We start from the raw sequence: 46,308 nt of genomic DNA on the forward strand, positions 1-46,308 counted from the left end.
GCCGCCCCCCCCCCCCTGAACGAACGTACCGACAGGCTTAGCTTGCCGGCTTGTCCGGAGCGGCCGATGCGGCCTCGGCGGACGCGTTGGGGAGCGGCGCCGTGGCTCCGGTCGCCTGCGCGAGAGCGGCTGCAAACTGATCTGCGGTATAGGCCGCTGCCAAGCCCGCGGGTGACATGAGGAAGGCGCTGCGCGGCAGGCTGACATCATCACCCGTGGCCGCAGTCACAATAACGCTTTCGGCGCTCGCCGATTTCACCTTGCCCAGCACAGTTGCGCCTTTGAGACTGCGGACATCGGCACCCGGGACAAGCGCAGACGCGACCGCAGCGTCGTTCGCGACGGCAGCGCTGCTCGCCTCGGTCATCGCCGCAGCAAATTGTTCAGCAGTAAAACTGGTCGCCAGCCCTGCTTGGCCGACAAAAAAGGCTTTGCGCGGCAATTTGACGTCGCCGGCAGGGGTCGTGAGCACGACGGCATCCGCCTCGGCCAGCTTTACCTTGCCGACAATGGCCGAGCCGTTGGCGCTGCGCACGTCGGTGCCCGGCTGAAGCGCGGCGGTCAGTTTGGCGTCGCTGCTAGCTGCGGCCTGATCGACGGCTGCGACAACCTGAGCTTTGGTCGCGCCGATCGTCGGACCTTGTTCAAGCTTGCCAAATGCATTGCTCGGAAGGGTAACCTGCTTGCCCGCGCCAAGGTCGACGACAACATTTGCGCCCTGCGCGCTGGTCACCGTGCCGAGTTCGGCGCCTTCGGAATCAAAAACCTTGGTGCCGACTGACAGGTCAAGGGTTGCCGCTGCTGCGTCCTGCGCCATCGCGGGGGGCGCGACAATGGCGGCTGCGCCAAGGGAAAGGGTTGCGATAAAGCCTGCGAATTTCCGCATTGCTTGTGGTCTCCTAGAGTGTGTTGAACGAGAGGGTCCCAGTTTGAACGCGTGTAGGGCGGCAAAGGACACGCCAATGCTGACGAACCGTGGCTAACTCGCGACAAACTGAGCCACCTTCGGCTCGCTGCCGCAATATCGCGCGCCGCCGCGCGCATTTCGGTCGGCGCACCGCGCACTTTGGCGCAGCATGATTTGCTGTTAGACAGGACATCGGATCGCCGGGGCAGGGGTACGCGTGATGGAACCGGACGAAACAAGGATCGCGCGGCGGATGCTGCTCACCGGGGTGGCGGGCGTGGCTACATTGGCGCCGGCGCCGTGGGCGCTGGCAAGATGGCATCGAAGCTGTTCAGGATGGGCGACAAGCTGGGGCTGCCCAATATCTGACCAAGAGCCTGAACGACGCCGGCGGCCGGGCGGCGGGTGAGGCGAAACCGATATCTCGTTCGGCAATCGACGATCTGCGCTCGTCCGATGCGCCGGCGCTGGTGAGCAAGAAGGATGGCGCGACGCGCTATTTGCAGGCCAGCGCGGGTGATGAGTTTTTCAGCAAAGTGTCGCCGCTGATCGGATCGGCGCTGGCGAATGTCGGCGCCTATCGCCAACTCGACCAGCTGGGGAAGGGCAATTCGCTGATGGAATCGGCGGGACTGACGCGCGACGGGCTGCCCAAGTTGGTGACCGAACAGGCGCTGAAGGGCATATTTCATTTTATGGCGGGGAGGAGGCGGAGCTGCGGCGGAATCCGGCGGGGCTGCTGAAGGGCATATTCTAAGCTACGGTTCTGGGTATGAAGATGATGGGGTGACGTGAGCGACCATTAACCTCCGTTCCCCGGCGCAATCCGGGGCCCAGAGCGTCACCACGCAATGCTTGCGCTCAAGGCCTATTGACCCTGGCTTGCGCCGGGGAGCATGAGGTACGCGCCCCACCCCAAAGCCTTCCTTTGCAACGGCGCATTTCGCGATCCGCCCGTTGACACTTCGCCCCCCCAAACCTATATCGCCGTCACACCCCATCGTTCGAGATAGAGTCCGCCTTGCGCAGCGGATTGTACGGATAGGTCGGTGGGGATTTCGACAGGCGTTGGAAAGCTGCGGTAAACCGGCAACGGTTGCCTGCGGCTTTTTTCGCGTCGGAGCGCCCGCGATTTGGATTTTTGACAGGCGAGACAATCACTTATGGCGACCAAAGCGAAATCGGTGGGCAAAGCCCTCGAAGCAACCGCGAGCAAGCGCATCCGCAAGCTGTTCGGCAATATCCACGAAGCGGTGGAGATGCCCAACCTGATCGAGGTGCAGCGCGAATCCTATGAGCAGTTCCTCCGCTCGGATCCGTCGATCGGTTATGTCTCGGGGCTCGAAAAGACGCTGCGCAGCGTGTTCCCGATCCGCGATTTTGCCGGCACCGCCGAGCTCGACTTCGTCCATTACGAACTCGAAGCGCCGAAATATGACGTCGACGAATGCCGCCAGCGCGGCATCACCTATGCGGCGCCGATGAAGGTCACGCTGCGCCTGATCGTCTTTGAAGTCGACAGCGAAACCGACACCCGTTCGGTGCTCGATATCAAGGAGCAGGACGTTTACATGGGCGACATGCCCCTGATGACGGGAAACGGCACCTTCTTCGTCAATGGCACCGAGCGCGTTATCGTGTCGCAGATGCACCGTTCGCCGGGTGTCCTGTTCGACCACGATCGCGGCAAGACCCACTCGTCGGGCAAGTTCCTGTTCGCTGCGCGCGTAATTCCGTACCGCGGTTCGTGGCTCGATTTCGAATTCGACGCCAAGGATATTGTCAACGTCCGCATCGACCGCAAGCGCAAGCTGCCGGTCACCAGCCTGCTCTACGCGCTGGGCATGTCGGGTGAGGAAATCCTCAACCATTTCTATGACCGCCTGATTTTCGAGCGCGCCGCCAATGGCTGGCGCGTGCCGTTCATGGTCGAAAACTGGCGCGGTGCGAAGCCCGCGTTCGACGTCGTCGACGCGAAGACCGGCGAAGTCGTGTTTGCTGCTGGTCACAAGATCAGTCCGCGCCTCGCCAACAAGGCGGCGAAGGATGGTCTCGATACGTTGCTGATCCCGACCGAGGAAATCTTCGGTCGCTATTCGGCCTATGACCTGATCAATGAGACGACGGGCGAGATTTACATCGAAGCTGGCGATGAAGTGTCGGCCGAGAACCTCGAAAAGATCGACGCGGCGGGCATCGACAAGCTCGTCCTGCTCGACATCGACCACAACAACACCGGTCCGTGGATCCGCAACACGCTGAAGGCCGACAAGGCCGAGGATCGCGATCAGGCGCTTTCGGACATCTATCGCGTGATGCGCCCCGGCGAGCCGCCGACGCGCGAAACCGCAGAAGCGTTGTTCGGCGGGTTGTTCTTTGACCCCGAGCGTTACGATCTGTCGGCTGTCGGCCGCGTCAAGCTGAACATGCGCCTCGGCCTCGATGCCGAAGACACGGTCACCACGCTGCGCAGCGACGACATCCTTGCCGTCGTCAAGGAGCTGGTGAACCTGAAGGACGGCAAGGGCGAAATCGACGATATCGATAACCTCGGTAACCGCCGGGTCCGTTCGGTCGGCGAGCTGCTGGAAAACCAGTATCGAGTCGGCCTGCTCCGCATGGAGCGCGCGGTGAAAGAGCGCATGAGCTCGGTCGATGTGTCGACCGTCATGCCGAACGACCTGATCAACGCGAAGCCCGCGGTTGCCGCGGTGCGTGAATTCTTTGGCTCGTCGCAGCTTTCGCAGTTCATGGATCAGACCAATCCGCTGTCCGAAGTCACCCACAAGCGCCGCGTGTCGGCGCTTGGGCCGGGCGGGCTTACCCGTGAGCGTGCTGGCTTCGAAGTCCGCGATGTTCACCCGACCCACTATGGCCGTATCTGTCCGATCGAAACGCCGGAAGGCCCGAACATCGGTCTGATCAACTCGCTCGCGACCTTTGCGCGGGTGAACAAATACGGGTTCATCGAGACCCCGTACCGCAAGATCATCGACGGCAAGGTGACGACCGACGTCGTTTATCTGTCGGCGATGGAAGAGCAAAAGCACACGGTTGCGCAGGCGAACGCCGACCTCAACCCCGACGGCAGCTTTATCGACGAGCTGATCTCGGCGCGCGAAGCGGGTGAATTCCTGATGGCGCCGCGCGAACAGATCACGTTGATGGACGTGTCCCCGAAGCAGCTGGTTTCGGTTGCGGCATCGCTGATCCCGTTCCTGGAAAACGATGACGCTAACCGCGCGCTGATGGGTTCGAACATGCAGCGTCAGGCTGTGCCGCTGCTGCGTGCAGAGGCTCCGGTGGTCGGCACCGGGATGGAAGAAACCGTTGCCCGCGATTCAGGCGCTGCGATCGCAGCGCGCCGCGGCGGCGTGATCGATCAGGTCGATGCGACGCGTATCGTCATCCGTGCAACCGATATGGTTGAACCCGGCAAGTCGGGCGTCGACATCTATCGCCTGCAAAAGTTCCAGCGTTCGAACCAGAACACCTGCATCAACCAGCGTCCGCTGGTGAAGGTGGGCGAAATTGTCCGCACCGGCGACATTATCGCCGACGGTCCGTCGACCGAGCTGGGCGAACTGGCGCTGGGCAAGAACGTGCTCGTCGCGTTCATGCCGTGGAATGGCTATAACTATGAGGATAGTATCCTCATCAGCGAACGCATCGTGAAAGACGACGTCTTCACCTCGATCCACATCGAGGAATTCGAAGTCACCGCACGCGACACGCGTCTGGGGCCAGAAGACATCACCCGCGACATCCCGAACGTCGGCGAGGAAGCGCTGCGCAACCTCGACGAAGCGGGCATCGTCTATATCGGCGCCGAAGTCGGCCCGGGCGACATTCTGGCCGGCAAGATCACCCCCAAGGGTGAATCTCCGATGACGCCGGAAGAAAAGCTGCTGCGCGCGATCTTTGGTGAAAAGGCCAGCGACGTGCGCGACACCTCGCTCCGCCTGCCGCCGGGCGTGTCGGGCACGGTTGTCGAAGTACGCGTTTTCAACCGTCACGGTATCGACAAGGACGAGCGCGCGATCGCGATCGAACGCGAAGAGATCGAGCGCCTGAAGCAGGATGCCGACGATGAGCGCGCGATCCTCAACCGTGCGACTTTCTCGAGCCTGAAAGACCTGCTGATCGGTCAAGCGACCAGCGCGGTGCCCAAGGGGCTGAAGAAGGGCGACGTCGTCACTGAAGAGATGCTGACCGAACTCGATCGCGGCGACTGGTGGAAGCTGGCGGTTGTCGACGACAACAGCCAGACCGCGCTCGAAGCGATCAAGGCGCAGTATGACGACGCGATCAAGCGGATCAGCGCGAAGTACGAAGATCGCGTTGAAAAGCTGCAGCGCGGCGACGAACTCGCCCCAGGTGTGCTCAAGATGGTCAAGGTCTTCGTTGCCGTGAAGCGCAAGCTGCAGTCGGGCGACAAGATGGCCGGACGTCACGGCAACAAGGGCATCATCAGCCGCATCCTGCCGGTCGAAGACATGCCGTTCCTGGAAGATGGCACGCACGTCGATTTCGTGCTCAATCCGCTGGGCGTGCCGTCGCGCATGAACGTCGGGCAGATTCTCGAAACGCATCTTGGTTGGGCATCGCGCGGCTTCGGTCAGCAGATCACCACGGCGCTGGAAGATTGGCGCATGGCGAACCCCGATCCCGTGGCGGGAACCCCGCCCGAGGCCGTGCGCGATGCACTGCTTCATGCCTATGGCGATGAATATGCCGACGAGATCAAGGCCCGCACCGCAGACGAGGTTGTCGAACTCGCCTCCAACCTGTCGGTCGGTGTACCTTTTGCGACCCCGGTGTTCGACGGTGCGCGCGAAGCCGACGTGTCCGCGATGCTGGAACGTGCCGGTCTTGACCGGTCGGGTCAGGTCGATCTGTACGACGGCCGCACCGGTGACCGGTTCGACCGCAAGGTGACGGTGGGATATATGTATATCCTAAAGCTGCATCACCTGGTCGACGACAAGATCCACGCGCGTTCGATCGGGCCGTACTCTCTTGTTACCCAGCAGCCGCTGGGCGGTAAGGCGCAGTTCGGTGGCCAGCGCTTCGGGGAAATGGAAGTGTGGGCGCTGCAAGCTTATGGCGCCGCGTACACGCTTCAGGAAATGCTGACGGTGAAGTCCGATGACGTGATCGGCCGCACCAAGGTTTACGAAGCGATCGTCAAGGGCGACGACACCTTCGAGGCCGGCATTCCCGAAAGCTTCAACGTGCTCGTCAAGGAAATGCGCTCGCTGGGACTCAACGTCGAACTGTCGTCCCATGCGGATCTGGACCCCGACGAGGCGCCCGACGCCCTTCCCGAAGCCGCCGAATAAGATCTTATCCTCACCCCCTTCGCTCCGCGCGAAGGGGGAAGAGTGGAGCTAGAATATGAACCAGCTTACCAACTTCATGAATCCGGTCGCGAAGCCCGAAACCTTTGACATGATCAAGATCGGCATCGCGAGCCCCGAGCGCATTCGCTCGTGGTCGTTCGGCGAGATCAAGAAGCCCGAAACCATCAACTACCGCACGTTCAAGCCCGAGCGTGACGGCCTGTTCTGTGCGCGCATCTTTGGCCCGATCAAGGATTATGAATGCCTGTGCGGCAAGTACAAGCGCATGAAATACAAGGGCATCGTTTGCGAAAAATGCGGTGTTGAAGTCACGGTTACCAAGGTCCGCCGTGAGCGCATGGGCCATATCGAACTCGCCGCGCCCGTCGCGCACATCTGGTTCCTGAAGTCGCTGCCGTCGCGCATCGGCCTGCTGCTCGACATGCAGCTCAAGCAGCTTGAGCGCGTCCTTTATTTTGAAGCCTATATCGTGCTCGAACCCGGCCTGACCCCGCTCGAGAAGTTCCAGCTGTTGACCGAAGACGAGCTTCTCGACGCGCAGGACGAATATGGCGAAGACGCCTTTTCGGCCGGCATCGGCGCCGAAGCGATCCGCGTCCTGCTTGAAAATCTCGACCTGGAGCAAGAACGCGCCGACCTGATGGAAGATCTGGCGACGACCAAGTCGGAGCTGAAGCCCAAGAAGATCATCAAGCGCCTGAAGGTCGTCGAAAGCTTCATCGATTCGGGCAACCGCCCCGAATGGATGATCCTGGAAGTCGTCCCCGTGATCCCGCCCGAACTGCGCCCGCTGGTGCCGCTCGACGGTGGCCGCTTCGCGACGTCGGATCTGAACGATCTCTACCGCCGCGTGATCAACCGTAACAACCGTTTGAAGCGCCTGATGGAACTGCGCGCGCCGGACATCATCGTCCGCAACGAAAAGCGCATGTTGCAGGAAGCCGTTGACGCGCTGTTCGACAACGGCCGCCGCGGCCGCACGATCACGGGCGCCAACAAGCGTCCGCTGAAATCGCTGTCCGACATGCTCAAGGGCAAGCAGGGCCGCTTCCGTCAGAACCTGCTCGGCAAGCGCGTCGATTATTCGGGCCGTTCGGTCATCGTGACGGGTCCGGAACTCAAGCTGCACCAGTGCGGCCTTCCGAAGAAGATGGCGCTCGAGCTGTTCAAGCCGTTCATTTATGCGCGCCTCGACGCCAAGGGTCTGTCGATGACCCTTAAACAGGCGAAGAAGTGGGTGGAAAAGGAACGCAAGGAAGTCTGGGATATCCTCGACGAAGTCATTCGCGAGCACCCGGTCCTGCTGAACCGCGCCCCGACGCTTCACCGCCTGGGCATTCAGGCGTTCGAACCCGTGCTGATCGAAGGCAAGGCGATCCAGCTTCACCCGCTGGTCTGCGCCGCGTTCAACGCCGACTTCGATGGCGACCAGATGGCCGTTCACGTCCCGCTCTCGCTGGAAGCCCAGCTGGAAGCGCGCGTGCTGATGATGTCGACCAACAACATCCTGAGCCCCGCGAACGGCAAGCCGATCATCGTGCCGTCGCAGGACATGGTGCTTGGTCTCTATTATCTGTCGATGGAGCGCGAAGGCGAACCCGGCGAGGGCATGCTGCTCGCCGACATGGCCGAAGTGCATCAGGCGCTTTTTATCGGTGCCGTGACCCTGCACACCAAGGTCGTCAGCCGCGTCCCGCAGACCGATGAGAAGGGCAATGAATATTTTCAGCGCTTCGAAACGACCCCGGGCCGTATGCTCATCGCCGAGTGCCTGCCGAAGTCGCACACCGTGCCCTTCGACGTCGTCAATCGCCTTCTGACCAAGAAGGAAATCGGTGACGTGATCGATCAGGTCTATCGTCACACCGGCCAGAAAGAGACCGTGTTGTTCGCCGACGCCATCATGGCGCTGGGCTTCCGCCACGCGTTCAAAGCCGGCATCTCGTTCGGCAAGGACGACATGATCATTCCGGCGTCCAAGGTCGGCATGGTCGATGAAACCCGCGCCTTGGTGAAGGATTTCGAGCAGCAGTATCAGGACGGCCTGATCACGCAGCAGGAAAAGTACAACAAGGCAATCGACGCCTGGTCGCAGTGCGGCGACAAGGTCGCGACCGCGATGATGGACGAAATCCGCGCCGAGCCGAAGGATCCGAAAACGGGTCGTCTGGCCCCGATCAACTCCATCTATATGATGGCGCACTCGGGTGCCCGTGGTTCGCAGGCGCAGATGAAGCAGCTCGCCGGTATGCGCGGTCTGATGGCCAAGCCGTCGGGTGAGATCATCGAAACCCCGATCATCTCGAACTTCAAGGAAGGTCTGACCGTTCTTGAATATTTCAACTCGACCCACGGTGCCCGTAAGGGTCTGGCCGATACGGCGCTCAAGACGGCAAACTCGGGTTATTTGACCCGCCGTCTGGTCGACGTGTCGCAGGATTGCGTCGTTATCGAGGAAGATTGCGGCACCGACCGCGGCATGGAAATGCGCGCGATCATCCAGGGCGGTTCGACGATCGCCTCGCTGGGCGAGCGCATCCTGGGCCGCACGACGCTGGAAGATGTGCTCGACAAGGACGGCAATGTGCTGGCCCCCGTCGGCACCCTCCTCGACGAGCCGACGACGCAGCGGATCGAAGATGCCGAAGTCCAGTCGGTCAAGATCCGCTCGCCGCTGGTTTGCGAAGCGGTGCTGGGCGTTTGCGGCAAATGCTATGGCCGTGACCTGGCCCGCGGTACCCCGGTGAACATCGGTGAAGCGGTCGGCGTTATCGCCGCCCAGTCGATCGGTGAACCCGGCACCCAGCTGACCATGCGTACCTTCCACATCGGTGGTGCGGCGCAGGTTAACGAGCAGTCGAACGCCGAATCGATTTCGGACGGCACGATCGAATATCGTGACATGCCGACGATCGTCGACCAGCGCGGTCGCCGTCTGGCGCTTGCCCGTTCGGGTGAAGTCGCGGTGATCGACAGCGAAGGTCGCGAGCGCGCGTCGCACAAGCTGCCTTACGGCGCGCATATCCTGTTCAAGGATGGCGACAAGGTGAAGAAGGGCGACCGGATTGCCGAATGGGATCCGTTCACCATGCCGCTGATCACCGAAAAGCAGGGCGTTGTGAAGTATCAGGATCTGGAAGACACCAAGACCCTGATCGAACAGGTCGACGAAGCGACGGGCATCGCCCAGCGCGTCGTGATCGAATATCGTTCGGCTGGCCGCGCCAAGAAGGAAGATCTTCAGCCGCGCCTGACCCTGCTTGACGATGCTTCGGGTGAAGCCGCGCGCTACCTGCTCGCGGTCGGCACGATGCTGTCGGTCGAGGATGGTCAGACGGTGCAGGCGGGTGACGTTCTGGCCCGTGTCAGTCGTGAAGCATCGAAGACGCGCGACATCACCGGCGGTCTGCCGCGGGTGGCCGAGCTGTTCGAAGCGCGCATTCCGAAGGACAACAGCGTTATCGCAAAGATCAGCGGTCGCATTGAATTCGTCAAGGATTACAAGGCGAAGCGCAAGATTGCGATCGTTCCGGAAGAAGGCGATCCGATCGAATATCTGATCCCCAAGTCGAAGGTGCTGGAAGTGCAGGAAGGCGATCAGGTCAAGCGCGGCGATGCGTTGATCAGCGGTTCGCCGAACCCGCACGACATTCTGGACGTCATGGGCGTCGAGGCGCTGGCTGAATATCTGGTCGCCGAAATCCAGGAAGTGTACCGACTGCAGGGCGTGAAGATCAACGACAAGCACATCGAAGTGATCGTTCGCCAGATGCTGCAGAAGGTCGAGATTACCGCGGGCGGCGACACCACGTTGCTGCCGGGCGAACAGCTCGATTATCTGGAGATGATGGAATATAACGCCAAGCTGCCGAAGAATGGTGTTCCAGCCGAGGGCCGTCCGGTCCTGTTGGGCATCACCAAGGCGTCGCTGCAAACGCGCAGCTTCGTTTCGGCCGCGTCGTTCCAGGAGACGACGCGCGTTCTCACCGAAGCTTCGGTGCAGGGCAAAGTCGACTCGCTGATCGGGCTGAAAGAAAACGTCATCGTCGGCCGCCTGATCCCGGCGGGTACCGGCGCCGCGATGAACCGCGTCCGCGTCACTGCGTCGAGCAAGGATGCCGCGCTGCGCGCATCGATGCGCGCCGCGAGCCAGGTAGACCTGATCGCGCCGGCGAGTGCCGCTGCCGAGCATGCCGCCGAACTGGCGCAGGGGCCTGAAGCCGCGATGGGCGACGATCCACTGGGCAAGGTGCAGGGCGAAGACTTCACGACCGATGACGTGATGGTCGAAGAGCGTCCGGAGGGTGAGGGCGAGGCGTAACCGCTTCGGTCATCCAGGCACGACAGAAAAGAGCCCCGCCGGAGTGATCCGGCGGGGCTTTTTCTTGTGTGGATTGCAGTGAGAACGGGTTCCGGTCGGAAGCGGCTCTGCTCAATAAATTCCGCTGGTCCCCGGTGTCGTTACGCGCGCTGTCGTCTGGACCGTCGGGACCACTTGCGGCGCGACCGGTGCGATGATCGTAGCGGTCGGACGACCGGGTTTGGCAAAGCTGGCCAACACTGGAGCATCGCGCCCATAGAGATCGGAGAGTTTTTTGGTGCCGCCCTTGCCGTCGGGGATGACGGTCCAATAAGCAACATAGACGGGGAAAGGCTGGTCGAAGCCGAAGCGGGTGGTCTTGCCGCTCGCGATCGCTTCGCCGAACTCTTCCGGGCTACGCCCCGCGAACATGACCGCCATCAGGCCCGAGAAATGCAGCGCGCGTTCGGTGCGGATGCAGCCGTGGCTGAATGCGCGGGCGGCGGCGTTGAACGCGCCCTTTGACGGAGTGTCATGCAGGTAGATCGCATGCTCGTTGAGCATTTCCATCTTCATCACGCCGAGCGCGTTGTTTGGCCCCGCCTTTTGCACCACCGACAGCGTCTTGCCGCTGCCGGTCCAGGTATAGCCCTGCGCGCGCGCCGAGGCGGGGTTGCGGGCAATCGTCGCGCCGATGCCTTCGTTAATGATGCTGCGCGGTAGGGTCCAGGTCGGGTTGACGATGATGCCGGTGGCCATCGGGTTCAGCTGCGGCGTTGCGGTCGATGCTTTGCCGACGACGGCCTTGTGCGTCGCGATGATCGTGCCGCCATGGACGACGCGGGTCATATATTCGGGAACGTTGCTGACGACATAGCGCTCGCCGAGCGCGCGCGGCATCCAGCGCCAGCGTTCCATGTTGACACGGATGGCATTGGCGTCGGCAGGCGCCTTGGCCTTGGTGAGCGCGGCCTTGAGCAGCGCGAAGTCGGGATGGATGGGGTTGAGCGAGGCGAGCGTTTCACGGATCGACCCGGCGTTCAGCGCGGTCTCGAGCAGCGGCAGCAAGGGTTCGGCATCGGCGTCGCTATCGATCATGAACCATTGTTTGCGCGCCGCATTAGGCGTGCGCCCGTCGCGCAGATGCGTCGCGAGCAGCAGGAAGGTGTCGGTCGCGCGTTTGTCGAGCGCGGCCTGATCGTTGGAAAGGATCGCCGCGGCGAGCTCGTCGGGGTTATAATCCTTGGCGAACAGGCCTTCGGCGCCAATGTTTTCGATCGTGCTGAGCAGCGCGGTGGCGTTTTCTTCGGTCCAGCTCGGCAACGTCACCTGTGCGGCGATCACCGGGGCGTCGTCGGCGACCTTGTCGGGCTGGAGGATGACCGAATCCTCTTTCACCGCGGTTTGGGCGAAGGCGGGCGTGGCGAGCAGGCTCAGCGGCAGGAGGAGCGTCGCGGCGCGGCGCGCTGCGTTGGGGGCGTTTTTGACCATGGTTAAGCCCTTAGCCAAAAATGTGGAGGAGTTAAAGTGAGGTGGCGCACAGTTGGGCGCATAAGAAGCCCCTCGGGGGAGCGGTTGGGGTCGCGGTTGCGTCTCAAAGCCCACCCCCCTGCGACTAAGCCAGCAATCTGGCAAGTCTCGCTGCCCTTCTTCTGATGGGGAGGAGTTTATACCATGTTCATGCTGCGCCCGCCTCATCGTGTCGCGCGAGCCAGTCTTCCAGCCATTTGATCGTATAATCGCCGTTGATCACGTCGGGGTCGGCGAGCAGCGCCTGGTGCAGCGGGATATTGGTCTTGACCCCCGCTATCACCATTTCCTCGAGCGCACGGCGCATCCGCATCATGCAGCTTTCGCGGGTGCGTCCATAAACGATCAGCTTGCCGATCATGCTGTCGTAATAGGGCGGGATCGAATAACCGGCGTACAGCCCGCTATCGACGCGCACATGCATGCCGCCCGCGGCATGATAATTGGTGACCTTGCCGGGTGAGGGCATGAAGGTGCGCGGGTCTTCGGCGTTGATGCGGCATTCCATCGCGTGGCCGCGGAACTCCAGGTCTTCCTGTCTGACCGACAGGTCGCGGCCTCCGGCGACGCGAATTTGTTCGCGAACAAGGTCAAAGCCGGTGATCATTTCGGTCACCGGATGCTCGACCTGGATGCGCGTGTTCATTTCGATGAAGAAGAATTCGCCATTTTCCCACAGGAATTCGATCGTCCCGGCGCCGCGATATTGCATCGCGGCCATCGCGTCGGCGCACACCTTGCCCATGCGCGCGCGCTCTTCGGCCGAGATAATCGGCGAGGGCGCTTCTTCGAGCACTTTCTGGTGGCGGCGCTGAAGCGAGCAATCGCGCTCGCCGAGGTGGATTGCCGTTCCCCGGCCATCGCCGAACACCTGAAATTCGATGTGGCGCGGGTTGCCGAGATATTTTTCCATATAGACGGTCGGGTCGCCGAACGCCGCCGCCGCTTCGCTCGACGCCTGACCCATCAGGCTTTCGAGGCTGTCGGCGTCGGGGACGACCTTCATCCCGCGCCCGCCGCCGCCCGACGCGGCCTTGATCAACACGGGATAGCCGATTTCCTCGGCCATTTTGCGGCATTCGTCGCCATAGGTTACCGCACCGGGTGATCCCGGAACGACCGGCAGGCCGAGCGCGACCGCGGTACGCTTGGCCTCGACCTTGTCGCCCATGGTGCGGATATGCTCGGGCTTCGGTCCGACGAAGATCATGTCATGCGCTTCGATGATCTCGGCGAAGCGTTCGTTTTCGGAGAGGAAACCATAGCCCGGATGGATCGCGTCAGCGCCGGTAATCTCGGCCGCCGAGATGATCGCGGGGATGTTGAGATAGCTGTCCTTCGCCGCGGGCGGGCCGATGCACACCGCTTCGTCGGCGAGGCGGACGTGCATGGCATCGGCATCGGCGGTCGAGTGAACCGCGACCGTCTTGATGCCCATTTCGTGGCAGGCGCGATGGATACGCAGCGCGATTTCGCCGCGGTTAGCGATCAGAAGTTTTTCAATGGCCATTGCCGAATGTTTCCTTCGCCTCAGGCGATGGTGAACAGCGGCTGGTCGAACTCGACCGGCTGGCTGTTTTCAACATGCACACCCGTCAGCGTACCCGATGCGGGGGCGACGATCGGGTTCATGACCTTCATCGCCTCGATGATCAGCACGGTGTCGCCGGCCTTGACCGGTGAGCCAATGGTCGCAAAATTCGGCGCGCCGGGTTCGGGCGAGAGATAAACGGTGCCGACCATCGGCGATCTGACCGCGTCGGCGAAGCTGGCAGCCGCGGGGGCGGCCGCGACGGGAGCTGCCGCCGGGGCCGCGGCGGCGGGTGCCAGTGCAGGCGCATAAGCGACGGGCGCCGGGGCAACCGCGGCCTTGCGCGCGACGCGGACCTTGCGATCGCCGTCCTCGACTTCGATTTCGGTCAGGCTGGTATCGTCGAGCAGCTCGGCGAGCGCGCGCACATAGGCCGGATCGATATTGATGCCATCGTCTTTATGGTCACCCATGAGAATTTTCCTGTTGTTGCGGCGTCCATTGATAAGGACGCTCAGACCCCGTTTTTGATGCGCCCTCTTGTCAGAGACGCGCGGCGGCGTCCAGCGCCAGCGTATAGCTGTTCGCGCCATGGCCTGCAAAATGCGCGACCGCGGCCATGCCGACATAGCTGATGTGGCGAAACTCTTCGCGCTGCATCGGGTCCGACAGATGGACCTCGATCACCGGCACCTTGATCGATTTGATCGCATCGTGGAGCGCGATCGAGGTATGCGTGTAGCCGCCCGCGTTGAGCAACACCGCCTTGGCGCCCGCGACATAGGCTTCGTGCAGCCAGTCGATCAGCACGCCCTCATGGTTGGTCTGGCGGCACTCGACCCGAAGGCCGAGTTCGGCCGCCTGCGCTTCGAGCCGCGCGTGAATGTCGTTCAGCGTATCATGGCCGTAAATCTCCGGCTCGCGCGTACCGAGCAGGTTGAGGTTAGGGCCGGAGAGGACAAAAACGGTCGGCTTGTCGGTCAATGCGGGGGCTTTCGGTTGCGACGATATGCGCTCCCCCTATATGGGCTGCTCGGCAAAAGGCAAAGCAAGGCGGATTCCCCTTTGATCTCGGTCATCCTCAACGGCGAAACGCGGCAGGTGCGCGATGGTAGCATTGCCGATCTCGTGGCCTCGCTCGGCCTCGACGTCAAAAAGGTCGCGGTCGAGCGCAACCGCGAAATCGTACCTCGCTCGACGCTGGCGGATGTGGCGCTGTGCGAGGGCGACGCGTTGGAAATTGTACATTTTGTGGGAGGCGGTTGTTGACCGACATTTGGAGCGTTGCCGGACGTACATTCACGTCGCGGCTGATTGTCGGGACCGGCAAGTACAAGGATTTTGAGCAGAATGCGGCGGCGGTCGCGGCTTCGGGGGCGGAGATCGTCACGGTCGCGGTGCGCCGCGTCAATGTGTCGGACCCGACCGCGCCGATGCTCACCGATTATATCGATCCGAAGAAGGTCACCTACCTGCCCAACACCGCGGGCTGCTTCAACGCCGACGACGCGATCCGCACCTTGCGGCTGGCGCGCGAGGCAGGGGGCTGGGATCTGGTGAAGCTGGAAGTGCTTGGCGAGGCCAAGACGCTCTACCCCAACATGCGCGAGACGTTGGAGGCGACCGAGGTGCTGGCGAAGGAAGGTTTCCTGCCGATGGTCTATTGCGTCGACGATCCGATCGCCGCGAAACAGCTGGAGGATGCGGGCGCGGTCGCGGTAATGCCGCTGGGCGCTCCGATCGGGTCGGGGCTGGGGATCCAGAACCGCGTCACCATCCGCCTGATCGTCGAGGGTGCGTCGGTACCCGTGCTGGTCGATGCGGGCGTTGGCACAGCGAGCGATGCCGCAGTGGCGATGGAGCTTGGCTGCGACGGCGTGCTGATGAACACTGCGATCGCCGAGGCGAAAGATCCGATCCGGATGGCGCGGGCCATGAAGCTGGCGGTCGAGGCAGGGCGGGACGCGTATTTGTCGGGGCGGATGGGGCTACGCAAATATGCCGACCCGTCCAGTCCGTTGGCGGGACTGATCTGAGCGCAGTCAGAAGGGCGCAGGCGGGCGTAGAGCATTTCGATCCGCTCGATCTGGCCATTGATGCCCAGCACGACTTCGACATCCCAGAGTAATTTGCCGGGGCCGTCGGGCAGGACGATGATCCGGTAAGGCTGCCACAAACTGTTTTCGGTCGCTTTGCGCTCGACGCTGAACGTCTTTGCGAGCGGCAGGTGGAGAAAAGCCTCGCGCGGGGTCGTGCGCGTCATCGAATAAACGGCGGGGGCGCCGGACAGCAGTTCGAAAGCGACCTGCTCCTCGTTCTTCAACTTCGCTTGCGCATCGGCGACTTTTGCGATCAGCGCCGCCGCTTCTTCGGCTGTCATGCCGCGTAACTGCGGTAGCGCGTGGAGCTTTGTCGGGGCGGGCTGCGCGAGAGCGCCGAGGGCGAACAGCAGCACGGTCGCGGCGAGCGGGATTGAGCGCAAAAATATCATGCCGCTATTCGATCGCATTTGCGCGACGGGTCAATTGCCATTTTTTCAGAATGATTTGCCCGAAGGCATGGAACATTGGCGGGGACCGCTCGTTGGTCAGGCAAGAGGCGCTACTGCCTCGGCCAAAAGCAAGGAGACATTCCATGGGTGAACTCACCGACAAAGCAAAGGGCCTCGCCAACGAAGCTGCGGGTAACACCAAGCAAGCAGTCGGCAAGGCGACCGACAACGAGAAATTGAATGCCGAAGGCGTTGCGCAGGAGCGCAAAGGCGAAGCCCAGAACCTAAAGGGCGAAGTCAAAGGCGCGCTCGGCGACAAGGTCTGACGATCTGATCGACCGATAAGAAAAAGGCCCCGGGAGACCGAGGCCTTTTTTGTTCCCCCCTGTCGAGCAGCAACGGGGAGGGGTCCGCCGCGAAGCGGTGGTGGAGGGGTCGCAACGTCGCGCCATGGCCCCCCCCCCCCGTCAGCCCTCCGGGCTGCCACCTCCCCATGGCTTCGCCACAGGGAGGATCGGAGAATGTTATTTGCCCCCGGAAGCCACCAGGTCGACGTCAGTCATGCCGCCGTCGCGGCGGGCCATGATCACATAGGCGAGGTCGCCCCTGGTGCCGCCGAGCATATGTTCGTTGCCGTTAACGCGGTGGTCGCTGGTGTAGCCAGCGCGGATGGCCATTGTGTGATAATAGTCGAACACGCCTTGAATCGACGCGGCGGTCTGGAAATTAACGACGCGGATGTTGCACTTGCCGCCTGCTACGCCCGCAGCTTCGCGCAGCGTCGCGCGCGGATAGACTTTGAATGCAGCGGGCAGGCGCTCGGCCCAGGCGTTGCCATAGGTCAGCTTGGCGTCGCAGCCGCCGCCCTTTTGCTGATCGCGCGCGAGTGCGCCGATGGTGACGGGTCGCGGCTTGGCTTCGCAGCCGTCGCAACCTGCTTCCATCGGAAGCGCCTTGGGTGCGGTAAGCAGCTTGCCCGCCTTGAGCGCAGCAGCGGCTTCGGCGACTGTTGCGGCCTTGCCACCCGCCACGCCGGGAACGCCGCCATCCACGGGGCGATTGCCGGGACCGACGGCATTCTGGTTCGCCTGACCCGCAAGCTTGGGGTCTACCATGATCTTGTCTTCGAGCGCGCCCTTGATCGAGGGGTCGGCATTGGTCAGCCCTTCGTCGAGCGGCCCGAGTTCCGACTTGGCCTCGGGATTGTCCCGGCACCCGGCGAGCGGTGCCGCCGCCATCAGCAGGCCGGTAACCAGCCATTTTCCGCGCAACATCATCACTAACGCTCCCTTAATCTTTCACCGGGAATGCCTGATTCTGGTTAAAAAGACGCAAATAAAATGCGTTAACGGGTAACGTTTTGTTAGCCGAAAACTGTACCGGAGCGAGACGTGTTCGGGTTGCAGCGGATCAGCCGCGAGGTTTCAACCGCCGCCTGGCGGTGGGTCACGGCGTGCCGATAGACGGGGTCGGTGACCATTTCCATGAAGGCGGCGCTGGTCGGATATTCGACAATGAACATGGCGTCCCAATGCTCGGCGTCGGGGCCGATCACCATCGCTTCCATCGAACCGCGCCAGACGATGCGTCCGCCAACGCGTTGGAAGATCGGACCGCTGTCGGCGCCATAATGAGCATAGGCTTCGGCGCCGGTCAGCGCTTCACTCGCAAGCGCATGATCGGCGGGATAGGTCGCCGCGGTCTTGAAGCGGACGAGGTTGAGCATGTGGATCACGGTATCACGCGGCAGCGCCTTGAACGCATCGAATTGCGCGCGCTCGGGGTCGATATGATGGTCGGACATCAGAGGAACTCCTTGCGCTTGATCCGCCAGGCATCAGCGCTCTGCGTCCAGGCGTCGACCGGTGCATCCTCGAACGGCGCAGGCAGGCGGGTGGGACCGCTGTTGGTTGCCCCCAGCCGCGCCGCCAAAGCCTGCGAACGCGCGTTGGCGGGATCGATGCTGTGCATCAGCTCGGGCCATTTCAGAAATTCGACGGCAAAGTCGCAGGCGGCGATGCAGCCTTCAAAGGCATAGCCCTTGCCCGCGAATTTGGCGCGCACGCCATAACCGATTTCGGGCGCCGGCCAGCCGTCGGGCTCCCACGGGCCAAGGCGACCGACCCATTCGCCACTCTCCCGCTCGATCACCGAGAACATCGAAAAGCCGCGGATGTGCCACGCCCCGGCCAGCGTACACCAGATGCGCCACGCCGCGGCGCGCGGGCAGGTGCCGCCAATAAACTGCATGGTGTCGGGTTCGGCGCACATTTCGGCGAAGGCGTCGAAATCCTCGGTCGCGGGCGGGCGCAGGATGAGCCGTTGGGTAACGAGCAGGGGGCCGTTGAGCATGAGGATCCTCTCCCGGAAACAGGAGGGTGCTTTTGCGGCAAGCAGCACGGACGGGCAAGGGGCAAGCGCGCGTGGGTCGCGCACGCGGTCGAGGGCGCCGACGACCAGGTCGACGCCCTCTTCCATCTACGTTTGCGGGCGGAGGGGTCTCGGACCCGCAATCGAGACGGTAGCTCTATCGCTTAGCGGCAGCGATATTTGTCGCGGTCGATCTCGCGGCCCAGGAGGGCACCGGCGCCAGCGCCGATCACGGTGCCGAGCAGCTTGTCGCCGCGACCCGCGATTTCGTTACCGGCAAGGCCGCCCACGGCGCCGCCGATCAACAGACCGGTCGTGCCGTTGTCCTTTTTGCAACGATAACGGCCGTCACGGTCGCGCCACACGCGGGTGTCGGCACTGACCCGCTGGTCATGATGATGGCGCTTCTTGCGCTTATGAAAGCCGCTCGACTGTTCCATCTGATGGAAGCCTTCGGCCTTGGCCGGGGCCGCGATGCCGGCATAGGCCGGGGCGGTCAGCGCGACGCTGGCGGCGGCCAATGCACCCATCAGGCTCTTGTTGAAACTAAGCATTGTAAATCCTTTCCTGGTGCCGCGCCTTGTACCGCATGACGGTACTTGGCACTTCGAGAAGGGAAACGACCGGGGTCCGGATCGCGTTGCATGAACCCGAGGCAACAAGACGAAGCGAGCGTTATCATCGACGAACCGAAAAGCTCTTGCCGCGTGGGCGGCATCATGCGACAGTCTTGAAATGCTCAACATTGCCTCGCTCGTTATCGGCGCCATCGCCCTGGTTTTGGCCGTTTTTGCTTTCGTCCCGCTGCTTGGCTGGGCCAATTGGCTGATCGTGCCCTTTGCGGTCGTCGGGCTCGCGCTGGGCGCGATGTCGAGCAGCAACAGTGGGCGCAATCTGAACATAGTCGTGATTGTCATCGGCGTGATCCGCCTGATGCTGGGCGGCGGTATCTTCTGATTTTCGGCCGAAAGGCAGTTTTTCCCCTATGACCCAGCCGACCGCTCCCGCGGAATCCCCGCAGCGCGGCTTGCCCTATGCACTGGCGGCCTATGGTCTCTGGGGCTTTGTCCCGCTCTTTTTCAAGCTGCTCGAAAGCGTGCCGCCGGTCGAGGTGCTCGCGCAGCGCATCGTCTGGTCGCTGCCGCTGTGTTTTGTCATCATGCTGTTTCGGAGGCAGATTGGCGAATATATCGCGGCGCTGAAGGATGGGCGCGTGCTGCGGCTACTGCTCGCCAGTTCACTGCTGATCGCGCTCAACTGGCTTGTTTATATCTACGCCATTTTCACCGACCATGTGCTCGCGGCGAGCCTGGGCTATTATCTCAACCCGCTGGTCAATGTGCTGCTCGGCATGGCGTTTCTGGGCGAGCGGTTGTCGCGGTTACAGGCGGTGGCGGTGGTCATCGCCGCGATTGGCGTTGCGATCCTGCTCGCCGGCGCGCTCGACACGCTCTGGATCAGCCTGACGCTGGCGCTCAGTTTCGGCACCTATGGCTTGATCCGCAAGGTGGTACCGGTGGGATCGCTGCCCGGGCTGGCGGTAGAGACGACCTTGCTGTTGCCGCTGTCGGTGGCCGTGGTGGGCTATTATCTGTGGATCGGCGACGGACGCGGGTTCGGGGCAGGCGTAGAGATCAGCTGGCTGCTTGCAGCAGCGGGCGTAGTGACGGCGGTGCCGCTATTACTATTTGCGACCGCGGCGCGGCGAATGAGTTACGCGGCGTTGGGCTTCGTTCAATATCTGGCGCCAACGCTGCAGTTCCTGCTCGGCCTGTTCATCTTCAACGAGCCGCTGAAGCCCGCGCAGCTGTTTTGCTTCCTGCTGATCTGGATCAGCATCGCGGTGTTCAGTTTCGACATGTGGCGCAAGATGCGTGCCGAGCGGATGGTGACGGTGGCTTGAGCCGCGCCGCCGCCCAAAAGGTTCGGATTCCATTTTTTCGCGCGAAGGCACAAAGACACAACGAGCCCTACCGTCCGTTTGCCCTGGGCTCGTCGAAGAGCCGTTTTTCTTGGCGACGGTGACGAAAGGGACGGTGCTTCGACAAGCTCAGCACGAACGCCTTTAGAGTCCTTCGTGGTGCCTTCGTGTCTTTATGCGAAACAAATCAGACCAGCCGCCAGCCCAGCGTCTCACCCGCGTGGAAAGGCACGACCTCGCCGACCTTATCCGGTACCACGACGTCAGCGCGTTCCAGCGTAACGGTGTCGTCATTGAGCGGCAGCCCATAGAAGCGCGGCCCGTGTTCGCTGGCGAAACCTTCGAAATGATCCAGCGCGCCATCCTGATCGAACGCGGTGATGTAGCTTTCCAGCGCGAAGGGCGCGTTGAAGATGCCCGCGCAGCCGCACGAGGCCTCCTTGGTGTGGACCGCATGCGGCGCACTGTCGGTGCCAAGGAAGAATTTGGGCGAGCCCGAGGTCGCGGCGGCGCGCACCGCGAGACGGTGATGCTCGCGCTTGGCGACGGGCAGGCAATATGCGTGCGGGCGGATGCCGCCGACGAGCATCGCGTTGCGATTGATATGCAGATGCTGCGGGGTGACGGTCGCGGCGACAGTCGCGGGGGCATCGGCGACGAATTGCGCGGCCTCGGCCGTCGTAATATGTTCGAACACGATCTTGAGCGCGGGCAGGGCGCGGACCAGCGGTTCCAGGGTGCGCTCGATGAACACCGCCTCGCGGTCGAAAATGTCGACCTCATGGTCGGTGACCTCGCCGTGGATGAGTAGCGGCATGCCGATCGCCTGCATCCGTTCGAGCACGCTCATAATGTTGGCGATGTCGGTGACGCCATGCGCGCTGCCGGTGGTGGCGTGGGCGGGGTAGAGTTTGGCGGCGGTGAACACGCCCTCGGCATGGCCGCGCGCAATCTCGTGCGCATCGGTGGCGTCGGTCAGATAAGCGACAATCAGCGGGGTGAAGTCGAGATCCGCGGGGACAGCGGCGTTGATGCGGTCTCGGTAGGCGCGCCCTTCCTCGGCGGTGGTCACCGGCGGCGACAGGTTCGGCATGACGATCGCGCGGGCAAACTGGCGCGCGGTATAGCGCGCGACATGGTGCAGCATCGCCCCGTCGCGCAGATGGACGTGCCAGTCGTCGGGGCGGCGGATCGTCAGGCGGTCGGACATGCGGGTCTCGCGAAGAAATGGGTGCTTGGTTTTGGCTGCCGCGTCCCTAGATTATCGCCATGGCCAATACCACCCTCATCAACCGCGCTCTCATTCGCTTATCGGGGGACGATGTCCGTGGTTTCCTGCAAGGGCTGGTCACCAACGACACATCGGGCGACCTGCCGGTGTGGGCGGCGCTGCTGTCCGCGCAAGGCAAGGCTCTGTTCGATTTCCTGATCTGGGGCGACGCCCCTCGACCGGGCTCGGGGCAATCGGACATCCTCATTGATTGCGAGCGCGAGGCTGCGGGCGATTTGGGCAAACGGCTGACCCTGTACCGCCTCCGCCGCGCGATCACGATCGAACGCGAGCCCGATCTGTGCGTTCATTGGGCGCCCGGCGGCGATGTCGGGGTCGTCGACCCGCGGCTGCCCGAACTCGGCCGGCGCTGGCTCACGCCGGCTGATGGGGACGCGGGCGCCGACGATGCCTGGCGCGCGCACCGGCTGGAGCTGGGCGTCACCGAAGGTCGCACCGAATTGGGCGACGGCACGACCCTGTGGCTCGAATGCAATGCCGCCGAACTGAACGGGGTCAGCTTTACCAAGGGTTGCTACGTGGGGCAGGAGAACACCGCGCGGATGAATTGGCGGCAGAAGGTCAATCGGCGGCTGGTCGTGGTGCCGATCGCCGATGCCGACGAAAAGCGGCAGGTGATCGCTTATCCCGAACTCGGCTGGTCGGTCGAGCATCGCCGCGCCGAGAGCATCGACGCCGCCGGTGCGCCGTCGTGGATGCGCAGTGCACTGGGGCCCACGGACGCCTGACAGGCACAGCGTTTGCTGCTATGGTGCAGCCATGCGCGCTTTCCTGATCTCGTCGGCGCTGGTCGCCGCAGTCGCCACTCCCGCACTCGCGACCGAGGCGGACGCACCCGCTTCTCTTCTGGCGGTCGAGACCGAGGCACCCGCTCCGCGCGCGCCGCTGGTTCCGCTTGCCGCTGATTCGGTTTGGACGCCGCGCTTTGCCGCTGCCGCCGACGATCTGGTCGCGGCGCTGCGCTCACGCGATGAGGCGCGCTGGGCGCCGCTGCTGGGTGGGCAATGGCTGGCCGCCGACGATCGCGCGCGGGTCGCTGGCTTGCTCCGCGACGGCAACAGCCCGTTCCGCCACGCCTTGTTCTCCAAAGGGTTCACGCACCGCGCAATCCTGGGCTGGAGCGCGCCTGTGTCGTTGAACGCCGCCGAACGCGCCGCGATCGAAGCGGGGCAAGAGGCCGAGGCCTTGGTATGCTGGTCGGCGGGCGGCGCCGGCGGCCAATGGCCGACCACCGCCGCCGCCGCCGACAATCGGGCAGATCGCCCCTATGCCTGCGCCCGGATCGCGTACAGCATCCGCGGCGACACGCCGACTTGGCGGGCGTTCATCGAACAGCCGTCCGCTTAACCAATCCCCAACCCAATTTTGCGACAAAGCGCGTCATGTTGGGGCGCTTTCTTGGCTTGGCCGCGATCATCGCGGCGGTGTCGATCGGCATGGCGGGCGTCGCCAGCCGTTCCACGGCCGGTGATGCCGTTGAAACGACAGCGGCGATTTCCGGCAATCACGACAATTGGACAACGCACAAGCTGCGCAAAGACCGCTCTGTGGCGGCGGCCGAGGCCGCGCGGAGTTCAGGTTCGTCGACGTCGTCGGGCGAGGCGCTGCTCAGTCGCTCGCGCGATTCGCATTTCTACGCCGATGCGGACATTGACGGCACCAACATTCGCGTGATGGTCGATAGCGGCGCGTCGATCGTGGCGCTGACCCGGCGCGATGCCGAGGCGATCGGAATCGATGTCGATCGGCTGCCGGTCACCGGCACGGCGCGTACCGCCGGCGGGGACGTGCCGATGCGCACCGTTATGCTCGACAGCGTCGACATCGACGGGCTGGAAGTCCGACGAGTCGAAGCCGCGGTGGTCGACGCCGACATGGGCGTGTCGTTGCTCGGGCAAAGCTATCTGTCGCGGCTTGCCGCGGTGAATGTCGAGGGCGACACGATGACACTGCGCTGAGGCGCACTACTTCGCCTTTTTGTCGATCAGCACCGCTTGCTGCCACCGGCTCGGCGCTTTGTCGGTACGATGGATGCACCCGGCCCAGCAACAGGGGCGCTTCTTCCCCTCGTGCAATTCCTCCACCGTCCGCTCGATCCGGCGCGCTCGCGTTTTCGCCTGCTTGGCATCATCGACCCAGCAGATGAACTCGTTGCGCCCGAGTGGGGTCAGGCTTTCCCAGAGCACCAGCGTTTCGGGATCGGACACCAGCGCCGCCTGCATGTCATCGCCCGCGGTGTGGACGGTTCCGTGGGAAAAGGCCTTGGTCACGGCGTCATTCAATATGTCGGTCGGCGAGACGGGTCAAATCGGCGCGGTGGCTTGCCATTTTGGTCCTATTTCCCCACATCACCGGGATGAACGCTCCCAACCCTCCAATGCGCGCAGCGATCGTGCCGGTCACCGCTTTCCAGCAGAATTGCACCCTCTTGTGGTGCACCGAAACGAACAAGGCGGCCTTCGTCGATCCCGGTGGCGACCTTGACAAGCTGAAGGACGCCGTGCGCCAGACGGGGGTCGAGGTCGAAAAGATTCTGGTGACCCACGGCCATATGGATCATTGCGGCCAAGCGGGGATGCTGGCGAAAGAACTGGGCGTGCCGATCGAAGGACCGCACGAGGACGACCGCTTCTGGATCGAAGCCTTTGCCGAAGACGGCGCACGCTTCGGCATGGTCGGCGAGGTGTTCGAGCCCGACCGCTGGCTGGTCGATGGCGACACGGTCACCGTCGGCAATCTGGTCATCGACGTCATCCATTGCCCGGGTCACACGCCGGGGCATGTCGTGTTCCACCATGCGCCGTCAAAGCTCGCGATAGTCGGCGACGTGATCTTTCAGGGGTCGATCGGCCGAACCGACTTTCCGCGCGGCAATCACCAGCAATTGCTCGATTCGATCACGCAAAAGCTGTGGCCGCTCGGCGGCGACACGACCTTCCTGCCCGGGCACGGCGCGCACAGCAATTTCGCGCACGAACGGCGGACGAACCCGTTTGTCGGCGATATGGCGATCGGTACGGCTGGCTAAACTCGGTCGTCATTGCGAGCGTTTACTTCGGCGCCGCCACCGTCGTTTCCTCGATCTCGGTCGTCGTGACACTCACCGGCGTCAGATAGACGATCGCCAGCGCGCCAAGCGCTAGCCCAAGCTGCGTCAGCATCGTAATGATCGTCCCGACCATCCGGCCCCACATCATCCCGTCCATGCCGATCGCGTGCAGGATGCGCCCGACCAGATAGAGCGCGCCGACGCCCCACAGCCACATCGACGATCCCAGGCCGAGCTCTACAAGCGCCAGCAGGATCAGCACGAAGGCGGTGTTCTCGACAAAATTGCTGTGCGCGCGCATCCGACGCGTCACCAGTTCGTTGCCGCCGTCGCCGACGAAAACCTTTTCCTTGGTCCGCACGCGGCCGACGCGGATCGACAGCCACAGGTTGAGCAGCGCCGCTCCGGCGGCAATTGTCAGGCTGATCGGCAAGATTATCATATGCGTCCCCCCTTTTTGGCCGCGGCTGTTGTCGCTCGGCGCCGGACGTGGTGTGGCATCGCGCTGGGCGATCGGCAAGGGCGAGGCTCTTGCCTGCGCATTGTCATCCACAGGGCTTGCCTTTGCGGGCAAAAACGCTATAGCCCCGCCCGATCCGGCACCCGACACCTTCTGGCGTTGAGGCACCCTTCGGCGGACGATTTTCTTGCTATAATACGGCGGGAACGAAGTTTCGCACGGCGGGCGGGCCAGTCATTTCCGGCAACGGGAGTGACAAATCCGGGTAGCCGATTCGTGACACACTATTGAGAATGCAGGAAATAACATGGCCGTTCCCAAGCGAAAAACCTCGCCCTCGAAGCGCGGTATGCGTCGCAGCCACGACAGCCTGAAGGTTGAAGCCTTTCAGGAATGCCCGAACTGTGGCGAGCTGAAGCGCCCGCACAATCTTTGCAGTGCCTGTGGCCATTATAATGGCCGCGAAGTGGTGTCGGTCGGCGCCTGACCCTTAGCCGGAGCGCAAATTGATGGCATTGACACCGCGAATCGCGATTGATGCGATGGGCGGTGACGTCGGCGTGCGGATGATGCTCGCCGGCGCCGCCATGGCGCGCCACAAGCACGACGGCCTGCGCTTCATCCTCGTGGGTGACGAGGTGCACATCAAGGCGGCGCTTGAGAACCACCCGAATTTGCGCGCGGCGTCGGACATCATCCACACCGACGGCGTGGTGACGGGTGAGGACAAGCCGAGCCAAGCGATCCGCAAGGCGAAAAGCACCTCGATGGGGCTGGCGATCGACGCGGTGAAACGCGGCGATGCCGGCGGTGCCGTGTCGGCAGGCAACACCGGCGCGCTGATGGCGATGGCCAAGCTGGCGTTGCGCACGATGCCGGGGATCGACCGGCCGGCGCTCGCGGCGCTGCTGCCGACGTTGGGCGACAACGACGTCGTCATGCTCGACCTCGGCGCCAACACCGAATGCGATGCCACCAACCTCACCCAGTTTGCGGTGATGGGCGCCGCCTACGCGCGCACCGCGATGGGGCTCCAGCGCCCGCGCGTCGCGCTGCTCAACATCGGCACTGAAGAGCTGAAGGGTACCGACGAGATTCGCGATGCCGCGGCGATGCTCCGCGCCGCGAAGGGGCTGCCGATGGAGTTTACCGGCTTTATCGAAGGCGACAAATTGTCGCGCGGTGACGTGGATGTCATCGTCCATGACGGATTTTCGGGCAATATCGCGCTCAAGACGATCGAGGGGACGGCGCGTTTCGTCACCGACTTGCTGCGCCGCGCCTTCACCAGCTCGACGCGTTCGAAGATCGGTTTCCTGATCTCGCGCCCAGCGACCGAGCTGCTGCGCCACCATCTCGACCCCAATAATCACAATGGCGCGGTGTTCCTGGGCCTAAATGGTGTCGTGTTGAAAAGTCATGGCAGTGCCGATGCCAAGGGGGTCGCCAACTGCGTCCACCTGTGCGCCGAGCTGATCGAAAAGGACATTACGCGGCAGGTGACCGACGATCTGGCGAATTTCCAGAGCGGTAACGCAGCATGACGTTGCGCGCGATTTTGGCGGGTACCGGGTCGGCGCTGCCGCGCAACCGCGTGTCGAACGCCGAACTGGCCGAGCGTGTCGACACCAGCGACGAATGGATCGTCGAGCGCACCGGCATCCGCTTCCGTCACATTGCCGAACCCGACGAGACGACCGCGACGCTGGGCGCCGCGGCCGCGCAGCAGGCAATGGCGGCGGCCGGACTCGAACCGTCGGACATCGGGCTAATCATCCTCGCCACCGCGACCCCCGACAATACGTTTCCGGCCAGCGCGACCAAGGTGCAGGCGCTGATCGGCGCCCCCGATTGTATCGCCTTCGACGTTGCCGCGGTCTGCTCGGGCTTTCTCTATGCGGTGTCGGTCGCCGACGCGATGCTGCGCACCGGTGCGGCCAAGCATGCGCTGGTGATCGGATCGGAAACCTTCAGCCGCATCCTCGACTGGGAAGACCGCACCACCTGCGTCCTGTTCGGCGACGGCGCCGGCGCGGTGGTGCTGTCGGCGAGGGATGTCGATGACGATCAGGGCATATTGGCGACGCGGCTGCACGCCGAGGGCAAATATTCGGGCATGCTATATGTCGACGGCGGCCCTTCGACCACCGGCACCGTCGGCCATGTCCGCATGCAGGGCCGCGAAGTGTTCCGGCATGCCGTCACCAATCTGGCGTCGGTCTTGGGCGAAGTGATGGCCGATGTCGGCCTGTCGCCCGACCAGATCGACTGGGTGGTGCCGCATCAGGCGAACAAGCGGATCATCGACGCGACCGCCAAAAAGCTGGGACTGCCGTCCGAACGCGTCGTGCTGACCGTCGACCAGCATGCCAACACCTCGGCGGCATCGGTGCCGCTGGCGCTCGACCTCGCGATACGCGACGGGCGGATCAAGCGCGGCGATCTGGTCGTGCTGGAAGCGATGGGCGGGGGCTTTACCTGGGGCGCCGCGGTCCTGCGCGTTTAGGTTTGAAAGCGGGCCGGTGCCGCTTCCTCTCTTGGGACGTCGACTTCACCGCATTAACTCTTCGCTCCATCCGTTTCAGTTTGGCGGATTAATTCGCTTTTGTTACATAGGCGCACGGGACTCGTGACGGTGGGGGCTGTCCGGGACCGGTTCGACCAGTTTCGCTTTACGAGGGGGAGGGACCATCATGACCGCAGGGACGCTTACGCGAGCCGATATTGCGACGCGCATCAACCAGCAAATCGGGTTGTCGCGCAACGAATCGGCGACGATCGTCGAATCGATTCTTGACCATATGTCCGACGCGCTAGCGGGCGGGCAAAATGTCAAAATCTCGGGCTTCGGCACCTTTGTCCTGCGCGACAAGGCGCAGCGGGTCGGGCGCAATCCCAAGACCGGCATCGAAGTGCCAATCCTGCCGCGCCGCGTGATGACCTTTCGCGCCAGCCAGACGATGCGAGCGCGCGTTGCCGGTAAATAATCCAGGCCTCGGCCATGGTGGGGTTTGACGTGCCGGACGACACCGGCAAGGCTTCCGGCGCTATGCTCGCGATCGGCGAGCTGGCCGATCGGATCGGGGTGCCGACGCACGTCCTGCGCTATTGGGAAACGCGCTTTCCGCAACTGAAGCCGCTCCAGCGCTCGGGCCGCCGCCGCTATTACCGCGCCGAGGACGTCGCGCTGGCCGAGCGGATCCATCATTTGCTGCATGTGCAGGGGTTCACGGTCGAGGGCGCGCGCAAGGCGTTGTCGGAGGTGGGGGCGAGGGCTTCTGCGGCACCAGCGGCCGAAATCCGCGCCGAGCGGACAGCGGGGGGGGGTGTGATAGGGCAGGCGCATGGCGTCCCGGTCGCAGCGCTCGTCTCGCTGCGCCAGCGATTGGCGGCGGCGTTGGATTGACGCGACTGGCATCGCGTATCAGCAAGTTCAAGAATGTCTGCTTGGGGGTGGGAGGCGGACGGTCAGCTTTCTGCTGAAACGGAACGATAGCGGACGTTCTTACTGCCAAACACCCTGCCAAAAATTTACCTTCGAAATTAAGGTTACTACGGGCGCTTCAATGAAACGCTCACCCAGGGCATCCCTTCGTCCATTTGCTCTTCCGCCTGCGGCCAAAAGGATCTTGGAGCGTCGAAAACTCCGACATGCAAATGGATCATATCTGGCAAGTTCTCGCCCTGATACGAGATCGTGGACCCGCATTTCTTGCAAAAGCCGCGGGTCACTCCGGGCGAAGATGAGAAGATGACAGGCTTTTCTGCCGTGAAAATAACTGATTCGACGGCGTAATCTGCAAAGACAGCACATGGACCACCTGTATGTCTTCGGCAGCTATTACAGTGGCAGGCAACGATGCTGTCCGGCTCTCCAATAGCTTTGATGCGGACCGCGCCACACAGGCATGCCCCCGTGTAAATCGCGTCAGGATTGAGTTCGCTCATAGACTAGTTGTCGTATAGCAAGCTACGTCCGTCAACATCCGCAACTGGTCGTTTGCTGATGACGATGAGGAGATGGTCCTCCCCACGGCTTCGCTACAGGGAGGATGACCTGTCAGTCGTGATCCATCGCGGGCGCCAGCGTCGGGTCGAGGTCGCGGGGGCGGATGAAGGCGGCGAAGCGCGCCGTGTTGGTATCCAGATCGCGCCAGTCGGCGATGTCGATTTCGAGCCGCGCCAGCGCCGACGTCGGCAGCTTTTCCTCGACCTCGCCGCGCAGTACGTCGCCGCTCGTTTCGGGCACGAGCATCAGGATCAAATCCTCCAGCCCCGGATTATGCCCCGAAATCAGCAAATGCTCGGCATCGCGGCCGGTGTCACGGATGACGTCGATCAGCGTCGCGGCGGAGGCGAGATAGATGCGGCGGTCCCAATGCGGTTCGAGCGTGTCCAGGTCCGCAGCAGGCTGGAAGATGTCGAGCGTTTCGGTCACGCGCACCGCGGGCGAGGCGATGATGCGGTCGACGGGCAGCTTCTGACGCTTCAGCCATTGCCCGATGATTTCGGCGCCGCGCTGCCCGCGTTTGTTGATCGGGCGGTCGAAATCGCGCTCGACCTGGACATCCCAACCCGATTTGGCGTGGCGCAGGATCGTCAAACTCTTCAAAATCTTCCCCCGCGCCTTTGCGCTTATGCCGTCGTTCGGGAGCCTTGTGCCGCAATCTTATGACGGTGAAAAGGCTGGAAAGGCGCTTTTTCTGCGTTCGATATTGGCGGCAGCGACATGATTGACCGCCACGTCCAATGGCAGGCGGCGGATCGGGGTGCCTTCGGGAAAGGCGCTGAGCAGCCGGGACGGGAATGAGGGCGACAGCATGACGAACTGGCCAAAATCGTCGGCGCGGCGGATCAGGCGGCCGAACGCTTGCCCGATGCGGCCGCGAATGACCATATCGTCATAGGCGCTGCCGCCCTGTGCGGCGCGGCGCGCCGCGTGGAGGATCGTTGGGCGCGGCCACGGCACCCCCTCCATGATCACCTGCCGCAGCGATTCGCCGGGGACATCGACCCCATCGCGCAAGGCATCGGTGCCGAGCAGCGATGCGTGTGGATCGGCGCGGAAGATGTCGACGAGGGTACCGGTGTCGAGCGGATCGACATGCTGCGCATAGAGCGGGAGGCCTGCACGCGCGAGGCGGTCGGCGATACGGGCATGGACGATGCGCAGCCGCCGGATCGCGCTGAACAGCCCCAGCGCGCCGCCGCCCGACGCCTCGATCAACCGACTGTACGCCCCCGCGAGCGCGGGCAGGTCGCCGCGCGCGATGTCGGTGACGATCAGCACCTCCGACTGGCGGGCATAGTCGAACGGGCTGGGCACCGCTAAATGCTGGACCCCGCCGTCCATATGACGCGCGCCGGTGCGGATGTCGGCCTCCGTCCAGCCGCCCCCCAGCGCATTTTGGCCGCCATGGCCGCTGCGCAAGGTCGCCGAGGTGACCAGCACCCCCTGCGCAGGGCGATAGACGATCTCGGCAATCGGCCGCGCGGGGTCGAGCCAGTGGCGATGCAGCCCGGTGTCGAACTCGCGCCCGTCGTAGCGGTCGATCGCGAGCCAGTCGACGAAATCGGGGTTGGCCGGGCCGCCGACGCGCCCGAGCAGCGACAGCCAGCCGCCGAGCGTATCGACACGGGTGCCGAGGCTATGGCGCGCCCCGTCGACGCGCGCGCGCGCTTGTCCGTCGAGCCAGTCTGGCGGATCGTCGACCAGCGCATCGAGCCGCTTTCCGAGCGCCAGCAGCGGCCGCAGCAGCGCCTCGACCGCGTCGCTCGCCGCCGCCGCGGCGGTGACCAGCACCGCGTCGGGATCGGCCAGTTCAGTCTCGAGACCATAGCCCGCATCGGCAGTACGAGTGTTGACCGCGCGCGCATAAACCTGCCCGCGCACCGCCGCGAGCAGCCGTTCGATCGCGCCCCACGGGTCGTTCTCGGACAGGCGGCTGAGCCAGCCGTCGCCGGGCAGCTCGGTAGCTGCAGCAATCGCCGCCTGAATCGCGCGCTCGCCCGCCTCGTCATAGCTCGCCACATCGGCGAGTCGTGCCGCGAGACCGCGCCGCCGTCCCCGCGACTTGCCCTCCGGCCCCAGTACCCAGCGGCGGATTTCGACGGCTTCCTGGCCGGTAAGCGCCGCGGCGAACATGCTGTCCGCGGCATCCCACAGATGATGGCCTTCGTCGAAGATCAGCCGCGTCGCGGGCGCCCCGCCGTCGCGCGGGCGAGCCGCCTGCACCATTGTTAGCGCATGGTTGGCGATGACGATGTCGGCCTGCGTCGCGGCGCGCGCCGAGCGTTCGATGAAGCATTTGCGGAAATGCGGACAGCCGGCATAGATGCACTCGCCGCGCCGGTCGGTCAGTGCGGTGGTGCCGTTGCGGCGGAACAGCGCGGGCAGCCAGCCGGGCAGGTCGCCGCCGACCATGTCGCCGTCGCGCGTATAGGCCGCCCACCGCGCAACCAGCTGCGCCAGGATCGCGGCGCGACCCGAGAAGCCGCCTTGCAGCGCATCCTCCAGATTGAGCAGGCAGAGGTAATTTTCGCGGCCCTTCCGCACCACGACCTTTTCGCGGTGGGTTGCGGCGTCGGGGTACAGCCGCTCGGTCTCGCGCGACAGCTGGCGTTGCAGCGCCTTGGTAAAGGTCGAGATGCAGACGCTGCCCGCCGACTGCTCGATCCACTGCTTGGCGGGGGCAAGATAGCCGAGCGTCTTGCCGATCCCGGTTCCGGCCTCGGCCACCAGCATCTGCGGCGCGTCCTTGCGCTCGCGCGGTTCGAAGATCGCGGCGGTAGCGCGCGCATAATCCTGCTGCCCCGGGCGGCGTTCGGCGCCGTCGCCGGTCAGCCGGTCAAGCCGCGCGGTGACGTCGTCGGGGTTGATGCGGACCTGCCGCGGCGCGGGGCGTGGCGGCGCTTCCTCCCATTCGGGCAACCGCGCAAACAGCCAGCGTTCATGGGCGTCGGGCGTCGTCAGCCGCGGCTGGACCAGCGGCGCCCATGGCCAGCGCTGGCGCGCGAGCGCTTGAAGCCCGTGCCAGGTGCCTTCACGTTCGGGCCAAGCCGGATCGTCGATCCCCGCGAGCATCGCGGCGGTCGCCTGCGGCAGAAAGGCGGCGATGTCTTCCTCGGCTTTCGGCGGGGAGACGCCGATCGTCGCGGCAATCCCCGCCGGCGTCGGTACGGCAAAGCGCGCGGGATAAAGGAAGGCGAAGAGTTCGAGCAGGTCGAGCCCCGACAGCTCGGGATAGCCGAGCCGGTCGCCGGTCAGCGTGGCATTGAGCAGCAGGTGCGGAGTCGCCGCGACCGCCGCAATCGCCTCTCCGCGCCCAACCCGCTGCACGCGCCCCTGCGCATCCGCGATCCAGATGCCGACATGGCTGGCGTGGATCGCGGGCAGGGGGAGGGACGCGGGGGACATGGGTGAAGGGTAGGGACAAAAGGCGAACGCGGCAAGGCGAATGGCGGCATTTTGCTGCCTTTTATCCGTTCGTCCTGAGCTTGTCGAAGGACCGCTCTTGCCTTTTGCTGACGCCGAGATTTTATACGACTCGCCGCGGATCAGGGCCATTTTCTTCGCACGGCTCCAGCCCTTTATTCAGCGTCCGGCTTCAAGAGCTTCAACCCGGGTCGAGAACTCTTGGCTCCAAACGAGGGTGACGGGTAATCTATCAGAAGGGAAGCCGACGATGGCGCCCGTTTCGTGCGCTGCGATGCGGCGCGGCCGATTGTCGGTCTAACCAGTATAGAAGGTTCCGCCGAGGCAGTGCAGGATATACGCTCAGAAGTTCATCCTGATCGGCTAAAAAAGAACAGCCCTTCGACAAGTTCAGGGCGAACGGATTTTTGGGTCCGCTTTGGTTCAGCTCAACCCGCGGCGCCCAAACACCGGAGCGCGGTTGCTCAGAAAAATCTGCCCCGGGTCGATTGTCACCGCATTCCGCGCGCGTTTCAGGGCATTGAAGAGCGGACCATGGGTCAGTTCATAGGGGAAGCGCACACCCATACGATCGATTTCGGACCACATCACCACGGCATAGGTGACACCGCCGCCATAATGGATTTCGCAGCGCGACCGTGCGGGCATACTGGCACCGTCAATCCGCGCGCCGCCTTCGGAAAGATCGGTGATCTGGCCGTCGACGAAATTGAGGACGCCGTTGACCGTCACCTCAAGGGCGACGCGGGTGCGGGCCTGGCGGCGGGGCTGCGGGATGCGGGTTGTGTCCATAAGGCAGTGTTAAGCCCGAGATGGTAAATATTCCGGTAACGATAATCGGCGCGATCGCGATGCCCCGGTACATGGCGGTGGCTGGAGCGCAGGGCCGAAACAGGCAGAAAGGCGCCGTCCCATCCGTAAGATCAGGATTGGCCGATCAAAGCCGTTGTCTGCCCCCGCTACAGTGGTCCCGAGGTGCTGGAATTTCGCGTCGTGCCGATGCCCGGTCCCGCCGCCGACGAGGTGCGCGTTAGGGAACTGGCGGCATCAGTGACGTCGGGCGACAGCCGGATGCGCACGGCGCGCTTTCCCCTGAGCATGGGCCTGATCGCGCGGCCATTCTTGGGCTTTCGCGGGCCGCGGCAGTCGATTTTGGGAACGGAAATCGCCGCGATCGTCGATGCCGTGGGCGCGGGCGTTACCCGATACCGCCCCGGCGACGCGGTGATGGCGTTTCCGGGTGGGAAAATGGGTTGCCACGCCGAATATAGCTGTGTCGCCGTAAGCGGGCGGATCACGCTGAAGCCGGAAGGCTTGAGCTTTGCCGAGGCCGCAACACTCAGCTTTGGCGGCAGCACCGCGCTCCATTTTCTCGACGTTGCGGCGGTTGCACCGGGCGACCGGGTGCTGATCGTCGGCGCGTCGGGTGGAGTGGGGGCGGCGCTGGTCCAGCTCGCATGCCACCGCGGCGCGCATGTCACCGCGGTGTGCAGCGTGCACAACGCGATCTGGTGCGCGGCTTGGGGGCACAGGCGGTGATCGACTATACTGTGGAAGATTATCGCTAGCAGCTTGGCGAATATGAGGCCGTTTTCAAGACCGTCGGCAGCATGACCACGCGCGACGCCGCTCGTCGCGCTCGTGTCGGTTGCGTTGCTGCGCAAGAGCAGCTTCCTGCCCGCGACCCAACCCAGGGGATAATCGAGGCGCGCAGCAGGGGCGGACGGTGGCCGCAATATTCGGCTTTCCTGCATCGTCCCGCCATGCTTCTTGCTGCCGATGCTACCCGCCGACGCATTATTCCTTAAAGCCACAAAGGACCCATTCTGGGTGCGCCCATGGGGGGATTTTGTGGCTTCGAGCCTTGGTCGGAGCGGTGTAGCAAGGCGAATCGCAAGTGAAGTTGCGCAGTTTTCTGCGCTTCTTCCCATCGGGCCTTCTTGCCGCTATGGCGCGGCGCATGACTGACCTGCACCCTCAACCTTCGCTGCGCGAGTCCGCGCTAACGTCCAAGGCCTGGCCGTTCGAGGAAGCGCGCAAGCTGGTCAAACGCTATCCCGATGGCAAGCCGGATGGCGCGCCGGTGTTGTTCGAGACAGGCTATGGCCCGTCAGGGCTGCCGCATATCGGCACCTTCAACGAAGTGCTGCGCACGACGATGGTTCGCCGCGCCTATGAGCAAATGACCGGCGCGCCGACCCGGCTCGTCGCGTTCAGCGACGATATGGACGGGCTGCGCAAGGTTCCCGACAATGTTCCGAACCGTGCGATGCTCACCGAATATCTTGGCAAGCCGCTGACCGATGTCCCCGATCCGTTCGACAAATTCGAAAGTTTCGCCCATCATAACAATGCGATGCTACGCGAGTTTCTCGACCGCTTTGGCTTTGAATATGAGTTCGTCAGCTCGACCGAGCGCTACAAGTCGGGCGCGTTCGACGAGGCGCTCAAGAATGTCCTGCGTCACAATCAGGATATCCTCGACATCATGCTGCCGACGCTGCGCGCCGAGCGCGCTGCGACCTATTCGCCGATCCTGCCGGTGAGTCCAACGTCGGGCGTGGTGTTACAGGTGCCGGTGACGGTTGTTGATACCGATGCCGGACTGGTATCGTTCGAGGACGATGGCCAGACGATCACGCACAGCGTTCTGGGCGGCGGTGCCAAGCTGCAATGGAAGGTCGACTGGGCGATGCGCTGGGTCGCGCTCGGCGTCGATTACGAGATGTATGGCAAGGATCTGACTGATAGCGGGGTCCAGTCGGGCAAGATTGCCAAGGCGCTCGGCGGGCGGAAGCCCGAAGGACTGATTTACGAGATGTTCCTCGACGAAAAGGGCGAGAAGATTTCGAAGTCGAAGGGCAATGGGCTCAGCCTCGATCAATGGCTCGATTATGGCAGCGAAGAGAGCCTCGCGTTCTTCGCATATCGCGAACCCAAGGCGGCGAAGCAGCTGCATATCGGGGTGATCCCCAAGGCCGTAGACGAATATCTGCAGATGCGCGGCAATTACCCGGCGCAGGATGCCGACAAGAAGCTCGGCAATCCGGTGCATCATGTCCATGTCGCGCGCGGGCAAGCTATTCCTGCCGCCGAATTGCCGGTGACGTTCGGGCTGCTGCTCAATCTGGTCGGGGTGATGGGGGCGGACGCGTCGAAGGACCAGATCTGGCGCTATCTTGGTCAATATGTCGATGGCGCCGATGCCACGACCTATCCTGAGCTCGACCGGCTGATCGACAATGCAATGGCGTATAACCGCGACTATGTTGCGCCGACGCTCAACCGGCGCAAGCCGCAGGGCGGCGAAGTTGCGGCATTGGCTGATCTCGACGCAAAGCTGGCGGCGCTGCCTGCCGACGCGAGCGCCGACGACATCCAGAACATCGTGTACGAGATTGGCAAGAACGAGGCCTATAATTTTGAAAACTTACGCGATTGGTTCAGGGCGCTCTACGAAACGCTACTCGGGTCGAGCGCCGGGCCGCGGATGGGCAGCTTTATCGCGCTGTTCGGGATCGACAATACGCGGCGGTTGATTGCCGAGGCTTTGGCCTGAGGGAGGATGAGATGGCGGATTATGAACTGGCGCAGATCAACATCGCGCGTTTCCGTCTGCCCGCCGATCACGTCGCCAACCGCGATTTCATGGACGCGCTCGATGCGGTGAATGCGATTGCCGAGGCAAGCGAGGGCTTTGTCTGGCGGCTGGTCGGCGAGGGCAATGACGCCACCGACGTGGCGGTGAACGACGATCCGCACGTCATAGCGAATATGTCGGTGTGGCGCGACGTCGATGCGCTGGCGGCGTTCGTCTATCGCAACCCCGAGCATCTGGCGATCATGCGACGCCGCAAGGAGTGGTTCGAGCATATTGCGGTGTTTCAGGCGCTGTGGTGGGTACCCGTCGGACATCGCCCGACGGTGGCGGACGGTGTCGCGCGGATCGACCTGCTGGCTGCGAACGGCCCGACGGCTGAGGCTTTCACCTTCAAGTACCCCTTTGCCGCGCCCGACGGCACCCCAGCCTTGCGCGTACAGGACGAATGCGCATGATAGAAATCTTCACCACCGGCGGGACGATCGACAAAGTCTATTTCGACGCCTTGTCCGAGTTCCAGATCGGCCCCGCGGCGATCCCCGACCTGCTGCGCGAGAATAATGTCCATGTGCCGCATCGGGTGACGCAGCTGATGCGCAAGGACAGTCTGGAACTCGACGATGCCGACCGCGCCGCCATCCGTGCGGCGGTCGAAGCGAGCGATGCGTCGCACATACTGGTGACGCACGGCACCGATACGATGGTGCTCACCGGTCGAGTGCTGGCAGGGATTGCGGGCAAGACGATCGTCATGACCGGCGCGATGCAGCCTGCGTCGGTGCGCGCCAGCGACGCCGAATTCAACGTCGGTTTCGCTCTGGCGGCGGCGCAGATTTTGCCGCCCGGGGTCTATATCGCGATGAACGGGATGATCTTTGACCCTGCAACGACCGAGAAGGATCGGGCCGGGGCGCGCTTCGTCGCGCAGGACCGCGGTTAACCCCTAGCCGTCACCTGCCGCAGCACTGCGGCGTAGCCCGGCGCGATCGTCATCGATTCGTGCCGCCCGGCGCGGCCGAGCATCGCGTGAACCTCGGCCAGCCGGTAGCAGGGCACCCCCATGAACAGGTGGTGCTCGGAGTGATAATTCACCCAATATGGCGCAACCGTGGCGCGAGCGAGCCAGCCCGCGCGGGTGGTGCGGGCCTGGGAGAACGGATCATCGCTACCCGTCGCCGTGCAGGCATGTTCGGCAATGTTGCGGATGCGCAGGTACAGCTGGAACGTCGTCGCTAGCCCCGCGAGCCAGAGCAGATAGGGCGTCCATCCGTACAGTGCGAGCGAGGCCGTGAGCAGCACCGCCTGTACGAGCAGGAACCGCCCGACCGCGCGCGCCACCGCCTTCGCGCTCGCGACATCGACCGTCGGTGACGTCATGCCGTCGTCGGACCGTTTGTTGAACGGCGTCCCCGCCGTGGTGCTGGCGCGACCCTTTTCGGCAGTTTCGCCGCGCAGCATCGCTTTCAGCCCGACAAACGCGAAGCCGAACTGCGTCACGCGCTGTTTGAAAAAGGTCTGCCCGGTCAGATCGCGCAGTATCTTGCGGCCCAGACTGGCGCGCGTGGTCGGAAAGGGTTTCGACAGCGCCAGATCGGGGTCTTCGGCCTGCTGGGTGAATTTGTGATGCTGGAGATGATAGGTGCGATAGGCGATGAGATCGGACCCGACCGCGGCACCGGTAAGCCATTGGCCGAGGAAATTGTTGGTCTTGCGCACCGGATGCAGCAGGCCGTGCGCAGCGTCGTGCATCAGGATGGCAAGGCCGAGCTGGCGCCCGCCGACAAAGATGATCGCGATCAGCCATGCGAGCGGGTTCTGCGACCATGCAGCCACCCCAACCAGCGCGATGCTGACGATCCACGCATGGGCGACCAGCCCGATCCCGCGCCAGCGCGATGCGGCTGTGATCGCGGCCCACTGACTGCGGTCAAAGAAACGGTCGGGAGGGAGCAGGCGGACGGCGGGCATGGGGTCGCTATAACAAGTTGCGATGCGAAACGGAATAGCGTCCATTTTGGCACAGTAACGGGGTTAACCAGCGGCCCCCGGTAAGGAATTGGAAACTCCTGTCTGGCCACTGAACCGGGTGGACCAGACGAGCAGGACAAGCGGGAAATTGGGGGATCGACGTAGCATCATCCGGCCAGTGCTCGGCGAGGTGACGACGGACGAATCGATGTTCGATTCGCCCGAGTTCGCGACGCCCCTGATGCGCGTCGCGCAGCTGTGGCACTATCTCCTGATCGGCCGCGCGCTGGCATTTCTGACCTTTGCGTTCCTGCCAGGCGTTCCCGGTTTCCTGGACCAGCCGTCGCAATGGCTGGTGATGGCGGCAGGCCTGTTTTTCGATCTCGTCCTGACGATCATCGGCCAGGCGATGCGTCGGCCGCGCCCCGCGCTACAGCGAAGATTGCGGGTGGTGGTCGTGGCGAGCATGGGGCTGATCATATTGGGCAGCCTGCTCAATGCCGCCGCGATGTTTGCGGCGGTCGCCGTTCCCGACGGACGCCAAAGTTTCGATGCCTTCACCGCCATCCAGATCGGATCGCTGCTCGTCGCTGCTTCGGCAGCGGCGATCGTGCGCCCGGCGTTCTTCGCCCTTGCCGGTGCGACGGCGCTGGGCGGAGCGATCGGAAGTGCATCCTGGCCCTTCGCGATCGCAGGCTGCGTGTTTCTCGCCCTGCTGATCATGATGATGCGCGAGGATATTCGTCATCAGCGCCGCGCAACGCGCGCGGCACAGCTGTCGGTCAGCGACCAGCAACGCGCGCTCAATTTGATGCGCGATTTCGAACGCGCGGGGCGCGGCTGGTTCTGGGAAACCGATCGCCATGGCCAGCTCGTCTATATCTCGCCAACCGTGGCGGCGCGGCTGGGCGGGGCGGCATCGGATCTGGTCGGCAGGCCGTTTACCGACATCATTCGCAAACGCACCGGCAATGACGAAAATGAAGAGCGCACGCTCGGCTTCAGCCTGTCGTCGCGTACCCCGTTCAAGGAGTTGACGGTGCAGGCCGCGGTTGCGGGCGAGGAACGCTGGTGGTCGATTTCGGGCCAGCCGATCAGCAACGAACTCGGCAATTTTCAGGGATTTCGCGGCAGCGGCACCGACCTGACCGAAAAGAAACGGTCGGAGCGCGAGATCAACCAACTCGCACGCTATGATACCCTCACCGGGCTTGCCAACCGGCGGCATATTACCGACCTGCTCGAACGCGCGCTCAAAAACCATATCGGGCAGCCGCAGCCGTGCGCATTGCTGCTGATGGATCTCGACCGCTTCAAGGCGGTGAACGACACGCTGGGCCATCCCGTTGGCGACCAGCTGTTGCAACAGGTCGCCGGAAGGCTGACCCAGATTGTCGGCGACAAGGGACAGGTCGGGCGGCTCGGCGGCGATGAATTCCAGATCGTCGTGCCGCAGCTGAGCCAGCCCGAAAAACTGTCGGGGATTGCCAATGCGATCATCCTGAGCCTGGCCAAGCCCTTTTCGATCGAGGGCGAGCAGGTCCGTATCGGCTGTTCGGTCGGCATCGCGGTGTCCGACGGGCAGGGGGTTTCGGCGTCGGCGCTGGTCCGCAATGCCGATCTGGCGCTCTATGCGGCCAAGGACGCGGGGCGCGGCGTCTATCGTTTCTATGCCGACGCGATGCACAACCAGGCGAGTGAGCGAAAGGCGATCGAGGACGCACTGCGCGACGCGCTGGTCAAGGACGAGCTTCGGCTCCTGTACCAGCCGATCGTTGACGTCGGCAGCGAACGGATCACCGGGTTCGAGGCGCTGATCCGCTGGCACCATGCGTCCGAAGGGATGATCAGCCCGTCAAAGTTCATACCGATTGCCGAGGAATCGAACCTGATCGTGCCGATCGGCGAATGGATCATCCGCACCGCTTGTGCGAGCATCGCGCTGCTTGGGCCCGGTTACCGCATCGCGGTCAATGTGTCGCCGCGCCAGTTCGCCAATGAAAAGCTACCCGCGACGATCCTCAGCGCGGTTTCGGCGGCTGGCATCCGCCCTGAACAGCTCGAGCTGGAGATCACCGAAGGCGTATTCCTCGACGAGAGCCCGGAAAACCTGGCAATGTTCCAGAAATTGAAACGCACTGGGGTGCGGCTGGCGCTCGACGATTTCGGCACCGGCTATTCGGCGCTCGGCTATCTGAAGAAAGCGCCGTTCGACAAGATCAAGATTGACCAGAGCTTTGTCTTGGGCGCCGCCGATCCGAGTAGCATGAACGCCGCGATCATTGCGTCCATCGTCGGGCTGGCCACCGCGCTGAAAATGGAAACCACCGCCGAAGGGGTCGAGACTCACGATGATCTGGCGTTGATTCGCGGGCTCGGGTGCAGCCATGTTCAGGGCTATATTTATGGGCGACCGATGGAATTGGCCGAGGTGCTGACGCTGCTGCGCGCGGGCGGCGGGCACGCCGAGGCGCGAGGCTATAAGTGCGCGCGTGAGCCGCGTTTGACGATTTTTCGCACGATACAGGTTGCGAGTGGGGGGCATCAATATGAAGCGATCGTGCGCAACATGTCGCCGCGCGGGGCGCTGATCGAAGGTCTGTGTAATGTCCCGCCGGGGACGCCGCTGATGCTGGAGTTTGGCGCTGATCAGGCATTCGACGCCGAGGCGCGCTGGTCGGACGGCAACCGGGTCGGGGTGAAGTTCGCGCACGCTATCGATATGGATGCGCTGCTGGGGCCGAAGAGGGGGACGCCGACGCGCGGGCAGGTTCGGCGGGCGGCTTGAACAGGTCTGTCATCCCGGCCTTCGCCGGGATGACAATCTGGGATAATCAATCCGCGATCCGGCCGCGGACCATCACCCACTCGACCTTTTCCAGCACCGTTACATCGGCGAGCGGATCGCCGCTGACCGCGATCATGTCCGCCGACATGCCGGGCGCAAGGCGGCCGATTTCGCTTTCCATCGACAGCGCCTTCGCCGCGACCGTCGTCGCGCTGACCAGCGCCTCGCGCGGGGTCAGGCCGGCCTTGACTAGGAGCGCGAACTCGCTGCCGTTGCGGCCATGGTCAAACACCCCGGCGTCGGTGCCAAAAGCGACCGGCACGCCGAGCGCCTTGGCGCGGGTCACCGCCTTGCCGACGCTGCCCAGCGTCATGCGGACCTTTTCCTCGACCGTCGCGGTGTAGATGCCCTTGCCGAGGCGCTCGCGAATGCCCTCGAACGCCATCAGCGTCGGGACCAGGTAGGTGCCCTTGGCCTTCATCACCTTCAGCGCCGCATCGTCGGCAAAGGTGCCATGGTCGATCGTGTCGATGCCCGCCGCTGCCGCAGCTTCGATGCCGCGGGCGCCGTGGGCGTGCGCCATCACTTTCAGACCCAGCGAATGCGCGGTGTCGGCGATGCTTTGCAGTTCGGGGCTGGTAAAATGCCCCTCGAGCCCGCGGCCCTGCTGCGACAACACGCCGCCGGTCGCGGTGATTTTGATGATGTCGGCGCCCGCGCGTGACGCCTTGCGCACCTTTTCGGCGCATTCGAGCGCACCGGTGCAGGTGTAGCCCTGGTCGAGCACGTCGTGGACGTCCTCGCGAAAGCCGGTGACGTCGCCATGGCCACCGATGATCGACAGCGCCGGACCAGCGGCGATGATCCGCGGCCCGGTGATGAAGCCGTTCGCGGTACCGCGACGGAGCGAGAAGGCGCTATATTGCGCCGACCCGGCCTCGCGTACCGTCGTGAACCCCGCGCGGAGCGTGATCCCCGCGTTCTTCACGCCGACGACGACACCCCATTCGTCGGGATCGACCGCTTCGCTGCGATAATCGCCGCCGGGGTCGCCGGTGAGGTGGACGTGGAGATCGATCAGGCCGGGGAGCAGCGTCTTGGCACCCAGATCGACGACGGTGGCGTCAGCAGGCGCGGCGCTGCGCCCCGCGGTGATCGAGGTGATGCGATCATCGGTGATGACGATCGTCGACGGCCCCTGCGCGGGCTTTTCGGCATCGGTGATGACGCGGCCGGCGTAGATGACGGTGGTTTTGGCGTTCGCGGCGGTGGTCCCCAAAAGTGCGAGCGTCGCCGCGGCGAAGAGTCCGATTTTGTGCATCCTGTTTCCCCTGACTGATGTGCCACCGTGGCGCGCCGGGCGGGGGAGGGCAAGGGGAAAGGCGTGGCCGGCGGCGCTGGCGCGGCGGTGGGCAAGAGGCTGCGCTAGGCAGGTTTCATCCTCCCTGCCGCGCAGCGATGGGGAGGATCAAAAAAAGGGGTCGGACAAGCCGACCCCTTGAGTTTGTCTTCGGGTAATCGAAAGGACTTACCAGAAGAAATCGTGGATGACGTCGACGACCTGGCCGCTGTAGGTATCAACAAGAATCGCATCGTTGTAATAGCGAACCCAGCGATAGCCGTCGTAAGCGGGCGGCAGGCGATACTGCCACGGGTCGTTGATCCAGTAGCGGCTGCTGTAGAACAGCGACCCCAGGCTGAAGCCGATGCTGAACCGCGTGTAGCGATGGTTGCGGTACGGCGAGTAATAGGCTGGCAGACGGTAGCGGCTGCTGTACCGCTGGCGGTAATCGCGCCAGTTGTAGCGCCGATCGTCACGCCATGACCGGTTCCAATTGCCCCGGCGGTCGCTGTAGCGGCGATCGACGCGATCGTTGTTGTTGCGGTCGTAGCGCCGATCGATCTGGCCGTCGCGGTTGCGGTCGTAGCGTCCATCGCGCTGGTCGATGCGGTTGTTGTTGTTGCGATCCCAGCGGCGGTCGAGGTCGCCGTTGCGATTGCGGTCATAGCGGCGATCGACGCGTCCGTTGTCGTTGCGATCGTAACGCTGATCGACCTGGCCGTTGCGGTTGCGGTCCCACTGGCGGTCGATGCGGCCGTCGTTGTTGCGGTCATAGGTGCCGCCGCGCTGACGCTGGACCTGCTGCGCTTGGGTCTGCGCGGCCTGACGCTGGGCAGCCTGTTGACGCTGCTCATTGCCCCGCTGCTGCCATTGTTGACGCTGCGCCTGTCGTTGCTGGTCGTTGCCGCGCTGTTGCTGGCGCATTTCGCTGCGCTGCTGACGGACTTCGCTGCGTTGCTCACGCGCGGCCCGTGGCTGCGCCGGCTCACGTTGGGCGCGCGCTTCGCCGCCGCGATTGCCGCGGCGGGCTTCAGGACCGCGCGGGCCGCGGTCGCCGCGGGCTCCACGATCACCGTCGCCGCGCTGCGCCAGTTGCATGCGCTCGCCTGACGCCTGCGCGGCGGCCGGGGCAATGGGAGTCAGGATCGTCGCAGCGATCAGCAACCCTCCAAACATCTTTTTCATCTCACCATTCTCCAACTCATGTCCCGAATGCTGGAGAGGCCAGCCGGGATGATGAATCAGTTGTTACCGGGGTCAAGATGATCGGCGGCTGAACCATGCTGTTGCCTGCGGTTCAGCTACATGAACAGCTGGGATCAGGTGCCGGGCGGCAGGCGCAGCGCGGGGACCGCGCGCGCGGCATCTTCAGGCCGAATGCCAGGCGGGGGCGCGGCGGCGATCCGCTCTTCGCCGCGCAGCACGCGACCGGCACGGCGGATCGCAGTACGGATGCGCGGATAGGTACCGCAGCGGCAGATATTGGTAATCGCGGCGTCGATCTCGGCATCGCTGGGGTTGCTGTTCGCGCGTAGCAACGCAGCGGCAGCCATGATCATTCCCGATTGGCAAAAACCGCATTGCGGCACCTGTTCGGCGACCCATGCCTGCTGCACCGGATGACTGCGGTCGCGCGACAGGCCTTCGATCGTGGTGACGAAGCGTCCCTCGCACTCGGCGATCGTCACCATGCAGCTGCGGATCGATTCTCCGTCGATATCGACGGTGCAGGCGCCACATTCGCCTGTCCCGCAGCCATATTTGGTCCCGGTCAGGTTCGACGCGTCACGCAGCGCCCACAGCAGGGGCGTTTCGGGTTCCATCCGATATTCGACCGGACGGTCGTTGACTGAGAATCGCGTCATACGCGCAGATTTAGCCGAGCCGCCGGATTAGTCACGCCAGCTTGTGTCGGTCTTGTCGACCTTGCGCACCATCGCGTCGAATTCGGCCTTGCCCGCCTGTCCGGGGATCGAGGCCATGAACAGGTCGCGCTGGTGGACCGCGATCACGTCCTGTGGAACCGTGATCGGCTTGCCCATGCTCATCGTCGCGAGCTGGATCTCGCACGCGCGCTGGAGCGCCCAATATTTGATGAAGGCTTCAGTCAGGGTCTTGCCCATCACGACGGGGCCATGGTTCTTGAGCATCAGAATGCGCTTGTCGCCGAGGTTCTGGACGAGTCGCTCGCCTTCCTCCTCGCGCACCGTCACGCCTTCGAAGTCATGATAGGCAAGCTGGCCGGCAAAATTGCAGGCATAGAAATTGACCGGTTGCAGTCCGCCTTCAAGCCCGCAGACTGCCACCGTGGCGGTGGTGTGGGTGTGGATGATCGCATGCGCGTCAGGCAGGACGCGGTGGAACAGGCTGTGCTGGACAAAGCCGGCCTTGTTGACGTGCCAGGGATTGTCCACGTCGACCTTGTTGCCGTCGATGTCGATCTTGATCAGGTTCGACGCGCAGACTTCGCTGAAATGGAGGCCATAAGGATTGATCAGAAAGGCGCCTTCCTCGTCAGGAACCTTCACCGTGATGTGGTTAAAGATCATCTCGTCCCAGCCCATCATCGCGAAAATCCGATAGCATGCGGCCAGTTCCTGCCGCGCCGTCCATTCGGCTTCGCTATATTTGCTGTTGCGCTTGAGCTGGGTCGCCATCACCTGTCCCTTTGTCATGTTAGTTTCGTCCTGCTACCTATGCCATAAGGCAAGGGGGCGGCACAATCCCGCAAGCGGGCCGGGCGGTTCATCAGCGGGGCAGGGGTTTTGCCGCGCAGGGGCTTGCATTTCGCCGCGAATCCCCTTATCGGCCCAGCCATCGGAACGTCGCGGGTTCGCGGCGCTTCTTTTATTGCCCTTATATCGGCGATTGTTGGCGGACCGGACATCCGGCCACCTTGATCGTTGGACGAACCGGAGACGACACGGCACATGCAGATCATCGTTCGCGACAATAATGTCGACCAGGCCCTTCGCGCGCTCAAGAAGAAGCTGCAGCGTGAGGGCGTGTATCGCGAAATGAAGCTGCGCCGTCATTACGAGAAGCCCAGCGAAAAGCGCGCGCGTGAACACGCCGCCGCCGTCCGCCGCGCCCGCAAGATGGAGCGCAAGCGTATGGAACGCGACGGGATCAAGTAAGACCCGTCCTTCCTTTTAAAGATTCGGATCGTGAAACAGGCGCTGCGGGCAACCGCGGCGCCTTTTTCGTTTGGGATGGGGCTGGCGAACGTCGGGCGGCAGACATTTCCTTTCCCCTCCCGCAGCGGGAGGTGAGGCATTGCGTTTCGAATTGATGATCCTACCGAAGTGCTCACCCCGCTCGACGATCGTCCCGCGACAATTCACGCTGGACCGCCCCGCACCGCTCCGCCTATAGGCGTGCCCGACAATATGGCCCGTCAGGGCAGCGGTAAGGATCAGCGATAATGAGCGTGACGACGGTTCCCCTGCGCCCGGTGAGCAAAAAAGGCCTCTGGCTGATCTGGATCGGCGTTATCGCGCTGCTCGGAGCGGCGGCAGCCTTTGCATATCATGTGACCCCGCGCATCGGGTTCGAGGTTATCAAGGAAGGCACGGGCAAGAGCCCGACCAAGGCCGATGTCGTGCTGGTCAAATATGAAGGCAAGCTCGACGACGGTACCGTATTCGACGCCAATGAACAGGCGCCGATGCAGGTTGCGCAGGTAGTTCCCGGCTTTTCCGAGGCGCTGACCCGGATGAAAAAGGGCGGCCAGTACAAGATCATCATCCCGCCGCAGCTTGGTTATGGCGACCGCGAAGCCGGACCGATCCCGGCCGGCAGCACGCTCCATTTCGATGTGACCTTGCTCGACTTCCGCTCGGAAGCCGAGGTGCGCGCGATGCAGCAGCAGATGCAGCAACAGCAGCAGATGATGCAGCAGCAACAAATGATGCAGGGCGCGCCGGGGGGGGCGGGGCCCGCCGGGGCGCCGCCCGGGGGG

Annotated in this window: 46 protein-coding genes; 25 read left to right on the forward strand and 21 right to left on the reverse strand. The window is 63.6% G+C overall.

Annotation, left to right across the window (positions count from 1 at the left end; translation table 11 throughout):
• Positions 1-37 precede the first annotated feature (37 nt).
• On the reverse strand, positions 38-886 hold the full coding sequence (locus K0M74_RS09925; RefSeq protein ID WP_293971304.1) for a hypothetical protein: 849 nt from the start codon (positions 884-886) through the stop codon (positions 38-40).
• A 341-nt stretch (positions 887-1,227) separates the two neighbouring features.
• Here K0M74_RS09925 and K0M74_RS09930 point away from each other — a divergent pair, with 341 nt between their 5' ends.
• The 3 genes from K0M74_RS09930 to rpoC all read left to right on the forward strand — a co-directional run bounded on the left by K0M74_RS09930 (position 1,228) and on the right by rpoC (position 10,591).
• Positions 1,228-1,650 (forward strand): DUF4197 family protein, encoded by a 423-nt coding sequence (locus tag K0M74_RS09930; protein ID WP_293971414.1) that lies wholly within the window; start codon positions 1,228-1,230, stop codon positions 1,648-1,650.
• A 420-nt stretch (positions 1,651-2,070) separates the two neighbouring features.
• Positions 2,071-6,249: a DNA-directed RNA polymerase subunit beta gene (gene rpoB / locus K0M74_RS09935; RefSeq protein WP_088440290.1), complete on the forward strand. Its 4,179-nt coding sequence runs from the start codon at positions 2,071-2,073 to the stop codon at positions 6,247-6,249.
• A gap of 55 nt (positions 6,250-6,304) precedes the next feature.
• A complete protein-coding gene (gene rpoC, locus K0M74_RS09940; protein ID WP_293971309.1) occupies positions 6,305-10,591 on the forward strand; it encodes a DNA-directed RNA polymerase subunit beta' in 4,287 nt (1,428 codons plus the stop codon).
• Positions 10,592-10,702: 111 nt separating this feature from the next.
• Here rpoC and K0M74_RS09945 read toward each other — a convergent pair whose 3' ends face one another.
• The 4 genes from K0M74_RS09945 to K0M74_RS09960 form a co-directional block, all read right to left on the reverse strand.
• Complete coding sequence (locus tag K0M74_RS09945) at positions 10,703-12,061, reverse strand: L,D-transpeptidase family protein (protein ID WP_293971312.1); 1,359 nt, start codon at positions 12,059-12,061, stop codon at positions 10,703-10,705.
• 187 nt (positions 12,062-12,248) lie between these two features.
• Positions 12,249-13,610: an acetyl-CoA carboxylase biotin carboxylase subunit gene (accC, locus tag K0M74_RS09950; protein WP_293971315.1), complete on the reverse strand. Its 1,362-nt coding sequence runs from the start codon at positions 13,608-13,610 to the stop codon at positions 12,249-12,251.
• Positions 13,611-13,630: 20 nt separating this feature from the next.
• The gene (gene accB / locus K0M74_RS09955) at positions 13,631-14,104 is read right to left on the reverse strand and encodes an acetyl-CoA carboxylase biotin carboxyl carrier protein (RefSeq protein WP_293971318.1); all 474 of its coding nucleotides are present in this window, start codon (positions 14,102-14,104) and stop codon (positions 13,631-13,633) included.
• Positions 14,105-14,174: 70 nt separating this feature from the next.
• The gene (locus K0M74_RS09960) at positions 14,175-14,615 is read right to left on the reverse strand and encodes a type II 3-dehydroquinate dehydratase (protein WP_088440285.1); all 441 of its coding nucleotides are present in this window, start codon (positions 14,613-14,615) and stop codon (positions 14,175-14,177) included.
• Between the two features lie 81 nt (positions 14,616-14,696).
• Here K0M74_RS09960 and thiS point away from each other — a divergent pair, with 81 nt between their 5' ends.
• The 4 genes from thiS to K0M74_RS09975 all read left to right on the forward strand — a co-directional run bounded on the left by thiS (position 14,697) and on the right by K0M74_RS09975 (position 16,448).
• Positions 14,697-14,900, forward strand: a complete 204-nt coding sequence (gene thiS / locus K0M74_RS19840) for a sulfur carrier protein ThiS (protein ID WP_366932647.1) — start codon at positions 14,697-14,699, stop codon at positions 14,898-14,900.
• On the forward strand, positions 14,897-15,667 hold the full coding sequence (locus K0M74_RS09965) for a thiazole synthase (protein ID WP_366932648.1): 771 nt from the start codon (positions 14,897-14,899) through the stop codon (positions 15,665-15,667). Before thiS ends, K0M74_RS09965 begins: the two co-directional genes overlap by 4 nt.
• Positions 15,668-15,858: 191 nt before the next feature.
• On the forward strand, positions 15,859-16,020 hold the full coding sequence (locus tag K0M74_RS09970) for a hypothetical protein (RefSeq protein ID WP_293971322.1): 162 nt from the start codon (positions 15,859-15,861) through the stop codon (positions 16,018-16,020).
• A gap of 245 nt (positions 16,021-16,265) precedes the next feature.
• A complete protein-coding gene (locus K0M74_RS09975) occupies positions 16,266-16,448 on the forward strand; it encodes a CsbD family protein (protein WP_293971325.1) in 183 nt (60 codons plus the stop codon).
• Positions 16,449-16,646: 198 nt separating this feature from the next.
• Here the strand turns inward: K0M74_RS09975 and K0M74_RS09980 are convergent, their stop codons facing one another.
• The 4 genes from K0M74_RS09980 to K0M74_RS09995 form a co-directional block, all read right to left on the reverse strand.
• Positions 16,647-17,399: a hypothetical protein gene (locus K0M74_RS09980; RefSeq protein ID WP_293971328.1), complete on the reverse strand. Its 753-nt coding sequence runs from the start codon at positions 17,397-17,399 to the stop codon at positions 16,647-16,649.
• 86 nt (positions 17,400-17,485) lie between these two features.
• A complete protein-coding gene (locus K0M74_RS09985; RefSeq protein ID WP_293971331.1) occupies positions 17,486-17,926 on the reverse strand; it encodes a DUF1330 domain-containing protein in 441 nt (146 codons plus the stop codon).
• Positions 17,926-18,600, reverse strand: coding sequence for a GNAT family N-acetyltransferase (locus tag K0M74_RS09990; protein WP_293971334.1), 675 nt, complete (start codon positions 18,598-18,600; stop codon positions 17,926-17,928). The genes K0M74_RS09985 and K0M74_RS09990 overlap by 1 nt, the downstream gene beginning before the upstream one ends.
• 56 nt (positions 18,601-18,656) lie before the next feature.
• On the reverse strand, positions 18,657-19,046 hold the full coding sequence (locus K0M74_RS09995; RefSeq protein ID WP_293971337.1) for a glycine zipper 2TM domain-containing protein: 390 nt from the start codon (positions 19,044-19,046) through the stop codon (positions 18,657-18,659).
• Between the two features lie 181 nt (positions 19,047-19,227).
• Between K0M74_RS09995 and K0M74_RS10000 the strand changes: the two genes are divergently transcribed.
• Both K0M74_RS10000 and rarD read left to right on the forward strand, forming a co-directional pair.
• The gene (locus K0M74_RS10000) at positions 19,228-19,449 is read left to right on the forward strand and encodes a hypothetical protein (RefSeq protein WP_293971340.1); all 222 of its coding nucleotides are present in this window, start codon (positions 19,228-19,230) and stop codon (positions 19,447-19,449) included.
• 28 nt (positions 19,450-19,477) lie between these two features.
• Positions 19,478-20,395 (forward strand): EamA family transporter RarD, encoded by a 918-nt coding sequence (rarD, locus tag K0M74_RS10005; RefSeq protein ID WP_293971343.1) that lies wholly within the window; start codon positions 19,478-19,480, stop codon positions 20,393-20,395.
• A gap of 205 nt (positions 20,396-20,600) precedes the next feature.
• On the opposite strand, the gene pyrC is transcribed toward rarD, so the two are convergent.
• Complete coding sequence (gene pyrC, locus K0M74_RS10010; RefSeq protein WP_293971346.1) at positions 20,601-21,623, reverse strand: dihydroorotase; 1,023 nt, start codon at positions 21,621-21,623, stop codon at positions 20,601-20,603.
• Between the two features lie 59 nt (positions 21,624-21,682).
• Between pyrC and K0M74_RS10015 the strand changes: the two genes are divergently transcribed.
• The 3 genes from K0M74_RS10015 to K0M74_RS10025 are packed head-to-tail and all read left to right on the forward strand — an operon-like array spanning position 21,683 to position 23,662.
• Positions 21,683-22,432, forward strand: a complete 750-nt coding sequence (locus K0M74_RS10015; protein WP_293971349.1) for a folate-binding protein — start codon at positions 21,683-21,685, stop codon at positions 22,430-22,432.
• 31 nt (positions 22,433-22,463) lie between these two features.
• Positions 22,464-23,051 (forward strand): hypothetical protein, encoded by a 588-nt coding sequence (locus tag K0M74_RS10020; RefSeq protein WP_293971352.1) that lies wholly within the window; start codon positions 22,464-22,466, stop codon positions 23,049-23,051.
• 35 nt (positions 23,052-23,086) lie between these two features.
• A complete protein-coding gene (locus tag K0M74_RS10025) occupies positions 23,087-23,662 on the forward strand; it encodes a TIGR02281 family clan AA aspartic protease (protein ID WP_293971355.1) in 576 nt (191 codons plus the stop codon).
• A gap of 6 nt (positions 23,663-23,668) precedes the next feature.
• On the opposite strand, the gene K0M74_RS10030 is transcribed toward K0M74_RS10025, so the two are convergent.
• Complete coding sequence (locus K0M74_RS10030) at positions 23,669-23,926, reverse strand: YdeI/OmpD-associated family protein (RefSeq protein WP_293971416.1); 258 nt, start codon at positions 23,924-23,926, stop codon at positions 23,669-23,671.
• Between the two features lie 134 nt (positions 23,927-24,060).
• On the opposite strand from K0M74_RS10030, the gene K0M74_RS10035 reads away from it, so the two are divergent.
• Positions 24,061-24,732: an MBL fold metallo-hydrolase gene (locus K0M74_RS10035; protein WP_293971358.1), complete on the forward strand. Its 672-nt coding sequence runs from the start codon at positions 24,061-24,063 to the stop codon at positions 24,730-24,732.
• Between the two features lie 22 nt (positions 24,733-24,754).
• Here the strand turns inward: K0M74_RS10035 and K0M74_RS10040 are convergent, their stop codons facing one another.
• Positions 24,755-25,195 carry an MAPEG family protein gene (locus K0M74_RS10040; protein ID WP_293971361.1) on the reverse strand — a complete coding sequence of 147 codons (441 nt, stop codon included), beginning with the start codon at positions 25,193-25,195 and terminating at the stop codon, positions 24,755-24,757.
• A 325-nt stretch (positions 25,196-25,520) separates the two neighbouring features.
• Between K0M74_RS10040 and rpmF the strand changes: the two genes are divergently transcribed.
• From rpmF to K0M74_RS10065, 5 genes are all read left to right on the forward strand, one after another.
• Positions 25,521-25,700, forward strand: coding sequence for a 50S ribosomal protein L32 (gene rpmF, locus K0M74_RS10045; protein ID WP_088439508.1), 180 nt, complete (start codon positions 25,521-25,523; stop codon positions 25,698-25,700).
• A 22-nt stretch (positions 25,701-25,722) separates the two neighbouring features.
• A complete protein-coding gene (plsX, locus tag K0M74_RS10050) occupies positions 25,723-26,757 on the forward strand; it encodes a phosphate acyltransferase PlsX (protein ID WP_293971364.1) in 1,035 nt (344 codons plus the stop codon).
• Entirely contained in the window at positions 26,754-27,719 is a 966-nt protein-coding gene (locus K0M74_RS10055; RefSeq protein WP_293971367.1) for a beta-ketoacyl-ACP synthase III, read from the forward strand. Before plsX ends, K0M74_RS10055 begins: the two co-directional genes overlap by 4 nt.
• Before the next feature lie 187 nt (positions 27,720-27,906).
• Positions 27,907-28,200: an integration host factor subunit alpha gene (locus tag K0M74_RS10060; protein WP_188682454.1), complete on the forward strand. Its 294-nt coding sequence runs from the start codon at positions 27,907-27,909 to the stop codon at positions 28,198-28,200.
• 14 nt (positions 28,201-28,214) lie between these two features.
• Positions 28,215-28,619, forward strand: a complete 405-nt coding sequence (locus K0M74_RS10065; protein WP_293971369.1) for a MerR family transcriptional regulator — start codon at positions 28,215-28,217, stop codon at positions 28,617-28,619.
• A gap of 146 nt (positions 28,620-28,765) precedes the next feature.
• On the opposite strand, the gene K0M74_RS10070 is transcribed toward K0M74_RS10065, so the two are convergent.
• The 4 genes from K0M74_RS10070 to K0M74_RS10085 form a co-directional block, all read right to left on the reverse strand.
• Positions 28,766-29,161, reverse strand: a complete 396-nt coding sequence (locus K0M74_RS10070) for a GFA family protein (protein ID WP_293971372.1) — start codon at positions 29,159-29,161, stop codon at positions 28,766-28,768.
• A 112-nt stretch (positions 29,162-29,273) separates the two neighbouring features.
• Complete coding sequence (locus tag K0M74_RS10075) at positions 29,274-29,825, reverse strand: histidine phosphatase family protein (protein ID WP_293971375.1); 552 nt, start codon at positions 29,823-29,825, stop codon at positions 29,274-29,276.
• Between the two features lie 57 nt (positions 29,826-29,882).
• Positions 29,883-32,630, reverse strand: a complete 2,748-nt coding sequence (locus K0M74_RS10080) for an ATP-dependent DNA helicase (RefSeq protein ID WP_293971378.1) — start codon at positions 32,628-32,630, stop codon at positions 29,883-29,885.
• Between the two features lie 441 nt (positions 32,631-33,071).
• Positions 33,072-33,440 (reverse strand): PilZ domain-containing protein, encoded by a 369-nt coding sequence (locus K0M74_RS10085; protein ID WP_293971381.1) that lies wholly within the window; start codon positions 33,438-33,440, stop codon positions 33,072-33,074.
• Between the two features lie 183 nt (positions 33,441-33,623).
• Here K0M74_RS10085 and K0M74_RS10090 point away from each other — a divergent pair, with 183 nt between their 5' ends.
• From K0M74_RS10090 to K0M74_RS10105, 4 genes are all read left to right on the forward strand, one after another.
• Entirely contained in the window at positions 33,624-34,187 is a 564-nt protein-coding gene (locus K0M74_RS10090; protein WP_293971385.1) for an NAD(P)-dependent alcohol dehydrogenase, read from the forward strand.
• A gap of 421 nt (positions 34,188-34,608) precedes the next feature.
• On the forward strand, positions 34,609-36,207 hold the full coding sequence (locus K0M74_RS10095; protein WP_293971388.1) for a lysine--tRNA ligase: 1,599 nt from the start codon (positions 34,609-34,611) through the stop codon (positions 36,205-36,207).
• Positions 36,208-36,218: 11 nt separating this feature from the next.
• The gene (locus tag K0M74_RS10100; RefSeq protein WP_293971391.1) at positions 36,219-36,704 is read left to right on the forward strand and encodes a DUF3291 domain-containing protein; all 486 of its coding nucleotides are present in this window, start codon (positions 36,219-36,221) and stop codon (positions 36,702-36,704) included.
• A complete protein-coding gene (locus tag K0M74_RS10105; RefSeq protein ID WP_293971419.1) occupies positions 36,701-37,189 on the forward strand; it encodes an asparaginase domain-containing protein in 489 nt (162 codons plus the stop codon). The genes K0M74_RS10100 and K0M74_RS10105 overlap by 4 nt, the downstream gene beginning before the upstream one ends.
• Here the strand turns inward: K0M74_RS10105 and K0M74_RS10110 are convergent.
• The gene (locus K0M74_RS10110) at positions 37,186-38,217 is read right to left on the reverse strand and encodes a fatty acid desaturase family protein (protein WP_293971394.1); all 1,032 of its coding nucleotides are present in this window, start codon (positions 38,215-38,217) and stop codon (positions 37,186-37,188) included. The genes K0M74_RS10105 and K0M74_RS10110 overlap by 4 nt on opposite strands.
• Positions 38,218-38,407: 190 nt before the next feature.
• Between K0M74_RS10110 and K0M74_RS10115 the strand changes: the two genes are divergently transcribed.
• Positions 38,408-41,005, forward strand: coding sequence for an EAL domain-containing protein (locus K0M74_RS10115; RefSeq protein WP_293971397.1), 2,598 nt, complete (start codon positions 38,408-38,410; stop codon positions 41,003-41,005).
• Between the two features lie 46 nt (positions 41,006-41,051).
• Here K0M74_RS10115 and K0M74_RS10120 read toward each other — a convergent pair whose 3' ends face one another.
• From K0M74_RS10120 to K0M74_RS10135, 4 genes are all read right to left on the reverse strand, one after another.
• A complete protein-coding gene (locus tag K0M74_RS10120; RefSeq protein WP_293971400.1) occupies positions 41,052-42,326 on the reverse strand; it encodes an amidohydrolase family protein in 1,275 nt (424 codons plus the stop codon).
• 207 nt (positions 42,327-42,533) lie between these two features.
• Positions 42,534-43,532, reverse strand: a complete 999-nt coding sequence (locus K0M74_RS10125; RefSeq protein ID WP_293971403.1) for an RcnB family protein — start codon at positions 43,530-43,532, stop codon at positions 42,534-42,536.
• Positions 43,533-43,666: 134 nt separating this feature from the next.
• Positions 43,667-44,212, reverse strand: coding sequence for a (2Fe-2S)-binding protein (locus K0M74_RS10130; protein ID WP_088439481.1), 546 nt, complete (start codon positions 44,210-44,212; stop codon positions 43,667-43,669).
• A gap of 27 nt (positions 44,213-44,239) precedes the next feature.
• Positions 44,240-45,004, reverse strand: a complete 765-nt coding sequence (locus K0M74_RS10135; RefSeq protein WP_293971422.1) for a class II aldolase/adducin family protein — start codon at positions 45,002-45,004, stop codon at positions 44,240-44,242.
• Positions 45,005-45,277: 273 nt separating this feature from the next.
• Here K0M74_RS10135 and rpsU point away from each other — a divergent pair, with 273 nt between their 5' ends.
• Complete coding sequence (rpsU, locus tag K0M74_RS10140; RefSeq protein ID WP_037510267.1) at positions 45,278-45,484, forward strand: 30S ribosomal protein S21; 207 nt, start codon at positions 45,278-45,280, stop codon at positions 45,482-45,484.
• Between the two features lie 287 nt (positions 45,485-45,771).
• Positions 45,772-46,308: FKBP-type peptidyl-prolyl cis-trans isomerase (locus tag K0M74_RS10145; protein WP_293971409.1), on the forward strand; the 537-nt coding region annotated here is incomplete at its 3' end.

The organism is Sphingopyxis sp. (assembly GCF_019459305.1).
Taxonomy (GTDB): domain Bacteria; phylum Pseudomonadota; class Alphaproteobacteria; order Sphingomonadales; family Sphingomonadaceae; genus Sphingopyxis.

Coding starts and splice junctions, on each gene's coding strand:
- K0M74_RS10015 (WP_293971349.1), top strand. CDS start 21,683: ATGGCCAATACCACCCTCATCAACCGCGCTCTCATTCGCTTATCGGGG.
- K0M74_RS09985 (WP_293971331.1), bottom strand. CDS start 17,926: ATGTCCGACCATCATATCGACCCCGAGCGCGCGCAATTCGATGCGTTC.
- K0M74_RS10030 (WP_293971416.1), bottom strand. CDS start 23,926: ATGCAGGCGGCGCTGGTGTCCGATCCCGAAACGCTGGTGCTCTGGGAA.
- K0M74_RS10000 (WP_293971340.1), top strand. CDS start 19,228: ATGCTCAACATTGCCTCGCTCGTTATCGGCGCCATCGCCCTGGTTTTG.
- K0M74_RS10100 (WP_293971391.1), top strand. CDS start 36,219: ATGGCGGATTATGAACTGGCGCAGATCAACATCGCGCGTTTCCGTCTG.
- K0M74_RS09990 (WP_293971334.1), bottom strand. CDS start 18,600: ATGGAAGAGGGCGTCGACCTGGTCGTCGGCGCCCTCGACCGCGTGCGC.
- K0M74_RS10055 (WP_293971367.1), top strand. CDS start 26,754: ATGACGTTGCGCGCGATTTTGGCGGGTACCGGGTCGGCGCTGCCGCGC.
- K0M74_RS10080 (WP_293971378.1), bottom strand. CDS start 32,630: ATGTCCCCCGCGTCCCTCCCCCTGCCCGCGATCCACGCCAGCCATGTC.
- K0M74_RS10060 (WP_188682454.1), top strand. CDS start 27,907: ATGACCGCAGGGACGCTTACGCGAGCCGATATTGCGACGCGCATCAAC.
- rpsU (WP_037510267.1), top strand. CDS start 45,278: ATGCAGATCATCGTTCGCGACAATAATGTCGACCAGGCCCTTCGCGCG.
- K0M74_RS09975 (WP_293971325.1), top strand. CDS start 16,266: ATGGGTGAACTCACCGACAAAGCAAAGGGCCTCGCCAACGAAGCTGCG.
- K0M74_RS10025 (WP_293971355.1), top strand. CDS start 23,087: ATGTTGGGGCGCTTTCTTGGCTTGGCCGCGATCATCGCGGCGGTGTCG.
- rpmF (WP_088439508.1), top strand. CDS start 25,521: ATGGCCGTTCCCAAGCGAAAAACCTCGCCCTCGAAGCGCGGTATGCGT.
- K0M74_RS10035 (WP_293971358.1), top strand. CDS start 24,061: ATGAACGCTCCCAACCCTCCAATGCGCGCAGCGATCGTGCCGGTCACC.
- K0M74_RS09945 (WP_293971312.1), bottom strand. CDS start 12,061: ATGGTCAAAAACGCCCCCAACGCAGCGCGCCGCGCCGCGACGCTCCTC.
- accB (WP_293971318.1), bottom strand. CDS start 14,104: ATGGGTGACCATAAAGACGATGGCATCAATATCGATCCGGCCTATGTG.
- K0M74_RS09925 (WP_293971304.1), bottom strand. CDS start 886: ATGCGGAAATTCGCAGGCTTTATCGCAACCCTTTCCCTTGGCGCAGCC.
- plsX (WP_293971364.1), top strand. CDS start 25,723: ATGGCATTGACACCGCGAATCGCGATTGATGCGATGGGCGGTGACGTC.
- K0M74_RS10020 (WP_293971352.1), top strand. CDS start 22,464: ATGCGCGCTTTCCTGATCTCGTCGGCGCTGGTCGCCGCAGTCGCCACT.
- rarD (WP_293971343.1), top strand. CDS start 19,478: ATGACCCAGCCGACCGCTCCCGCGGAATCCCCGCAGCGCGGCTTGCCC.
- K0M74_RS10095 (WP_293971388.1), top strand. CDS start 34,609: ATGACTGACCTGCACCCTCAACCTTCGCTGCGCGAGTCCGCGCTAACG.
- rpoB (WP_088440290.1), top strand. CDS start 2,071: ATGGCGACCAAAGCGAAATCGGTGGGCAAAGCCCTCGAAGCAACCGCG.
- K0M74_RS10135 (WP_293971422.1), bottom strand. CDS start 45,004: ATGGCGACCCAGCTCAAGCGCAACAGCAAATATAGCGAAGCCGAATGG.
- K0M74_RS10130 (WP_088439481.1), bottom strand. CDS start 44,212: ATGACGCGATTCTCAGTCAACGACCGTCCGGTCGAATATCGGATGGAA.
- K0M74_RS10105 (WP_293971419.1), top strand. CDS start 36,701: ATGATAGAAATCTTCACCACCGGCGGGACGATCGACAAAGTCTATTTC.
- K0M74_RS10125 (WP_293971403.1), bottom strand. CDS start 43,532: ATGAAAAAGATGTTTGGAGGGTTGCTGATCGCTGCGACGATCCTGACT.
- K0M74_RS10110 (WP_293971394.1), bottom strand. CDS start 38,217: ATGCCCGCCGTCCGCCTGCTCCCTCCCGACCGTTTCTTTGACCGCAGT.
- rpoC (WP_293971309.1), top strand. CDS start 6,305: ATGAACCAGCTTACCAACTTCATGAATCCGGTCGCGAAGCCCGAAACC.
- K0M74_RS10120 (WP_293971400.1), bottom strand. CDS start 42,326: ATGCACAAAATCGGACTCTTCGCCGCGGCGACGCTCGCACTTTTGGGG.
- K0M74_RS10040 (WP_293971361.1), bottom strand. CDS start 25,195: ATGATAATCTTGCCGATCAGCCTGACAATTGCCGCCGGAGCGGCGCTG.
- K0M74_RS09995 (WP_293971337.1), bottom strand. CDS start 19,046: ATGCTTAGTTTCAACAAGAGCCTGATGGGTGCATTGGCCGCCGCCAGC.
- K0M74_RS09980 (WP_293971328.1), bottom strand. CDS start 17,399: ATGATGTTGCGCGGAAAATGGCTGGTTACCGGCCTGCTGATGGCGGCG.
- accC (WP_293971315.1), bottom strand. CDS start 13,610: ATGGCCATTGAAAAACTTCTGATCGCTAACCGCGGCGAAATCGCGCTG.
- K0M74_RS10070 (WP_293971372.1), bottom strand. CDS start 29,161: ATGAGCGAACTCAATCCTGACGCGATTTACACGGGGGCATGCCTGTGT.
- pyrC (WP_293971346.1), bottom strand. CDS start 21,623: ATGTCCGACCGCCTGACGATCCGCCGCCCCGACGACTGGCACGTCCAT.
- K0M74_RS10085 (WP_293971381.1), bottom strand. CDS start 33,440: ATGGACACAACCCGCATCCCGCAGCCCCGCCGCCAGGCCCGCACCCGC.
- K0M74_RS10065 (WP_293971369.1), top strand. CDS start 28,215: ATGGTGGGGTTTGACGTGCCGGACGACACCGGCAAGGCTTCCGGCGCT.